The 57,671-nt window shown below is 46.3% G+C and carries 52 protein-coding genes, 1 tRNA gene and 1 rRNA gene (1 of these 54 running past the window's edge); 26 read left to right on the top strand and 28 right to left on the bottom strand.

All coding sequences use genetic code 11. The annotated features are described in order from the left end of the window. Both ACTF5U_RS05065 and ACTF5U_RS05070 read right to left on the bottom strand, forming a co-directional pair. Positions 1 to 220 (bottom strand): 16S ribosomal RNA (locus ACTF5U_RS05065); the annotation flags it as partial. 637 nt (positions 221 to 857) lie between these two features. Next, positions 858 to 933 (bottom strand) — tRNA-Lys (locus ACTF5U_RS05070). Positions 934 to 1,017: 84 nt separating this feature from the next. Here ACTF5U_RS05070 and ACTF5U_RS05075 point away from each other — a divergent pair. Continuing rightward, the gene (locus ACTF5U_RS05075; RefSeq protein ID WP_438970556.1) at positions 1,018 to 1,311 is read left to right on the top strand and encodes a hypothetical protein; all 294 of its coding nucleotides are present in this window, start codon (positions 1,018 to 1,020) and stop codon (positions 1,309 to 1,311) included. On the opposite strand, the gene queC is transcribed toward ACTF5U_RS05075, so the two are convergent. From queC to glnE, 15 genes are all read right to left on the bottom strand, one after another. Beyond that, positions 1,302 to 1,973 carry a 7-cyano-7-deazaguanine synthase QueC gene (gene queC, locus ACTF5U_RS05080; RefSeq protein WP_438970557.1) on the bottom strand — a complete coding sequence of 224 codons (672 nt, stop codon included), beginning with the start codon at positions 1,971 to 1,973 and terminating at the stop codon, positions 1,302 to 1,304. The two genes, ACTF5U_RS05075 and queC, sit on opposite strands and share 10 nt — an antisense overlap. Continuing rightward, positions 1,970 to 2,611, bottom strand: coding sequence for a 7-carboxy-7-deazaguanine synthase QueE (queE, locus tag ACTF5U_RS05085; RefSeq protein ID WP_438970558.1), 642 nt, complete (start codon positions 2,609 to 2,611; stop codon positions 1,970 to 1,972). Before queE ends, queC begins: the two co-directional genes overlap by 4 nt. A 21-nt stretch (positions 2,612 to 2,632) precedes the next feature. Continuing rightward, entirely contained in the window at positions 2,633 to 3,442 is an 810-nt protein-coding gene (gene ybgF, locus ACTF5U_RS05090; protein WP_438970559.1) for a tol-pal system protein YbgF, read from the bottom strand. 2 nt (positions 3,443 to 3,444) lie between these two features. Next, positions 3,445 to 4,011 carry a peptidoglycan-associated lipoprotein Pal gene (gene pal / locus ACTF5U_RS05095; protein ID WP_438970560.1) on the bottom strand — a complete coding sequence of 189 codons (567 nt, stop codon included), beginning with the start codon at positions 4,009 to 4,011 and terminating at the stop codon, positions 3,445 to 3,447. Positions 4,012 to 4,029: 18 nt separating this feature from the next. Then, positions 4,030 to 5,328, bottom strand: coding sequence for a Tol-Pal system beta propeller repeat protein TolB (gene tolB / locus ACTF5U_RS05100; protein ID WP_438970561.1), 1,299 nt, complete (start codon positions 5,326 to 5,328; stop codon positions 4,030 to 4,032). Between the two features lie 12 nt (positions 5,329 to 5,340). Further along, entirely contained in the window at positions 5,341 to 6,432 is a 1,092-nt protein-coding gene (gene tolA / locus ACTF5U_RS05105) for a cell envelope integrity protein TolA (protein WP_438970562.1), read from the bottom strand. A 6-nt stretch (positions 6,433 to 6,438) separates the two neighbouring features. Next, complete coding sequence (gene tolR / locus ACTF5U_RS05110; RefSeq protein ID WP_438970563.1) at positions 6,439 to 6,906, bottom strand: protein TolR; 468 nt, start codon at positions 6,904 to 6,906, stop codon at positions 6,439 to 6,441. A 14-nt stretch (positions 6,907 to 6,920) separates the two neighbouring features. After that, positions 6,921 to 7,589, bottom strand: coding sequence for a protein TolQ (tolQ, locus tag ACTF5U_RS05115; RefSeq protein ID WP_438970564.1), 669 nt, complete (start codon positions 7,587 to 7,589; stop codon positions 6,921 to 6,923). Then, positions 7,579 to 7,983: a tol-pal system-associated acyl-CoA thioesterase gene (gene ybgC, locus ACTF5U_RS05120; protein ID WP_438970565.1), complete on the bottom strand. Its 405-nt coding sequence runs from the start codon at positions 7,981 to 7,983 to the stop codon at positions 7,579 to 7,581. The genes tolQ and ybgC overlap by 11 nt, the downstream gene beginning before the upstream one ends. A 3-nt stretch (positions 7,984 to 7,986) precedes the next feature. Next, positions 7,987 to 9,003, bottom strand: coding sequence for a Holliday junction branch migration DNA helicase RuvB (gene ruvB, locus ACTF5U_RS05125; protein WP_438970566.1), 1,017 nt, complete (start codon positions 9,001 to 9,003; stop codon positions 7,987 to 7,989). A gap of 2 nt (positions 9,004 to 9,005) precedes the next feature. Continuing rightward, a complete protein-coding gene (gene ruvA, locus ACTF5U_RS05130) occupies positions 9,006 to 9,602 on the bottom strand; it encodes a Holliday junction branch migration protein RuvA (protein WP_438970567.1) in 597 nt (198 codons plus the stop codon). Beyond that, a complete protein-coding gene (ruvC, locus tag ACTF5U_RS05135) occupies positions 9,599 to 10,138 on the bottom strand; it encodes a crossover junction endodeoxyribonuclease RuvC (RefSeq protein ID WP_438970568.1) in 540 nt (179 codons plus the stop codon). Before ruvC ends, ruvA begins: the two co-directional genes overlap by 4 nt. A gap of 11 nt (positions 10,139 to 10,149) precedes the next feature. Next, a complete protein-coding gene (locus tag ACTF5U_RS05140; protein WP_438970569.1) occupies positions 10,150 to 10,899 on the bottom strand; it encodes a YebC/PmpR family DNA-binding transcriptional regulator in 750 nt (249 codons plus the stop codon). Positions 10,900 to 10,964: 65 nt separating this feature from the next. After that, positions 10,965 to 11,897 (bottom strand): branched-chain amino acid transaminase, encoded by a 933-nt coding sequence (locus tag ACTF5U_RS05145; RefSeq protein WP_438970570.1) that lies wholly within the window; start codon positions 11,895 to 11,897, stop codon positions 10,965 to 10,967. A gap of 38 nt (positions 11,898 to 11,935) precedes the next feature. Beyond that, on the bottom strand, positions 11,936 to 14,749 hold the full coding sequence (gene glnE, locus ACTF5U_RS05150) for a bifunctional [glutamate--ammonia ligase]-adenylyl-L-tyrosine phosphorylase/[glutamate--ammonia-ligase] adenylyltransferase (RefSeq protein WP_438970571.1): 2,814 nt from the start codon (positions 14,747 to 14,749) through the stop codon (positions 11,936 to 11,938). Positions 14,750 to 14,996: 247 nt separating this feature from the next. Between glnE and ACTF5U_RS05155 the strand changes: the two genes are divergently transcribed. Both ACTF5U_RS05155 and ACTF5U_RS05160 read left to right on the top strand, forming a co-directional pair. Further along, on the top strand, positions 14,997 to 15,395 hold the full coding sequence (locus tag ACTF5U_RS05155) for a DUF6627 family protein (protein WP_438970572.1): 399 nt from the start codon (positions 14,997 to 14,999) through the stop codon (positions 15,393 to 15,395). After that, on the top strand, positions 15,361 to 16,398 hold the full coding sequence (locus ACTF5U_RS05160) for a PA2778 family cysteine peptidase (RefSeq protein WP_438970573.1): 1,038 nt from the start codon (positions 15,361 to 15,363) through the stop codon (positions 16,396 to 16,398). Before ACTF5U_RS05155 ends, ACTF5U_RS05160 begins: the two co-directional genes overlap by 35 nt. 229 nt (positions 16,399 to 16,627) lie before the next feature. Here the strand turns inward: ACTF5U_RS05160 and groL are convergent, their stop codons facing one another. From groL to ACTF5U_RS05175, 3 genes are all read right to left on the bottom strand, one after another. Beyond that, entirely contained in the window at positions 16,628 to 18,265 is a 1,638-nt protein-coding gene (groL, locus tag ACTF5U_RS05165; RefSeq protein WP_438970574.1) for a chaperonin GroEL, read from the bottom strand. A 44-nt stretch (positions 18,266 to 18,309) separates the two neighbouring features. Further along, a complete protein-coding gene (groES, locus tag ACTF5U_RS05170) occupies positions 18,310 to 18,600 on the bottom strand; it encodes a co-chaperone GroES (RefSeq protein ID WP_438970575.1) in 291 nt (96 codons plus the stop codon). A gap of 120 nt (positions 18,601 to 18,720) precedes the next feature. Continuing rightward, positions 18,721 to 19,197, bottom strand: coding sequence for an FxsA family protein (locus tag ACTF5U_RS05175; RefSeq protein ID WP_438970576.1), 477 nt, complete (start codon positions 19,195 to 19,197; stop codon positions 18,721 to 18,723). A 222-nt stretch (positions 19,198 to 19,419) separates the two neighbouring features. Between ACTF5U_RS05175 and ACTF5U_RS05180 the strand changes: the two genes are divergently transcribed. After that, entirely contained in the window at positions 19,420 to 20,784 is a 1,365-nt protein-coding gene (locus ACTF5U_RS05180) for an OprO/OprP family phosphate-selective porin (RefSeq protein WP_438970577.1), read from the top strand. Positions 20,785 to 21,042: 258 nt separating this feature from the next. Continuing rightward, positions 21,043 to 22,869: a GGDEF domain-containing protein gene (locus ACTF5U_RS05185; protein WP_438970578.1), complete on the top strand. Its 1,827-nt coding sequence runs from the start codon at positions 21,043 to 21,045 to the stop codon at positions 22,867 to 22,869. A 6-nt stretch (positions 22,870 to 22,875) separates the two neighbouring features. Here ACTF5U_RS05185 and ACTF5U_RS05190 read toward each other — a convergent pair whose 3' ends face one another. Continuing rightward, positions 22,876 to 23,310 (bottom strand): arsenate reductase ArsC, encoded by a 435-nt coding sequence (locus ACTF5U_RS05190; RefSeq protein WP_438970579.1) that lies wholly within the window; start codon positions 23,308 to 23,310, stop codon positions 22,876 to 22,878. A 168-nt stretch (positions 23,311 to 23,478) separates the two neighbouring features. On the opposite strand from ACTF5U_RS05190, the gene ACTF5U_RS05195 reads away from it, so the two are divergent. Next, positions 23,479 to 24,153 (top strand): TIGR04211 family SH3 domain-containing protein, encoded by a 675-nt coding sequence (locus tag ACTF5U_RS05195; RefSeq protein ID WP_438970580.1) that lies wholly within the window; start codon positions 23,479 to 23,481, stop codon positions 24,151 to 24,153. Between the two features lie 66 nt (positions 24,154 to 24,219). On the opposite strand, the gene ACTF5U_RS05200 is transcribed toward ACTF5U_RS05195, so the two are convergent. From ACTF5U_RS05200 to ACTF5U_RS05210, 3 genes are read right to left on the bottom strand one after another with little or no spacing between them, the layout of a single operon-like run. Next, positions 24,220 to 24,738 (bottom strand): HugZ family protein, encoded by a 519-nt coding sequence (locus tag ACTF5U_RS05200; RefSeq protein ID WP_438970581.1) that lies wholly within the window; start codon positions 24,736 to 24,738, stop codon positions 24,220 to 24,222. Positions 24,739 to 24,751: 13 nt separating this feature from the next. Further along, on the bottom strand, positions 24,752 to 25,135 hold the full coding sequence (gene hutX / locus ACTF5U_RS05205; protein WP_438970582.1) for a heme utilization cystosolic carrier protein HutX: 384 nt from the start codon (positions 25,133 to 25,135) through the stop codon (positions 24,752 to 24,754). A 9-nt stretch (positions 25,136 to 25,144) separates the two neighbouring features. Next, complete coding sequence (locus tag ACTF5U_RS05210; protein ID WP_438970583.1) at positions 25,145 to 27,169, bottom strand: TonB-dependent hemoglobin/transferrin/lactoferrin family receptor; 2,025 nt, start codon at positions 27,167 to 27,169, stop codon at positions 25,145 to 25,147. Positions 27,170 to 27,332: 163 nt separating this feature from the next. On the opposite strand from ACTF5U_RS05210, the gene ACTF5U_RS05215 reads away from it, so the two are divergent. Genes ACTF5U_RS05215 through ACTF5U_RS05230 form a run of 4 tightly spaced genes read left to right on the top strand, consistent with a single transcriptional unit; the run spans position 27,333 to position 31,807 of the window. Further along, complete coding sequence (locus tag ACTF5U_RS05215; RefSeq protein ID WP_438970584.1) at positions 27,333 to 28,184, top strand: heme/hemin ABC transporter substrate-binding protein; 852 nt, start codon at positions 27,333 to 27,335, stop codon at positions 28,182 to 28,184. A 10-nt stretch (positions 28,185 to 28,194) separates the two neighbouring features. Next, a complete protein-coding gene (locus ACTF5U_RS05220; protein ID WP_438970585.1) occupies positions 28,195 to 29,238 on the top strand; it encodes a FecCD family ABC transporter permease in 1,044 nt (347 codons plus the stop codon). Positions 29,239 to 29,245: 7 nt separating this feature from the next. Further along, entirely contained in the window at positions 29,246 to 30,013 is a 768-nt protein-coding gene (locus ACTF5U_RS05225) for a heme ABC transporter ATP-binding protein (RefSeq protein ID WP_438970586.1), read from the top strand. A 9-nt stretch (positions 30,014 to 30,022) separates the two neighbouring features. Next, positions 30,023 to 31,807 (top strand): ABC transporter ATP-binding protein, encoded by a 1,785-nt coding sequence (locus tag ACTF5U_RS05230; RefSeq protein ID WP_438970587.1) that lies wholly within the window; start codon positions 30,023 to 30,025, stop codon positions 31,805 to 31,807. Positions 31,808 to 31,866: 59 nt separating this feature from the next. On the opposite strand, the gene ilvD is transcribed toward ACTF5U_RS05230, so the two are convergent. Next, positions 31,867 to 33,720, bottom strand: a complete 1,854-nt coding sequence (gene ilvD / locus ACTF5U_RS05235; RefSeq protein WP_438970588.1) for a dihydroxy-acid dehydratase — start codon at positions 33,718 to 33,720, stop codon at positions 31,867 to 31,869. A 118-nt stretch (positions 33,721 to 33,838) separates the two neighbouring features. On the opposite strand from ilvD, the gene argA reads away from it, so the two are divergent. After that, positions 33,839 to 35,140 (top strand): amino-acid N-acetyltransferase, encoded by a 1,302-nt coding sequence (gene argA / locus ACTF5U_RS05240; protein WP_438970589.1) that lies wholly within the window; start codon positions 33,839 to 33,841, stop codon positions 35,138 to 35,140. Here the strand turns inward: argA and ACTF5U_RS05245 are convergent. Continuing rightward, positions 35,137 to 35,652: an RNA pyrophosphohydrolase gene (locus tag ACTF5U_RS05245; RefSeq protein WP_438970612.1), complete on the bottom strand. Its 516-nt coding sequence runs from the start codon at positions 35,650 to 35,652 to the stop codon at positions 35,137 to 35,139. The genes argA and ACTF5U_RS05245 overlap by 4 nt on opposite strands. Before the next feature lie 148 nt (positions 35,653 to 35,800). Here ACTF5U_RS05245 and ACTF5U_RS05250 point away from each other — a divergent pair, with 148 nt between their 5' ends. The 3 genes from ACTF5U_RS05250 to ACTF5U_RS05260 all read left to right on the top strand — a co-directional run bounded on the left by ACTF5U_RS05250 (position 35,801) and on the right by ACTF5U_RS05260 (position 39,309). Next, a complete protein-coding gene (locus ACTF5U_RS05250; RefSeq protein WP_438970590.1) occupies positions 35,801 to 36,454 on the top strand; it encodes an HAD family hydrolase in 654 nt (217 codons plus the stop codon). A 49-nt stretch (positions 36,455 to 36,503) separates the two neighbouring features. Then, complete coding sequence (gene gatB, locus ACTF5U_RS05255) at positions 36,504 to 37,946, top strand: Asp-tRNA(Asn)/Glu-tRNA(Gln) amidotransferase subunit GatB (RefSeq protein ID WP_438970591.1); 1,443 nt, start codon at positions 36,504 to 36,506, stop codon at positions 37,944 to 37,946. A 220-nt stretch (positions 37,947 to 38,166) separates the two neighbouring features. Then, entirely contained in the window at positions 38,167 to 39,309 is a 1,143-nt protein-coding gene (locus ACTF5U_RS05260) for an FIST signal transduction protein (RefSeq protein WP_438970592.1), read from the top strand. Between the two features lie 8 nt (positions 39,310 to 39,317). On the opposite strand, the gene gshA is transcribed toward ACTF5U_RS05260, so the two are convergent. Next, on the bottom strand, positions 39,318 to 40,592 hold the full coding sequence (gene gshA, locus ACTF5U_RS05265) for a glutamate--cysteine ligase (protein WP_438970593.1): 1,275 nt from the start codon (positions 40,590 to 40,592) through the stop codon (positions 39,318 to 39,320). A 237-nt stretch (positions 40,593 to 40,829) separates the two neighbouring features. On the opposite strand from gshA, the gene pilG reads away from it, so the two are divergent. From pilG to fae, 12 genes are all read left to right on the top strand, one after another. Continuing rightward, positions 40,830 to 41,240 carry a twitching motility response regulator PilG gene (pilG, locus tag ACTF5U_RS05270; RefSeq protein WP_438970594.1) on the top strand — a complete coding sequence of 137 codons (411 nt, stop codon included), beginning with the start codon at positions 40,830 to 40,832 and terminating at the stop codon, positions 41,238 to 41,240. A 3-nt stretch (positions 41,241 to 41,243) separates the two neighbouring features. Next, positions 41,244 to 41,609 carry a twitching motility response regulator PilH gene (gene pilH, locus ACTF5U_RS05275; RefSeq protein WP_438970595.1) on the top strand — a complete coding sequence of 122 codons (366 nt, stop codon included), beginning with the start codon at positions 41,244 to 41,246 and terminating at the stop codon, positions 41,607 to 41,609. Positions 41,610 to 41,616: 7 nt separating this feature from the next. Further along, on the top strand, positions 41,617 to 42,162 hold the full coding sequence (locus ACTF5U_RS05280) for a chemotaxis protein CheW (RefSeq protein WP_438970596.1): 546 nt from the start codon (positions 41,617 to 41,619) through the stop codon (positions 42,160 to 42,162). Between the two features lie 24 nt (positions 42,163 to 42,186). Next, positions 42,187 to 43,452 carry a methyl-accepting chemotaxis protein gene (locus ACTF5U_RS05285; protein WP_438970597.1) on the top strand — a complete coding sequence of 422 codons (1,266 nt, stop codon included), beginning with the start codon at positions 42,187 to 42,189 and terminating at the stop codon, positions 43,450 to 43,452. A 25-nt stretch (positions 43,453 to 43,477) separates the two neighbouring features. Continuing rightward, complete coding sequence (locus ACTF5U_RS05290) at positions 43,478 to 50,029, top strand: Hpt domain-containing protein (RefSeq protein ID WP_438970598.1); 6,552 nt, start codon at positions 43,478 to 43,480, stop codon at positions 50,027 to 50,029. 12 nt (positions 50,030 to 50,041) lie between these two features. Next, a complete protein-coding gene (locus ACTF5U_RS05295; protein WP_438970599.1) occupies positions 50,042 to 50,503 on the top strand; it encodes a chemotaxis protein CheW in 462 nt (153 codons plus the stop codon). 35 nt (positions 50,504 to 50,538) lie between these two features. Then, on the top strand, positions 50,539 to 52,479 hold the full coding sequence (locus ACTF5U_RS05300; RefSeq protein WP_438970600.1) for a transglycosylase SLT domain-containing protein: 1,941 nt from the start codon (positions 50,539 to 50,541) through the stop codon (positions 52,477 to 52,479). Positions 52,480 to 52,488: 9 nt separating this feature from the next. Then, complete coding sequence (locus ACTF5U_RS05305; RefSeq protein ID WP_438970601.1) at positions 52,489 to 53,715, top strand: multifunctional CCA addition/repair protein; 1,227 nt, start codon at positions 52,489 to 52,491, stop codon at positions 53,713 to 53,715. Between the two features lie 103 nt (positions 53,716 to 53,818). After that, positions 53,819 to 54,802, top strand: coding sequence for a methenyltetrahydromethanopterin cyclohydrolase (gene mch, locus ACTF5U_RS05310; RefSeq protein ID WP_438970602.1), 984 nt, complete (start codon positions 53,819 to 53,821; stop codon positions 54,800 to 54,802). 9 nt (positions 54,803 to 54,811) lie between these two features. After that, positions 54,812 to 55,729, top strand: coding sequence for an ATP-grasp domain-containing protein (locus ACTF5U_RS05315; RefSeq protein WP_438970603.1), 918 nt, complete (start codon positions 54,812 to 54,814; stop codon positions 55,727 to 55,729). Beyond that, a complete protein-coding gene (locus ACTF5U_RS05320) occupies positions 55,719 to 56,588 on the top strand; it encodes a triphosphoribosyl-dephospho-CoA synthase (protein ID WP_438970604.1) in 870 nt (289 codons plus the stop codon). The genes ACTF5U_RS05315 and ACTF5U_RS05320 overlap by 11 nt, the downstream gene beginning before the upstream one ends. 124 nt (positions 56,589 to 56,712) lie before the next feature. Continuing rightward, positions 56,713 to 57,231 (top strand): formaldehyde-activating enzyme, encoded by a 519-nt coding sequence (gene fae, locus ACTF5U_RS05325; RefSeq protein ID WP_008290362.1) that lies wholly within the window; start codon positions 56,713 to 56,715, stop codon positions 57,229 to 57,231. A gap of 3 nt (positions 57,232 to 57,234) precedes the next feature. Here the strand turns inward: fae and ACTF5U_RS05330 are convergent, their stop codons facing one another. Beyond that, positions 57,235 to 57,671: the 3' portion of a HisA/HisF-related TIM barrel protein gene (locus ACTF5U_RS05330; RefSeq protein WP_438970605.1), read on the bottom strand. It continues 304 nt past the right edge of the window; the window shows 437 of its 741 coding nt (coding positions 305–741); its start codon lies beyond the right edge, outside the window — the gene reads right to left on this strand; its stop codon occupies positions 57,235 to 57,237.

Raw genomic sequence — 57,671 nt, forward strand, 5'->3', positions numbered from 1 at the left:
AGCGTGAGGCCCCGAAAGGTCCCCCACTTTCCTCCGTAGAGCGTATGCGGTATTAGCAGTCGTTTCCAACTGTTGTCCCCCACTGTCAGGCAGATCCCTATACATTACTCACCCGTCCGCCACTAATCCAAAACAGCAAGCTGTTTCTTCATCGTTCGACTTGCATGTGTTAGGCATGCCGCCAGCGTTCAATCTGAGCCATGATCAAACTCTTCAGTTTAATTTAGCTTGTAACTTTATAAGACAAAGTTACCAAATCTTGATTGACGTTGAACATATGAATGTCCTACGTCAGGTTTTCTAGCAACCTAACGCAAGCACCCACACAAATTACTTGATACCATTTTTTTAAAGAGCGTTTGCTGCAAACTCGTGCAGCAAAGAAGCGAGAATTATACAGCTCTTCGCCGGGCTGTCAACCGTAACATTCAGAAAAAAGCTACTCTAATATGCTGGTTGTTTTTCGGTTAATTAGGCTGTTTGAAACAGACCTCATCAACTAAGGCTGCGCATGTTACGTCACAGCCGGAAGCATTGCAATAGCTAATTTTCAGCGTTGTCATCATTTTGTCACATCCTCCATGATAAATGACAAGCTCAATAATGACTTAGGCCGTATCAAAAAGTTGAATTTTATCTACTGGAGAGGGGTAATCGTAAGCGTTGTGAGTTTGTTCACAGAATGCTTTGATTATTTCCGCAATCATTCTGATGATGTATATAGCTTAATCGCTGCTATTTATGGACGACGATGGATTCAATTAAGGAGGAAGTTGTAGAGAATAATGCTAGGTGAAGGGTGTGATGGTACCAGATACGAAAAAGGGCTATGCTACTAGCATAACCCTCTTGATTCGTGGTGGGCCGTCCGCGACTCGAACGCGGGACCATCGGATTAAAAGTCCGGTGCTCTACCAACTGAGCTAACGGCCCAAACCAAGCGCGATATAATACCGTATTCAGACTAAATAACAACCCCTAAGGCATAATTTATTCAAATTAATTGGCGAGGCAAACATGGCTGTTATACCTAAACCGGATCACCCCACTTTCACTACTGCATTAAATAACGCAGAACTGCTTCGTGAAACAGGAAACGATCACCATCATATCGGCCATGCTCTCCTGTACCTAGAAGAGCGGAGTCGCTTACTTGAAGCGGTGGCCATTGCCTCTGAAGCTTACATACGTTTCGGTGAAGACGCCCAACTACATACTAATCTAGTAAAAGCCTTGCAGGCTTTAGAAGACTATGAACGCGAAGCTATCCCTGACGAAGCTTTACCAGTGATGGGACTCGATCAAGTCTGATAAAGCGTCGGATCGTCGATATTGGCCTGTTCGAAACCTTGTTTGCGGAAGCGGCAGGAATCACATTGGCCACAGGCTCGGCCATACTCATCCGCTTTGTAGCAGGAAATTGTCTGACCATAATCGACACCGAGCTCGATGCCTTTTTTAATGATCGCTTTCTTAGTCAGATCAATAAGCGGTGTTTCGATACTGAGTTTTGAGCCTTCCACCCCTGTTTTGGTTGCCAGGTTGGCCATTTTTTCAAAGGCGGCAATATACTCTGGACGACAATCAGGGTAACCGGAGTAATCCACGGCATTCACACCGACAAAAATCGCTTCTGCCTTTAAGACTTCGGCCCAGCCAAGCGCGATTGACATAAACACCGTATTACGTGCGGGCACATAGGTAATAGGAATACCTTCTTCATGTTGCTCTGGCACATCAATACTGTTGTCGGTTAATGCTGAACCACCAATCGCTGTCAGATCAATGTTGATAACTTTATGTTCAATCGCTCCCATCGATTGGGCCAGTTTTGCCGATGCTTTTAGCTCAGCCCGATGTCGCTGCCCATAATCAAAGCTGATCGTGTAACAGTCATACCCCTCACTCTTGGCAATGGCTAAAACGGTTGCCGAGTCCAGACCACCGGATAATAAAATCACTGCACGTTTCATCGGCCTTGCTCATCTCCCCACAGGTATTTATGTAATTGCAGTTGCATCCTCACGGGTAAGTTGTCGGCAACTATCCAATCCGCCAAATCGGCAGGTGTTAACTCACCATGAATCGGCGAGAACAACACTTCACATCGTTTATCCAGTTGGTAATCTGCCAGCGTCTTACATGCCCAATCATAGTCTTCGCGGTGACAGATAACGAACTTGAGCTGGTCTTTGGATTCGAGCAAAGCAATATTGTCGTAACGGTTCTTGCTTTCTTCACCTGAACCGGGGGTTTTGAGATCCATAACTCGAATCACGCGGGGATCAACCTTACTGATATCCATTGCGCCGCTGGTCTCAATTGAGACTTCGACGCCTAAATCGCACAATGCTGTTAATAATGGAATGCAGTTAGGCTGAGCTAACGGTTCGCCACCTGTGACACATACATATCGAGGCATATACGCTGCGACTTGTTCAACAATATCGCTGATATCCATCTTTTGGCCACCGTAAAACGCGTATTCGGTATCACAATAACCACAGCGCAACGGACAACCCGTCAATCTTACAAAAACAGTGGGCAAGCCCACGGTTCTGGACTCGCCCTGTAAAGAATAAAAAATTTCGGTAATGCGACACTGCGCCATGTTGTTTTCCCGGCTCAGCGCTTAGCGTGATGCTTGGTTGATACGATCCAATCTGACCTTAGCAAGTTTTGCCGCTGAGCTATCAGGATATTGTTCGATGACTTGATTCAATGTGTTGATCGCACGCTGGGTATTACCCATTTCGTCTTCACTAAAGCCTCGTTTGAGCAATGCATCAGCCACTTTGGTGCTCGATGGATATTGATCAATCACAATTTGAAATAAAGCGGCCGCATCTGAAAATTCACGCAACACGTATTTGGCTTCACCCTGCCAGTAGTAGGCATTAGGCAAATAAATACTGCCGGGATATTGCTCAGGAAAAGTCTGTAAAGCTGAAACAGCCTCTTCATACTGACCACTGCGAAGGGTTTGCAGTGCTGACTGATAAGCGGCTTCACCATTCTCAACCGATGCTGGCGCTGATTCATTCACTTCAGGCTGGCTCGGCTCAGCCACCTCAGCTGAACCATTCGTTATTGGCTCATCAGGATTAGCCGGAGTATTAGATATAGTAGATTCTACTGGCGCAGGCACCTGAGTTTGATTTTGTAAACGCTCATCCAGATCGATATACATCTCTCGCTGGCGTTTTTGCATTTGCTCAAGTTCATATCTTAGCGATTCATTTTCACCATTCAGACGTTTGACCTCATTTTGCAACTGATCAACACGTGTGATGAGATTCATCAATCCCTGACCCTGGATAATTCGTTCCAATCTTTCAACTCGTGGCTGGAGCGGCTCCGCCTCTTCTGCCCAGCTTATGCCGGGCAGAGTAGCGGCCAGAATCACGGCACTTACAATTTTTCTTTTGCCGTTTAACTGCATTTTTATCGACCTATATAGATAAGTTCAACACGACGGTTTTGTGACCAGGCGTATTCACTACTTCCTTCTTCTGCAGGACGCTCTTCACCAAAACTAGTGACCTGGAATTGGTCAATGCTTGCACCTTGCAACATCAGAATTTGACGAATTGATAATGCACGACGTTCACCCAAGGCAAGGTTGTACTCACGCGAACCACGCTCATCAGTATGACCTTCCAGACGCACTGTCAGATTGGGATTCTTAGCAAGATAGGCACCATGAGCCTGTAAGGTTTCCTGATCTTCTACTCGAACTGACGCACTGTCATATTCGAAGTAAACCACACGATTAGACAGCGGACTTGAAGGATCATTAAGTTCGTTACCCGCATATTGATCTTCACCAACGACGACTTTCGTTTCAGCACCCATGTCTTCACCATCAGCACCTTGGCCATCGACACCCGCAGTCTCTGCGCTGAGATCGTCAACAGCGACATCGCCTTCCATTCCTTTTTCAGGTGAAGAACTACACGCTGCCAACCAAAGCATTGGCAATAAAACAGCAAAAAGTTTCAACATCTTCATTTAATAACTCCTATCGGATTAATTTCTAAAAGGCGACCATGCCGGCTCACGTACTGCACTACCTGATTCACCCAAACGTTGTTTGATTCGACCATCAACGGATACTGCCGCCAATATACCTCGACCTTTTTGCTGGGTAGCATACAATATCATGCGACCGTTCGGCGCAAAGCTCGGAGATTCATCACCAGTGGTATCAGTTAAGACTTGCACTGTGCCAGATTGCAGATCCTGAACGGCAATATGAAATTGACCATTAACGGTGTGTACCATCGCCATTTTTTGGCCGTCTGGAGAAATGTCTGCAGAAGCATTATAACCACCCTCGTAAGTCACTCGCTCAGCGCGACCACCAGAAGCATCCACTCTATAAATTTGTGGGCGACCACCGCGGTCTGATGTAAACAGAATCTCACGACCATTGGGCATCCATACCGCTTCGGTATCAATTGCCTGAGAATTATGCGTGACGCGAGATAGTTTGCCTGATGCCAATTCCATAACATAGATTTCAGGGTTACCATTCTTAGACAGCGTCAGAGCCAGTTTCTTACCATCTGGCGACCAGGCCGGTGCCGTGTTCAGACCATCAAAGGATGCGACGGAATTACGGCGACCACTGCTCAATTGCTGCACAAACACCTCTGCTTTGCCATTTTCAAATGACACATAGGTCAATTGATTACCATCCGGCGCCCAGTTCGGTGACAAAATTGGTTGAGTAGATTGAAGTACTGTACGTGGGTTAGCACCATCGGCATCAGAGACCTGAAGAGCAAACCGTTTGCTGCCGTCTGCATTTTTCATTTCAGTCACAAATGCCAGACGAGTCGAAAATACGCCTTTCTCACCAGTCAATGTCTCATAAACGATATCCGCAATCTGATGGCCCAGATTACGCAGTCCAGATGCCGGTACCTGATAGCGTTTGCCCACCAGCTGTTCGGCTTTATAAACATCATAAAGCTGGAATTGAACCTGATAGGTTTCACCATCCTGACTGCTGACTTTCCCAATCAACAAACCTTCTGAACGCAATAACCGCCAGTCAGCAAAGTTAATCTGTTCCGTTTCATGTGGTTGCGACACCAAATCTCGCTTTTCCAGTGGTGCAAAGCGGCCACTGCTCGCAAGATCATTACTGACAATATCTGAAATATTTTCGGGTGGCGCAATACCTTCTGTGCCAAAAGGCACAATAGCAATAGGCAATGCAGCTTCAGAACCACCGGTTATCTCGATGGTGAGCAATGCATGTGCCGACCATGGCAGCAGAGCCATCAGTAGCGCGATTGTTTTTAAACAATGTTTTAACATCGCCTGTGTCCTCTATTCTGGTTTAAAGATGAATTGAAAATCCCGTAGGGCCTCAGCAGCCTTAGGATCTGAAGGTTGTGGTAATGGTGCCGCTTTGTACACCGCATTTTCAGCAGATCGATCAAAAACGGGATTACCACTACTCTTTACAATTGTCACATTCCGGACATCGCCACCGGGCAATAAGGTCACGCGAATAGTACATTGAAGCCCGCTTTGGGTGTTAACTGGCCTTGTCCAGAAGCGTTTGACGCGCTGTTGAATTTGAAATGAATAGTTATCAACAATACCCCTAATACGAATAGCCTCACGTTCGTCTTGCTCTTGTTGTAACTGTCTTTGCAGCTCAGCCTCAGCTGCTTTACGTTCTGCCTCTTCTGCTTCACGTTTAGCCTGTTCAGCCGCCAGTTTACGTTCTTCTTCCGCTTTTCTTGCTTCTTCTTCTGCCTTACGCTTAGCTTCTTCAGCGCGTTTTGCTTCTTCTTCTGCCTGACGTTTACGTGCTTCTTCTGCCTTGCGTTCAGCCTCTGCCTTAGCTTTGGCCGCTTCCTGTTCTCTGCGCTCAGCTTCCGCTTTGGCTTTAGCAGCCTCTTCCGCTTTACGTTTTTCTTCTGCCGCAATACGTTCCTGCTCGGCTTTTTGTTTACGCTGTTCTTCTAGCTTGCGCTGCTTTTCAGCTTGCTGACGTTTTTCTTCTTCCAGCTCGCGCTGCTTTTCAAGCTCTTTGATACGTTGTTGTTCTTTTTCAGCTTCCTGTTTGCGACGCTCTTTTTCAAGCATAGCGCGCTGTTCCATATCCTGGGCTTCTTGCTCTTTTTGCTCTAATGCTTTTTGTGCTTCTTCCAGCTTTTCATCAATTTTACGCTGACGTTCGGCTTCCGCATCTCGCTCTTTCTTCTCAAGCTCTTCCAGTTTTGCCACCTCTTGATCGACCAGATCCTGATCCAGCATTTTGGCTTGAACGATTTCAACATCCTCTGAGTTGGCTAATTTGCGTGGCGAGGAATTAAAGTCCATGCCCACAATAAATAAAGCCAGAATAAGGATGTGCAGCAAAAACGAGTAGCTGCCAGCGAGGAAGTTTTCAACGAAAGTCTTTTTCATACGGTTTTAGTTATCGTTATTCTCCGCCGCATCAGGCTGGTCCGGACGTTGTGTAAGCAATCCCACGCTGGGCGCACCCGCTTGTTGCAAGTAAGCCATTGCCGTCACGACATAACCATAGCTGACCGCATTATCGCCTTTGACCATAACCGGTGTCTTTGGGTTACGTCTCAATACCGCCGCAGTTTTTGCCATTAACTCACGTGCCCCGATCGGTTGATCCTGATTATCACCTATAGATACGTAAAAATTACCGTCCGCATCGACAGATACAACCAGAGGTTCCGTATTCTCATCGGGCATTTCAACCGGGTTTGCATCGGCCTTAGGCAGGTCCACCTGCACACCCTGAGTTAACAACGGCGCCGTCACCATAAAGATAATAAGCAATACCAGCATGACGTCAATGTAGGGAACCACATTGATTTCGCCCATCGGCTTGCGACGTTGTCGTACCTTTTTATATACAGCCATCGTTAACCCCGCGGTTAATCCTGTTGACGCTGCAAGATAGAAGAGAATTCTTCCAAGAAGGTATCGTAGCGGTTAATCAATCGTTCCACTTCGTGCGAATAGCGGTTGTAGGCAATAACCGCAGGGATTGCAGCAAACAGACCCATCGCGGTTGCAATCAATGCTTCTGCAATCCCGGGGGCTACCATTGCCAGCGTTGCATGCTGCACATTACCCAAAGCCCGGAATGAATTCATGATACCCCAGACCGTACCAAACAGACCGATGTACGGACTGGTCGAACCTGCCGTAGCAAGAAAGGGTAGGGACGTTTCCAGCTGGTCGATTTCTCTTGCCAGCGATATACGCATGACGCGTTGCGATCCCTCGAGCACATAATCACTACTTTTCGGCGATTTTTTCAGCCGGACAAACTCTTTGAAGCCCACTTCAAAAATACCTTCCATGCCACGACTTGCGTGAGGCCGGGAAGAGATATCTTCGTATAGTCGATTAAGCTCATTACCGGACCAGAACTTGTCTTCAAATGCATCCGCATCGCGTTTGGCTTGCGCCAGTTCACTACGCTTGCGAAAGATTATTAACCAAGAGTAAAACGAGATCAGCAGTAATATCAACATCACCAGCTTAACCAGTAAGCTCGCTTCAGATATTAGCGTGATAATCGAAAGATCAGCAGTCACTATGCATCTCCGTCAGGATAGAATTAGGTATGGATTTGGGACGAAAGGACTCGGCGTCGAGACACGCAATTCTGACTGATGCCTCACACAACAGTTCCTCGCCACGATAGATATTTTGTTCAAACTGCATACTAGCACCCGATGCTTTGTCTAAACGTGATCGAATCAACAAAGCGTCATTAAAACGTGCAGGAAGCTTGTACGTCACCTGCATGGAATGCACGGCAAACAGAAGCTGGTACTCGGACCGAATCGTGTCTTGCTCAAATCCCAGAGCCCGTAACCATTCTGTTCTGGCACGCTCCATAAAGTTTAAATAATTCGAATGATACACGACACCACCGCTATCGGTATCTTCATAATAGACACGAATAGGCCAATCAAACGCACGCATCAGTCAGTCCCCATCTAAAGCCAGGTCAGGTGACAGTCCTAAATGCAGCCAGGCACGTTTTGTAGCAACCCTGCCACGCGGTGTGCGCATAATAAATCCTTCCTGGATCAGGAATGGTTCAATCACATCCTCAATGGTGCCACGCTCTTCTCCTATCGCAGCAGCGAGGTTATCAAGGCCCACCGGCCCTCCTTCAAACTTTTCAATAATCGACAACAGGAATTTGCGATCCAGCATATCAAACCCATAGTTATCGACATCCAGCAGGTCCAGCGCCTGGCGTGCAATTTCTGCGGTCACTTCACCATCAAACTTCACTTCTGCATAGTCACGTACGCGGCGTAACAGTCGGTTAGCAATACGGGGTGTGCCACGTGAACGACGGGCAATTTCATTGGCTCCGCTCTGTTCCAGTTTGACGTTCAGAATGCCGGCACTACGTTGCACGATGATGCTGAGATCGACAACATTATAAAACTCCAGTCGCTGCACAATACCAAACCGGTCTCGCAGTGGTGAAGTCAGTGAACCGGCCCGGGTGGTTGCTCCCACCAAAGTAAAAGGCTCTAAATCGAGCTTGATTGAACGTGCTGCGGGACCTTCACCGATCATAATGTCGATTTGATAATCTTCCATCGCCGGATAAAGCACTTCTTCCACCACCGGACTTAAACGGTGAATCTCATCCACAAACAGCACATCATTGGGCTCAAGATTGGTTAATAATGCAGCCAAATCACCGGGCCGCTCCAGAACAGGCCCTGACGTTTGTTTGAGATTCACGCCCATTTCGTTGGCAATAATATTTGCCAGCGTGGTTTTACCCAGACCGGGCGGACCAAAGATCAAAGTGTGATCCAATGCCTCTTGGCGCTTTCTGGCAGCGGAGACAAATAGCTCCATCTGCTCACGAACAATCGGCTGACCGATGTAATCATCGAGGGTGATAGGACGAATTGCTCTATCGATACGCTCTTCGTCATTGGTCGACTGGGGAGAAATAAAGCGCTCTTCTTCCATGCCTAATTTCTCTGTAAGGCTTGACGGATAAGTTGTTCTGTACTCATGCCTTCACTATCAAAGCTGCGCAGCATTTTATCGGCTTCAGCGGGTTTATAACCTAATGCGACTAAGGCTTCCACAGCTTCATTTTTAGCGCCGGCTGCGGGCTGAACTTTATCTGTGACAATTGAATCCAGCCCCATAGCAGAGCTGACCTCTTTCAACCTGTCACGCATTTCAACGATGAGCCTTTCAGCAGTTTTTTTGCCAACCCCCGGCAGACGGGTCAAACTCGCGGTATCTCCTTCCTGCACACTTCGGGCGAAGGTATCGACATCACTACCGGATAGAATCGTCAGTGCCAGTTTGGCTCCGACCCCATTCACCTTGAGTAAACTACGGAATAAGAGGCGTTCACGCTCTGTTGCAAACGCATAGAGCAATTGCGCATCTTCACGAACGACCATATGGGTGAACAAAGTAATTTCGTCGTTGACTGGTGGCAGCGAAAAGAAAGTTGACATCGGCGCAGAGAGTTCATAACCCACACCCTGTACATCTAACACCAGTTCAGGTGGCTGTTTTTCTAAAATGATGCCCCGTAAACGTCCAATCATCTACTATAGCGTCCTCCACGACGGCTTGTGCGCATGCCTTCAGGCAATTTACGCTGGGTGCTGTTACCGATAGATGCATAATTAGCGTGCGTTAAAGCACAAGCTAATGCATCGGCCGCATCTTCTTCCGGTAATTCCGGTAAGTTCAGAATCACAGACATCATATACTGGACTTGATCTTTTTTCGCGTGACCGTTGCCGACCACCGCTTTTTTAATTTGTGTCGCCGAGTATTCCGCTACCGTCATATTTTTACTCACGGCTGCACAGATAGCAGCGCCGCGAGCCTGGCCCAATTTCAACGCTGAATCAGCATTTTTATGCAGAAAGACCTTTTCTATTGCCATCATTTCCGGTTGATAACGATCAATCAAGTCTGTCAGACCCTCAAAAATCTGACGCAGCCGGTCTGCGAACTCACCGTCACCTACCATTAAACGGCCATTGATCACATGCTTTACTTTCTTACCATCCAGTTCGATAATGCCAAAACCGGTTTTTCGGGAGCCTGGATCAATACCTAAAATGCGCGGCATAGTTCAGGCCATCAGCTATCCAGCTGAGCCATCACCTCATCAGAGAAATCAGCATTCGAATACACTTCCTGTACATCATCCAACTCTTCAAATGCTTCGATCAGACCAATTGTTTTTTTGGCTTCATCGACATCCAGACTAACTGTGGTATCCGGGTGCATGGTTACCTGTGAAGAGTCAGCTTCAAGTCCTGCCTCGTCCAGAGCATCTTTGACCGCAGAATAGTCTTCCGGTGCGGTGAATACATCGATACTGCCATCGTCGTTGGTCACGATATCTTCAGCACCGGCCTCTAGTGCAGCCTCCATCACAGTTTCCTCTTCAATCCCTGCTGGCAACGTGATAATCCCTTTTTGATTAAACAGGAAAGCAACACAACCGTCTGTACCCATATTACCGCCACGTTTTGTAAAGACATTACGTACGGCCGCTACCGTGCGGTTTTTGTTATCGGTCATACAATCCACCATGATGGCGGTGCCGTTAGGACCATAGCCTTCGTAGCGAATCTCTTCGTAGTTAACGCCTTCCAGTTCACCGGCACCACGCTTACTGGCACGTTCAATGACATCTTTGGTCATATTGCTGCCCAGCGCTTTATCAATTGCTGCCCGCAAACGTGGGTTAGTTGCGGGATCGCTGCCGCCCATGCGTGCTGAAACCGTAATCTCGCGGATCAGCTTGGTGAAGAGTTTGCCGCGCTTAGCATCCTGCGCGCCTTTTCGATGCTGAATATTTGCCCACTTACTATGACCTGCCATTGTTCTTGCCTACCTCAATATTTGGTTCTAGCCAGATTGAGCTCTGACTTTATTATAAAATCGGATTAGCCGACCAGTGTGTTCCAGTTCTGGTATACCTCACTGCGACCTAGCACCTGATCGAAATACATTGATTGCAACTTTTCAGTAATCGGACCGCGGATGCCATCTCCGATAGGACGGTTATCCAACTCACGAATCGGTGTGACCTCTGCCGCTGTACCGGTGAAGAAAGCTTCATCAGCAATGTAGACTTCATCACGGGTGATACGTTTTTCAACCACTTTCAGCCCGATATCACGAGCCAGTGTCATTACCGTATCACGCGTAATCCCTTCCAGCGCCGATGTCAGCTCAGGGGTATACAGAACACCATCACGAATCATAAAGAAGTTTTCTCCACTGCCTTCGCACACAAATCCCTGCGCATCCAATAATAAAGCCTCATCATAACCGCAGCTGACAGCTTCCTGCAGCGCCATCATTGAGTTCATATAGTTACCGTTGGCCTTGGCTTTACACATAGTGATATTAACGTGGTGACGGGTGAACGAGGACGTTTTGATACGGATACCCTTGGTCATATTTTCTTCACCCAGGTAAGCACCCCAGCTCCATGCCGCGACCATGACATGCACATTCAGATTATCAGCACGGATGCCCATGCCTTCTGAACCATAGAAGCACATCGGTCTGATATAAGCTGATTCGAGGTTGTTTTCACGTACGGCTGTTCTTTGGGCTTCGTTCAGGGTTTCTTTATCAAAAGGCATCCCCATACCCAGAATTTTGGCACTACGAAATAAGCGATCGGTGTGCTCTTGTAAGCGGAAGATTGCAGTACCTTTATCAGTGTTATAGGCTCGCACCCCTTCAAATACGCCCATGCCGTAGTGAAGAGTATGAGTCAGGACGTGTACTTTTGCTTCACGCCACGGCACTAACTCGCCGTCCAGCCAGATAACGCCATCACGATCTGCCATTGTTGCTGCTACCATATGCTTAATTCCAAGTCTGTCTGTTAATTCAAATCCGATCAGGTGTCGCCTAACCAGCGTTGCCAAATTTGTTTTACTTGCTGAGGATAATCCGCCACTACTGAAGTGGGAACAAGCGCTGGTTTTTCCTGCAAAACGCAGTGATTCGCTTCGCTACGGTACAGACGATAAGCGTCTGCCAGCATGTCACCTTCATCCTTTTCCAGCTTACCGGTCTCAACCAGTGCTTCCAAAATCCGGATATTATCCGTGTAAACCAGCAGTTCAGGCAAGTTTGCTGACCAAGCCAGCACTGCATATTGCACCATAAATTCAATATCGGTGATACCGCCCTTACCTTGTTTGAGATCAAACAGTTGGCTATCGCTCTTATCTAGCTGGCCCCGCATTTTAGCGCGCATATCTTTAACCTGCTCTGCCAGCCCATCCAATTCACGCTTTCCGCTGAGTACCTGTTTACGAACATTACTCACTTTTTGCGCAAGCGCTTTATCACCTACAACGCAGCGGGCCCGAACCAAAGCCTGATGTTCCCAGGTCCAGGCCTCGTTGTTCTGATACTCCGCAAAACCACTTAAAGGACTGACTAATAAACCCGAGGCACCACTGGGTCTGAGTCGCATATCAACTTCATACAATAGGCCTCCCGGCGTGACAGTGCTCAATAGATGAATCATTCTTTGAGCCAGTCGTGTATAGAAAACCATTAACTCAACCGGTTTATCTCCGTCTGTAAGACCTTTTTGTTCATCATCAAAGACAAACACCAGATCCAAATCCGAACCGTATCCAAGTTCCAAACCACCCAACTTGCCATAGGCCAAAATAGTAAAACCACACAATGTCGGATCATCACCCTGTGCTATGGGCGGATAACCGTGGCGCTCGACCAGATGTGTCCAGGCTATGTGCCATACTCTTTCCAGTTGAATTTCTGCCAGCTCTGTCAGCTGGTCGCCAACCCGCATTAAAGGTAAAACCTCTGTGACATCCGCTGCCGCCACATGCAGGGTAGCAATCTGACGAAATTCACGTAGTCGGTTCATGATCTGTTCAAGATCGTCCTCATCTACTGATGCCAGAAATTGATCAAGTAAGGCTTTTTGTTGCTCACGTTCAGGGACTTCATACAAAGAACGGGGGTCGAGTAACTCATCAAGCAACACTGGATAGCGTGCCAACTGAGTACTGATAAGCGGACTGGCTGAACACAGTTTTACTAACTGCGATAAAGCAAGTGGGTTTTCCACTAAGAGAGACATATACGCACTGCGGCGCATGATCGACTCTACCAATGGCATCAGTCTAGGCAATGTTTCATCAGCATTGTCGACACTGGCTGCTGCCTGAACAAGCAAAGGAAGAAGACGTTCCAGTCGTTTACGGCCAGTCTGTGTCAGATTTTTGCAGATATGTAAGTCGAGTAATTTATCCAAAACCGCAAGACAAGCTTGCGGCTCGTTGTAATCACATTCTTCCAGATAAGCCAGCTTTTCTTCTGAACTGGCATTGAGCAGTGAAATATTGTTTGTTGCTGCATCATCCTCTGCCTGAGGCGCGGCCAGAAGTTGATCAAAATGCTCATGTACTTGCTGTCTGAATTGAAACAAGGTGGCTGAAAAGGTCTCCCAGTTGTCATAGCCCATACTCACGGCCAGCCGATGGCGAGCATCGTCTTCCTGAGGCAAGACGTGTGTTTGTTGATCGGCCCAAGCCTGAATACGATGCTCTGTCCGACGTAAAAAATCATATGCCTGTTTGAGCTCATTGACGGCATAATCAGACAATAAATTGCGTTCTGCCAGCAAGTCCAGAATCGTTAATATCGGTCTTTGCTGCAAAGGTTTATCCCGTCCACCATAGATGAGTTGAAACACCTGACCGACAAATTCAATTTCCCTAATTCCTCCGGCACCGAGCTTGATATTATCTTCCATGCCTCTGCGATGTAATTGCCCGGCAATCATACTTTTCATTTCACGCAGCGAGTCGAACATGCCGTAATCGAGGTAACGTCTATACACAAAAGGCCGCAGCATGTCTGAAAGTTGTTGTTTCGATACTTCAGTCCCGGTAATGGCGCGGGCTTTGATCATGGCGTAGCGTTCCCATTCCCGCCCCTGTGTCTGGTAGTACTCTTCCATCGCATCAAAACTGGAAACTAACGCACCACTCTCACCAAAAGGCCGAAGCCGCATATCCACTCGGAACACAAAACCATCAACCGTCTGGTTATCCAGCGCTTGAACTAATTTCCGACCAAGGCGGATGAAAAACTCCTCATTACTGAGCGTTCGTCTTCCATCTCGCGTTTCCCCCTCTTCAGGGTAGGTAAAGATTAGATCAATATCTGAGGAGAGGTTGAGCTCACCGGCACCGAGCTTCCCCATCCCCAACACCAGAAGAAACTGTTCATTACCCTCCTCATCGCAGGGGGTACCGTTGATCTTTTTTTGCCACTCATGCAACAACGCCAGACTTTGTTGAATGCAGACATCCGCCAGAGCTGACAGATCTTGGATAGTCTCTGCCAGATTGGCCCAACCGGCTAAATCTCGCCAGATAATACGTACCATCTGCTGTTGGCGAAAAAGTCGTAATTGGCGCTGGAGTGATTCTTCGTCCGCTACTTCAGCAAGCATCTTAGCCAAGTGCTGCTCAAAGTCCTCGAACGCGAGAACCCGGTTGATCATGCCTGAGTCGAGTAATGACTCGGCCTGCTGCGGTTGACGTTCAGCCCAATCCATCACAAAGTGACTTGCCGACAATACGGACAATGCTGACTCATTTAACTCAGGATAAGACGATAGTAATGCTTGCCAATTGTCGGGCATCACAAGGGGGTCGTTCATACAGACTCCATCAGATTAACGTTATAGTGATGACTACTGTACCGTAAGCCAGACACAGACCAAACTTGATGTGCATCACACGTTTCATTCTTTGCGTCTTATTTTTGTCTAATATTTCACAATAAGCTCTTTTTGCTACTGCACTAAAAAAAACTATTTGTTACGGTAGATGTTATGGTTCATCTAGCTGCACACAATAATGAGCTGATGTGCACACTTTGTACTTTTCTTGAAATAAGGAGTTTCTATGAATTTCTTTAGACGTCTTGGAAAAGTCGTACCCTTTTTGTCAATTCTTGCCCTGCTGAGCATTCACATGGCTCCGCTACAGGCAGCGATGGTTGATAACGATCAACTCATCGAGCAAACACAGCACAACATCACCAAACAAGAAGTACTCAGTAACATTGATCGTCAAGATGTTCACGATCAGTTAGTTGCAATGGGTGTTGATGTGGATGATGCGAAAGATCGTATCAGTCAAATGAATGATCAGGAATTAGCCCAAATCGCACAGGATTTTGATGAAATGCCCGCTGGTAGTGGCGTTTTAGGAGCTTTACTGGTTGTTTTCGTTGTGCTGGTAGTCACTGACATGCTGGGTGCAACCGATGTATTTGGATTTGTTCACAACATTAACCACTAAAATACATCAGCATTGGCTGAAAAAAAGCGTCGGGCTCTTGTCCGGCGCTTTTTTTACTCTTCTAGTTTCTGGTTGTGCAAGCACACCACAGACCTCCCGTCTCGCTAGTGAGCCACCAGCCGACATTAAACCGCAATACGAACTCACAGACACTGCTTTTTTCCCTCAGGAAGCCTATCAATGCGGTCCGGCCGCTTTAGCCACTGTATTGGGTAGTCAACAAATCGACATTCATCCCGATGAATTAGTCGATAAAGTGTATCTCCCCGGACGGAAAGGCAGTCTGCAAATTGAGATGATAGCCACCGCCCGAAGCTATGATCTCCTTCCTTATAAACTGGCTCCGGAGCTGAGTGATATTCTCCAGGAAGTCGACTCGGGTCGAACTGTCCTGGTTTTCCAGAATCTGGCCTTAAAATGGATACCGCGATGGCATTATGCTGTTGTAGTCGGTTATGACCTCACGACAAAAAAATTGGTATTAAGGTCGGGGACAGATAAACGTCACCTCGTCAGCTTTGCCACATTTGAACAGACATGGCAGCGAGCTAAATATTGGGCCTACGTATTCGTTCAACCAGGTGAAATTCCTGTTACAGCTCAACCGCTGAACTACGCCAAATCGGCCGGCGATCTCTTAAAATCAGGTAATGAAAAAGGGGCGCTTACCAGTTTTAGGGCTGCTACAGAGCGATGGCCGGATTTGGCATTACCCCATATGGTGCTGGGCAACACTCAGTTCGCAAAAGAAGATTATGCTGCCGCCCAACACTCATTTAGTAATGCCGTTCTTGCGGAACCCGACAACGCGCAGGCATGGAATAATCTTGCATACAGCTACGCTGCCGGACACTGCAGGGTGGCAGCTGTTAAAGCGATAGGCTGTGCAGTCAGACTCGCACCCGAAGATGAGAACCTATCCGATAGTCTGAGAGAAATTGTGGGTCAGCGGGAGATAAAGCCTGGCCAATGTGAGGTGCCACAGTGTCCTCTCTATCAATAATCAGCCTGTTTTAAGAAGGCAAAGTCTCTTTTCCAGTCTTAATTTATCATCGCCGTTAAGTTTTAACTTCTGCCTTAAACTACAGGCTCCAGCAAGATATGAACGACAAATTCCAACTCCGCTTTACCATATCGTGCAATATCCGTTACTCCCACCTTTAAATCTGGGCAAAAAAAAGCCCCGTCCAAATAGGACGAGGCTTTTCCGACTTTGAGTCAGCTAGGGCTGATTACATCATGCCGCCCATACCGCCCATGCCGCCCATATCAGGCATAGCTGGAGCGTCTTCCTTTGGCAGTTCCGCAATCATCGCCTCCGTGGTCAACATCAGACCCGCCACAGAACCTGCATTTTGCAATGCCGTACGTGTTACTTTGGTTGGGTCCAGAATACCGAACTCAATCATGTCACCGTATTCACCTGTTGCTGCGTTGTAACCATAGTTACCTTCACCCGCCGCGACGGCGTTCAGAATAACGGATGCTTCTGCACCGGCATTAGATACGATTTGACGCAAAGGTTCTTCCATTGCACGACGAGCCAGTGTAATACCCATGTCCTGGTCTGTGTTATCGCCACGTAGTTCGCCTAAAGTACCTTCAGCACGAACCAGCGCCACACCACCACCAGGTACAACACCTTCTTCAACCGCAGCACGAGTCGCATGCAACGCATCTTCAACGCGTGCTTTCTTCTCTTTCATTTCCATTTCGGTTGCTGCACCGACTTTGATAACAGCAACACCGCCAGCCAGTTTGGCCACACGTTCCTGCAGTTTTTCTTTATCGTAGTCAGAAGATGATTCAGCGATTTGTGCACGAATTTGTTCAACACGTGCCTGGATTTCATCACCACGACCAGCGCCATCAACGACAGTGGTGTTTTCTTTACTGACAGTGATTTTCTTAGCTTGACCCAGGTGATCCAGCGTCACTTTTTCAAGGCTCAAACCCACTTCTTCAGAGATAACCGTACCACCGGTCAGAACAGCAATATCTTCTAACATAGCTTTACGACGGTCACCAAAGCCTGGTGCTTTAACAGCACATACTTTCACGATGCCACGCATGTTGTTGACAACTAAGGTTGCCAGCGCTTCGCCTTCCACATCTTCAGAAACGATCAGCAGCGGACGGCTTGATTTAGCAACAGCTTCCAGCGTCGGTAGCAGGTCACGAATGTTAGTAATTTTCTTGTCGAACAACAGAATGAAGGGATCTTCAAGATCAGCCGTCATTGTTTGCTGTTCGTTAACAAAATAAGGTGACAGGTAACCACGGTCGAACTGCATACCTTCTACGACATCCAGTTCGTTTTCAAAGCCGCTACCGTCTTCAACGGTGATAACGCCTTCTTTACCGACTTTCTGCATCGCTTCAGCAATAATTTGACCCACTGAGTGATCGGAGTTAGCCGAGATCGTACCGACCTGGGCAATCGCTTTATTGTCATCACATGGTGTTGACATGCTACGCAGTTGTTCAACCGCAGCCTGAACCGCTTTATCAATACCGCGTTTCAAGTCCATTGGGTTCATGCCTGCAGCAACAGCTTTCATGCCTTCACGCAGGATTGCCTGTGCCAGGACGGTCGCAGTGGTTGTACCATCACCAGCGGCATCAGAAGTTTGTGATGCCACTTCTTTCACCATTTGTGCGCCCATGTTCTCGTACTTGTCTTCCAGTTCGATTTCTTTCGCTACTGAAACACCATCTTTGGTAACGGTGGGAGCACCAAAGCTTTTATCCAGAACTACGTTACGGCCTTTAGGACCCAGTGTAACTTTTACCGCGTTGGCCAGAGTGTTTACACCTCTTACCATTAGGTGGCGCGCATCAGCGCCAAATTTGACTTCTTTAGCAGCCATGTTAATTCCTCTTGTTCTTTAAATTATGCGAATGAATCCAGAAATCAGCCTTCGATAACTGCAACGATGTCATCTTCACGCATGACCAGCAGCTCTTCTCCAGCGACTTTAACTTCTGTGCCGGCATATTTACCGAACAAAACTTTGTCACCCACTTTAACAGCAAGAGAGCGTACTTCACCTGTATCGGTAATTTTGCCATCACCTGCAGCAATGACTTCACCGCGAGATGGCTTCTCTGCAGCGTTATCCGGGATAACAATGCCACCCGGGCTTGTTAATTCTTCTTCCATGCGACGAACAATCACACGATCATGAAGGGGACGAAGATTCATCTATAATTCCTCCGAAAATAAATAATGTCTGTTAGGACCAAGTTTGTTTGTTTTGGCCCTCATAAGATGGGGACGAGAATCCCGCTTTCAAGGGCCTATTATGAATTTTTTTCTATTTAGTTAGCGCAGATTCCGCGGGTCATCGTCATCGACCACTTCACCCTCTATAACGTTGTCATCATTACGCGACTTAGAACCGGGCCGTTGTTGATAAAAATTAGCTGAACCCCGGCTTGTAAATAGCATCTGCTTGTTTTTCAACATCTGCACGATCATCGCCCGTCTCACCGGCGGAATTAACAACAAGAAACCTAAGCTGTCTGTAACAAAACCTGGAGTCAGTAGTAAGGCACCGCTCACCAAAAGACATAAACCTTCCAGCATCTCTATCGCTGGGATTTCGCCTCTTGCCATCGAAGTCTGTGCTCGCTGCAAGGTTTGAAAGCCCTGCAACCTTAGTAAGAAGGCACCTAATACCGCAGTGCCTACGACTAGGAAGATAGTCCACCCGGCACCAATCACTTGCCCAACCTGTATTAAAAAGAAGATCTCGATCAGCGGGATGACAAGAAAGAGTAAAAACAAAAATCGAAACATGCTGTTTCCTAGATTTGGATAGCTTATATAACGATATTGGGCCGGTCTTTGATATTTCAAGGCAAAGGACTTCGAGTAGCAAAAAAGCAACAAAAATCGACTTTTGTATCACTGTCATAAAACTGTAATGAAATATTCATCAGCGTGAAACATTTCGGGCATAAGGTGTGCGGGACTTCGGAGATATACCGGAATTACTTAACTAACCAAGAGGATAGTCCCTTGAAACTAAAAACAACATCATTATTGATTGCAGGTACCCTGTTCGGCGCGGCGATGATGCCAGCACACGCAAACAATGACGCCATGCTGGATCTACTGAAAGTACTGCGTGACAAAGGCACTATCAGCGCCGCTGATTATGACCTGCTAGCAAATGCGGCAGCGGCTGATAAAGAAGCATCTGAAGCATCAAAAGCTGAAATTAAAGAAGAAGCGGTTGCTGCTGCAAAAGCTGACATGCCTATCATCACAACCAAAGGCAAAATCAAAATCGAAGACCGCGAAGGTAACTGGTCATTCCAGCCAATCGGTCGTGTCATGTGGGATGCCATCGATACCGATGCTGACACTGATAACAGTGATGATGATGTAGAAGGTACCGAGCTGCGTCGTGCCCGTCTGGGTTTCTCAGGTTCTGTCTATGACTGGGGTTACAAATTTGAAGCCGACTTCGCTGGTGGCGATGCCTCAATCAAAGATGCCTATCTCAGCTACGGCAACAAATTTTCAAATGGTGTTCGTTACGGCGTGAAACTGGGTCAGTCCCATATCCCGTTTGGCCTGAACACCAAAATCAGCTCTAAATACATGAGCTTTATGGATCGCCCACTGTTCGCGGATACTGACTGGTCACCGGCACGACAAAGTGGTGTCGTTGGCGCATTGGCCGCGGATGATTACCGCTGGACACTCTCTGCCGGCCTGACCAATGGCGGTCTAAGCGGCGGTGAAACCACCGATAACGGCAGCACTTTCGCAGCCCGCGCGTCATTTGTTCCCTACATGGCTTCTAAAAACCAACTCATTCAAGTCGGTGCCGGTTACCTGACACGTGGTGGCGGTGATGGTTTTGATGATGACCAACGCCTGGTCAGTCACATTGATGATCTCAAGCCTCTGTCACTGGACATCGCTGCTGCTGATGATGATGGTTCTGATGCTTTCACTGTCGATGCAATGGCTATCTTCGGTTCTTTCCACGCTATGGCTGAGTATCTGGATTACACCAACGACACCACTGGTGGTGACGTCGATACCACAGGTTATGCTGTAGAAGCAGGTTACTTCCTGACCGGTGAATCTCTGAAATGGAAGAAAGGTTATACCTCAGGTATCGCGCCTAAATCTAAGTATGGTGCTTGGCAGATCGCAGCTCGTTTCGAAAATATGGAGATTGACCAAACAGCTGGTAATGCAACTAGTGGTGACGAAGCTGATAAATTCACGATTGGTCTGAATTACTATCCAACTCAGAACACCCGCCTAATGCTGAACTACGATAAGGTCACAGACCTGACAGTCAACGGCATGAGCTCTGATGCTGAACCTTCAGCGCTGAAATTCCGCGCTCAAGCATACTGGTAGTAACCAGTTAGAAGAAGGACTCTTCGGAAATGGGCCTCACCCCCGGGTGGGGCCCTTTTTTGTTTGAAACATAGCCATTAACGCTGTCATAAAATCTTCATTTTTCTGTCATAAAAACGACCTTTAAATATGTGACATTAGTTATGTTTTATTTCGAAATCATTAATACGATTTCTCTCTACCAGGCTAGGCAAAACGCTTACCTTCACTTCATCCGGACCTGTCACACTGGGGCAAGATTTTTTAGACTGAAACTGAATGACACAAGAAGAGTTACATTATTTTCATTCTCTCGAGGAAATACTCAGCCAAGGAAGTCTGACGCCTCTTTTCCAACCAATAGTTTGTCTGCAAAGCCAACAGATATTCGGTTACGAAGCATTAATTCGAGGGCCATCGGACAGTCCGCTGCACTCCCCTATTAATCTCTTCTCTACAGCCAATCAGCATGGCCGTCTGGCTGAATTGGATTTGCTTTGTCGTCAGATCGCAATCAAACGATATGGCGAGTTGGGGTTGCCGGGGAAATTGTTTATTAATACCAGTCCTGCTGCATTGCTGGAACAGGATTACCCTCAGGGCCTGACAGTGCAATACCTTGAACAAGCGGGTATTTCACCGCAACAGGTGGTGATTGAACTGACTGAGCAGTATCCGATTGAAGATTACGAACTGATGCGTCAAGCAACTCAACATTACCGTGAGATGGGGTTTTCAATTGCTATTGATGATTTGGGTGCGGGGTATTCAGGACTAAGAACCTGGTCTGAGCTTAAGCCTGATTTTGTCAAACTTGATCGACACTTCATGCAAAACATTCATGAAGATCGCCAAAAGCGTCAGTTTGTTCAATCAATGATCGATATTGCTAAAAGTATTGGCTGTCAGGTCATTGGTGAAGGCATTGAAGTGCGTCAGGAATATCTGGCTGCACAAGGTCTGGATATGCGGTTTGCACAAGGCTATTACTTTGCTCGCCCCAGCCATGTTCCACAACGATCTCTCGACAATAATTTGTTTGCTAAACGCCAGCAATCGAATATATTGTCACCTGGAAGGCCTAGGGCTAACACGCTGGTAGGTAGCCTGCTGACGGAAATGACGCCACTCCAAACCACGGATAAATTGCACCGTGCTGCAGAATTATTTCAAAGAGACGTTAAATTAACCGCTTTACCTGTTGTCGATGGAATGAACCGGATAGCCGGTATGCTTTGGCGGGATGAATTTATGACTTTGTATGCAAGCCATTTTGGTCGAGAACTACATGCTCGCAAGGTCATTACGGAATTTATCGATACGACCCCATTGGTTGTTGAAACCGATCTGCCACTAAAAAAATTGAGTTATCAGATCACCAGTCAAACAGAACATCAACATCGCAATCTGTTTATTATTACCGAGCAGAATCGTTACTGTGGTGTCGGCAGTTTGATGGACTTGTTACGTCAAATTACAGACCTTCAAATCACGACTGCACGACATGCCAACCCGTTAAGCGGTCTGCCTGGAAACGTACCCTTGAGTGAGCATACTCGCGACGTGATAGAACAAGGCAATGATGTGACTGTATGCTACTTCGACTTAGATAACTTTAAACCCTACAATGATATTTATGGTTACAGTAAGGGCGATCAGGTTATCAGCCTGACGGCACAAACACTCACAGAGCATATTAATACCGATGTGGATTTTATCGGCCACGTCGGCGGGGATGACTTCATCATTCTGTTTGAAAGTCCAGATTGGCAACAACGCTGTAAGAAAATTCTGACTGCATTTGAGTTGCTACATCCGCAACTCTATACCCAGCAACACTTGCAGGAAAAGGGTATCAATGCCACTGACAGACATGGAAACAAGGCCTTCTATCCTTTATTAAGCCTGTCTATTGGGGCGGTTCGAATACAGGATTTTGATGACATTCAGGCTGAGATAGATTTAGCTGAATGTGCGAGTAAAGCCAAGTCAATGGCGAAACGGATCAGTGGCAATAGCTTGTTTCAATTTCAGGGAAATCAGACTGCTTTAGGCAAATCGGCTGAGCAAGCGGTCACTCTCGTTGCGAGTTATAGCAGAGTCTAAACAAAATCAGACTACATTACTCAATGCAACTTGTTCGAGAACAAACTCAACACGCTGACGTACTTTCTCACGCGTTTCACGAAACTCTTCCATAACCTCAACATCCGGGCCTTTCATTTTGGCGGGGTCCGGTAACGGAAGATGTACTTTAATCGTATGCGGACTTAAAAGAGGACATTGTTCTTCTGCGTTATCGCATAAAGTAACCAATAGATCTGCCCACTCGAGCATTTCACCATTGACTCGAATTGACTCCTGCTCCGAAATATCGATGCCAACTTCGGACATTACCGTGATCGCATTATCATTTTGACCGTATGCCTCGATGCCTGCCGATTTGACTTCAATATTATCACTGGCCAATGCACGCGCCCAGCCCTCTGCCATTTGCGACCGACATGAGTTGCCGGTGCATAAAAACATGACTCTTAACTTATCCATTTCTATAACCTTTTTCATATGCTCGGCGAGACTAGCAAAATAATATGACAGCCTGATGACGTCGCTAATTAGCTGACTCAGTTCTCATAATATTGTCGATTTACTTGAAGTCTGCTTAGGCGCATCTGTTAAAATACCTGCTTATTTACTCAACAATAGACTGCTACCGTGAAAAAACTTATCAGCCGCACCCTGATTGCTGCCCTTTTGTGCATGCCTTTTTTTGCCATCGCACAAACAACGCGCTATGTCTCTGACGAACTCGAAATTACCATGCGTAATGGCCAGGGTGTTCAATTCGGCATTCGTAAAATGCTTGAGTCGGGTACCCGACTGGATGTTCTGGAAACCGACCCGGCGGGCTACTCAAAAGTCAGAACCAGTGAAGGTGTTGAGGGTTGGGTGCTAACTCGCTACCTGAGCAACACGCCCAGCGCACGTGACCAATTGGAATCGAGTCAACAACGTGTCGCTAACCTGGAACTTGAAATTGCTAAATACAAAGAAGAGATTTCAACGCTAAGCAGCCAAAACTCGGATGTAGATACGAAAAACCTGACTTTAAAAGAAAAGTCTCAACGCTTGAGTAAAGAACTGGATAACCTTCGTCGAACAGCATCAAACGCTGTTGCGCTCGAAAATGAAAACCGTCAGCTGAAAGAAAAGTTGCAAGAAATCGATCATGAAAATCAATCTCTGGTTATCGAAAACAATGCGTTGAAAGATAACAGCACACGTAGATGGTTCCTGATCGGTGCTGCTGTATTATTCTCAGGCATCATTCTTGGCCTGATCCTGCCACGTTTAAGAATTCGTAAAAAAGATAGCTGGGGTAGCCTCTGATAGGCTTGCGCTCAATAAAAAAGGACGCTGATGCGTCCTTTTTTATTTAAAGGAAAAAGCCATGATTCAATCGCGTTTGTTATGGCCTTCTCTCAGATGGGAGAGACTTTCTCCTGCTAATGCCCCTCCCTCAATTTGATAGGCTTTACCAAAGCCCTTAACGTAACGCCCACCTAATGGATTAAGTCTAAATAATTTAAAATCACTCAATTGGCTCAGACTTTGTATCCTGTCGCCATGTCGACTAATTAGGCAATCAATGCCTTCATTCCAATTATCTGAGTCCACTGGGATCAAGTCAGCGGTGACATTGTATTGCACGCGAAGACGGGCAAATAATTCATCGGCTGAATCCTCATCCTCAATAATCAATACTGAGGCTCGGGGGTGATGTTGTAAGTTTTTAGCATGCACCGCAATCTCACTGATCAAAACATATAAACAGTCTTGAGCCACCGCAAAGGGGGCATAGGAAGCATACGGTTCATTTTGTTCGGTTAAAGATGACAGCAACAAGCTTTTTCTACTGTTCACCATCTGCATAATTTCTTCACTGATTTTAGTCTCTAGACCTTTATTATTCATTAGTTGATTCTTCTCATTGATAGTGTTGCTGCATTGTCAGAAAACGTTGTTTTTGTTCTGCTAACAACTCACCCTTGTCATCTCGACCTATAAAAACTTTGAAAATGACTTCATCATCTGCATTTTCAAAGACGAAGGCATAACTTTCGCGGCCTCGATGTGCTTTATCCTGAAATCGTATATGCTTGACCTGTTTAAGATTTAAGTGACCGTGAAAGCCTGGCATGGGACCATTTAAATTATAAAAGCCCTCTGCAACGCTTCCTTTAGGAAAAGGGCCTTTAAACTCAAATACGCTTCCACCATGAATAATGATGGTCACCATCGTGCCCCAGTCAGCCAACTGCTCAAGCAGTGTTTGGGCCTGGTCGCCAGGCATTATCACTTCGTTAGACATAATTACTCCTTAAAAATCGTACTTAACACCGAGGCGAATATCTTTGCCGGGCATATAAAGTTGCTGGAAAGCTACACGGTAGTGTTGGTCTGTTAAGTTATTCACTGTTAGATCGACTGTCAGGTTGTCAACGTCACGAGGTGTCCAGCGAGCATAAAGATCGACGAGGTTATAGTGCTCATAATCTTCATTCGCGAATGTTTCATTGGGCTTGTGTTTTTGGCTTTCGACTCGTGTCAATGTAAAGCCAGTTTGTAAACTGTCAGATAGCCATGACTTGTTCAGATCTAACACCCATTTATCAGCAGGAATATTGGCGAGGGCTTCACCCGTATTCTTATTTTTAGCACGCGTTTGACCATAACTGATCATCGTATTCCAATTTTGCCATTGGTAATCTACCGACAGCTCAAATCCTACTAATTGAGCGTTATCGACATTTCGATACTCTGTATTTACAGGATAATAATCATCAAACTGTGGACCATAGATCAAGAATATCTGCTGATAATTCGTTGCTATTTGCTCGATAAAGTTATCCACTTCATTATGAAAAACTGAAGCATGCCAGGTGACAGCATCACCTTGATTAAACGCATTTTGCATTTGGTAATTTACCAGTAACTCAATATTTTGAGATTCTTCTGGCTTCAAATTTGGGTTATTGATAAATGTATTAGCGCCTGCAGGTCCGTAGCTGTAATGCGTCCCTGTGGTATAAAGCTCTTCTGCCGATGGTGCCCTAAATGCCTCGTCATAACGCAAAGTCACCTGTAAATCATCAATTGGCAACCAACTGATACCCGCTGAAGGTGAGAACGCATTATCACTACGATCGTGATTCAAGTTATCCGCTTCGGTCGCAAAGTAGTCATAACGCGCACCTAACTCCAAACGCCAAATTTCAGCAAATGGAATCTGCACCTCTGTGAATGCTCCCCAAACATCCGTAGTAGCTTCTGGAACAATAGGCCGGTTTGAGCCTCTTCGTGTTGCGTCTAATTTATCCTGATAGCCATCAACGCCATACAATAGTGAAACATCACCAAATCGACTACGATTATTCAAGTTTAAACCTAGCGTTCTAATGTTGGTTGTATCAAATCGATTATCCGATACACGATTTTCATCTACTTCTGTTCGATTCCAGTATAAGTTGAGTTGACTGTCGATCAATTTGTTTGATGGATCAAAGCGATAATCAATAGAAGCATGATCCGTTTGAATTTCTCGATCAACTAAAAACACTGACGTACCTATATTTGCTGAGGAATTTGAGGGAACGCCACCATCCGTATAAGAGCGTCGAAAATTAAATGTCGCCATCTGATCACTATCAATAAACCAGTCCAGTTTGGCTAAAACGCCTTTATCACGATCAGCTGAATTTTCAAGATCATCGCCATTACCTAGCTCTAAATCATTTCCATCACGGTAATAACCTGATAAAAGCAGATCGACATTACCAAAACGACTCGCCAATGCACCGGTTGTTGTCCAGTTATCACCATTTGATTGATACCCTTGCTTTACAAACCCGCTGAATTCATCGCCATCTAACAGATCAGCCGCATGAATTGTATTCTGTGAAATAACCCCACCCAGTGCTCCTGAGCCCCATAAAGAACTGCTTGGCCCCCGAAGTACTTCCACATTTGTCAGTAGTGAAGGGTCCAAAAAATACGTTGGTCTGTGGCCAGAAACAAAGTTTTGTCTGACACCATCAATCAACTGTAAGACTCGGCTTCCCCCTAAACCACGAATATTCACCTCCTGTACTTGCTCTCGTGGCCCGCCTGTCATTGTGACATTCGGTAAATAGTTCACAACCTGAGGCACGGAGGTGGCTTGTTGTCTTTGGATTTCTTCCTGACTGATCACACTAATATTACGGCTACTGTTTTCATCGTCCGTCGTTCTCGTCGCGGTAATGGTTATCTCATCAAGATTTTGGTCAGCAGAAAACGCGATACCACCGCTAATAGTGAATAAAAAAGGTGCCTGCATTAGCAGAACTAGTTTTCTTAATTTCATGGAGTTATTTCCTAACATTCAAATTAATGTAGGAAAAAAGTATCACTTAATGCGATTGAGATCAATTATCATTTACATATAGATTAACAAATACGGATTTATCACGTAGAATAAAATTTATGTATTAATGCCTATCAATCACACTCTCAAAACAACGACTTTAATGATGAAAAAAACATCTTCTCTTTCTTGTTCACTATTTCTTCTAATGTGTTCCTTTTTAATCACATCATCCAGTAATGCAGAGACAGTCTCGCCGCGTCTGGTAAGTGTGGATGGCAATGCCACCGAGATTCTGCTCCAACTGGGGGTAGCTAAGCACATTGTGGCGGCCGACTTAACCAGTCAATCACTCCTTCCTCAGCCAGTAGAGAATTTAGGTTACCACCGAGCATTATCGGCCGAAGGCTTACTTCAACAATATCCAGATTTAATTATTGGTAGTAACCATATGGGTCCAGATTCCACACTTTTAGCACTCGAAAAAGCGAAGATTCCTATTCTGCAATTACAAAGCCCAAATACTCTAGAACAACTCAAAGTAAATATAGACCTATTAGCGACACAACTCCAAGCTGAATCAGCGGCACAGAAACTCCTGCAACAGCTTGATAACAGACAGAAATCATTGTTCAAGAAATTGCCTGAGAAACGGCCATCAATAGTGTTCTTACTGGATATTGGTGAGCGTGGCTTATCTCAGGCTGGCACAGATACGACGGGGGATGCGTTAATTAAGCTGCTCGGAGGTAAAAATATCAGTCAGTTTAGCGGCTACAAATCGATATCGATCGAAGCCCTTTTAGCTGCTAATCCCGATATTATTCTCGTTGGCAGTCGCTCCGATAGTCTGGACAGCGCCAGCAAATTATTAGATCGTCAGCCATTACTTCAACATAGCCAAGCCAACAAGAATACCAATATTGTGAGTGTCAATGCCGCGACCTTAATTGCCGGGCTTAGCCTCGGCGCTTTAACTGAGGCAGAACGACTCGCTGATAAACTCTACCGTTAATCGTATCGTGATGCTTTCTTATCAATCATTCTGCCGAAAACTGGCATGGCCACTTCTGACCAGCCTGCTTGTAATCGGCATTATTTTATCTTTAACATCTGGCCCGATGAAGTTATCTGAGTGGCAAAGTTTGCTTACGGTCTGGGATGGGATATTTCATACCGAACTTAGTCAACTGACAGATTATGAAAAGGTTGTCATTTGGGATCTTCGTTGGCCCCGCACGCTACTTTCTATATTTATTGGCGCCTTATTGGCGATATGTGGCGCTGTCACACAAGGTTTATTTCGAAACCCTTTAGCTGATCCAGGGATTATTGGTGTTTCCTCTGGCGCAGGACTAGGTGCCGCATTGGCCATCGTTATCTTTCCAGTGAGTTTTTCAGTGTTTGCCACACCTGCTGCTGCATTTTTGGGTGGCTTAATCACTAGTTTATTGGTGTATCGACTGGCGCAATCCAATCAGGGAAACACGTCGGTACTTATCTTGTTACTGGCCGGGGTGGCGGTCGCAGCCTTTACTGGAGCTGTTATTGGGTTTCTGACATATATTGCCAACGATCAGGCATTACGCGATTTAACGCTATGGGGAATGGGGTCGTTAAATGGTGCCACCCCTTTTATGTTGTGGTTATCCGCTGGTTGTTGTGTATGTTTACTAATTTTCTATCAGTATTATGCCAAAGCATTGAATGCGCTATTGTTGGGTGAAGCCGAAGCGGCACACCTGGGTATTGATACAGAACGGCTCAAGCGTCAATTAATTATTGCTACGGCAATAGGTATTGGCATCGCAGTATCAGCCTCAGGCATTATCGGTTTTATCAGTTTGGTTGTGCCACATTTAATACGTATGACTCTCGGCCCGGATCACAAGCGCTTGCTACCAATGTCAGCCCTTGCAGGTGCGACACTATTATTGCTGGCTGATGTAGGTGCTCGTCTCTGGATGGCACCCGCTGAACTTCCGGTCGGCTTAGTGACAGCATTGATTGGCGCACCGTTTTTTGTTTTTCTGCTCTTACAGCAACGTCAGCGCTTAAGTGTATTGTAGGAATAAGATGACCAGTTTAAGTTTAAAAAACGTCACTATTACTCATGGTGGTCGTTCCATCCTGCATATTGACCATGCCCTCGTCGAGGCAGGAGAATTTATTGCTGTTCTAGGTCCCAATGGAGCAGGAAAAACCAGCTTATTCAAAGCGATTACCACAGAGTGGGAACCAAGCTCAGGAATAATTAAGCTGTATGGGAAAAATGTAACTACCTGGTGCCGCCGGGAACGAGCCAAACATCTTGGTGTATTACCACAAGCGTCACAATTAACCTTTCCCTTTAGTGCCAGTGAAGTAGTGGCTATTGGTGCCACACCATTACATCTCTCTACTGAAGAATTGATCAGCCAAACACAGTATTGGATGGAAAAAACTGATACTAGGCAATTTTACGACCGACTGTTTACCAGCCTCTCTGGCGGAGAACGGCAACGTGTGCAATTAGCTCGCGTATTACTTCAGATATCACAGGCGGAAAAACCGCCAGTGATCTTATTGGATGAACCGACTTCAGCACAAGATTTAGGTCAACAACATCAATTATTACAATTAGTTCGTCAGCTCAGTCATGACGCCCATTTCTCAATTGTGGCTATTTTGCATGATCTCAATCAGGCCACGCGGTATGCGGATAAGATCTGGTTGCTAAATCAGGGTAAAATGCATGCTTATGGTTCACCGCTGGAGATATTAACTCCTGAAACGGTAAGTGCTGTCTGGGGTTACCTCCCAGAAAAGCTAATCACCAAAGCAGGAAATAACGTTCTAATTTAATGACTTTATATGATTGATAAAAACAGCTATGAGCTGAGTGGCATTCTAAAACAAGCCCTGCTGTACAAAAAGCACTTAGTCAAAGCAAATATCATTGCGATACTAGCGACGCTTTGTGCTGTGCCTGTTCCGCTTTTACTGCCATTGATGGTCGATGAGGTGTTGTTGGATAAACCAGCCTCAACCGTTAACTTTATTCAGCAACTTAGTCCTGAAAGCTGGCATGGGCCTGTCTTGTATATTTTAGCAGTCCTACTCTTTACCTTGGTATTGCGGGTCGCTTCGGTGATTTTAAATGTGGCTCAATCCCGCTACTTCACCTTAATCGCAAAACGCATTACGTTCCGTATACGCCAAAAATTAATTAAACGTTTGGGTCGCATTGCAATTAGCGAGTATGAAACACGTGGGAGTGCTGGTATAGCCTCACACTTTGTCACTGACATTGAAGTCATTGATAACTTTATTGGTAACACCATCAGCCGTTTTATTGTCGCTGTACTAAGCATTCTGGGCACGGCCGTCATTCTGCTATTCCTGCATTGGCAGCTGGCTTTACTAATTTTATTTATGAATCCACTGGTGATCTACTTCACCATGATAGTAGGTAAGCATGTAAAAGAACTTAAGAAAAAAGAAAACTCTGCGTTTGAGATTTTCCAACAAAGTCTTACCGAAACATTGGATGCAGTGCAGCAAATCCGGACCGCTAACAGAGAAAAACATTATTTGCGTCGAGTCATAGATAATGCTCGCCATGTTCGCAGTCACGCTTCTGAGTTTGCCTGGAAAAGCGAAGCAGCAAATCGGTTTTCTTTTGTGATTTTCTTATTTGGCTTCGATGTGTTTAGAGCCGTCAGCATGTTTATGGTGGTGTTTTCAGATTTATCGATCGGTCAGATGTTCGCGGTGTTCGGTTACCTCTGGTTCATGATGAGCCCGGTGCAAGAAATCCTCAATATCCAGTATTCTTTCTATGCCGCCAGTGCCGCGGTTGGCCGCCTAAATACGCTGTTCTCAATGAAAGAAGAAACCCGCTATCCGGATAAGATCAATCCGTTTGAAGCCGGTGAAGCCAGTAGTATTGCAATCAAGGATCTGCACTTTAAATACGGTGATAACAATAAAGTCCTCAATGGTGTGTCGCTGAATATCAAAGCTGGTGAGAAAGTCGCTTTGGTGGGCGCCAGTGGTGCCGGGAAATCGACTCTGGTCAACGTCTTATTAGGCTTATATCCCGCGGATAAAGGCATGGTTTATTTCAATGACATTGCTGTCAGCGATATCGGACTCGAAACCGTGCGTGAACACGTAGCGACCGTACTGCAAAGTCCAGCATTATTTAATGACACTGTGCGTGAAAACATCACCATGGGTAGAGACTATTCCGATGACGATGTGTGGAAAGCGATTCGTATTGCACAACTGGAAGATGTCATTCTCGCAATGCCTAGAAATCTCGACACAGTGATCGGTCGGGCAGGCGTTAAGCTCTCAGGTGGTCAACGACAACGTCTTGCTATTGCACGCATGGTGCTAATTAATCCGAGTGTCGTGGTTCTGGATGAGGCAACCTCAGCACTGGATAGTGAAACGGAATTTCACCTGCATACGGCACTGGAAGAATACCTACAGAATCGCACAACGATCATTATTGCCCATCGCCTCAGTGCAGTCAGACAGGCAGATAGAGTGGTCGTGTTTGATGGCGGTGAAATTATTGCTGAGGGTGATCATGATTCTTTGATTCGTCAGGATGGACTCTATCAAAAACTCTACGCCCAACAAATCTAAATGGCAGAAATAAAAAAGGCCCGATGAATCAGGCCTTTTTCTTTTTAGCGCAAGTTAAATCAGCGACGTTTTAATTGTTCCACATCACGAACTGCGCCTTTGGACGCAGACGTGGTCAGTGCTGCATACGCTTGTAATGCCAAACTGATTTCACGCTCTCTAGCAACCGGTTTCCAGGCATTATCACCCCGCTCTTCCATTTTAGCGCGGCGGTGAGCAAACTCTTCATCACTCAAATTAACGTTTATTTTACGGTTTGGGATATCGATATTGATAATATCGCCTTCTTCAACCAGACCAATATTGCCACCTTCAGCCGCTTCCGGTGATGCATGCCCGATAGACAGACCGGATGTACCGCCAGAAAAACGACCGTCTGTCAGCAATGCACACGCTTTGCCCAACCCTTTTGATTTCAGGTAACTGGTCGGATAGAGCATTTCCTGCATACCCGGACCGCCTTTCGGACCTTCATAGCGTATCAGCACGACATCACCTTCTTTAATGTCGCCACCCAAGATGGCAGCGACAGAAGCATCCTGAGATTCAAAAATACGGGCAGGTCCGGAAAACGTCAGAATAGATTCATCCACACCCGCTGTTTTGACAATACAACCATCTTCAGCCAGGTTACCGTAAAGCACAGCAAGGCCTCCGTCCTGACTGTAGGCATGCTCGACATCACGGATACAACCGTTTTCACGATCTAAATCAAGCTCAGGCCAGCGGCAGTCCTGACTAAAAGCCACTTGAGTTGAAATACCCGCGGGGCCCGCCAGATAACGCAGTTGAGCAGCATCATAATCACTGCGTTTTACGTCCCATTGAGCTAAACCGAGAGCCATGGTTTTACTGTGAACTGTTGGCACATCAGTATGTAATAAACCACCCGCAGCCAGCTCGCCTAGGATAGAGACAACCCCTCCAGCACGATGAACGTCTTCCATGTGATATTTATTGGTAGCTGGCGCAACCTTACATAGATTGGGAATCATGCGCGACATACGATCAATATCCGCCATAGTGAAATCAACTTTGGCTTCATGCGCTGCCGCTAATAAATGCAGTACGGTGTTGGTTGATCCCCCCATGGCAATATCCAGCGCAATCGCATTTTCAAATGCGGGTTTGCTTGCAATCGCTCGCGGCAGTACATCATCTTCATCGTTTTCATAGTAGCGTTTAGCCAAATCTACGATGCGGCGACCTGCCTCCAGGAATAATTCTTCACGATCGGCATGGGTTGCCAGTAACGAGCCATTACCCGGTAATGAAAGACCTAAAGCTTCGGTCAGGCAGTTCATCGAGTTGGCAGTAAACATGCCTGAACAGGAACCACAGGTCGGACAGGCACTTCGCTCAACCTGAGCCACATCCTCATCACTGACATTCTCATCCGCAGCCTGAACCATGGCATCAACCAGATCCAGCTTAACGTCTTTGCCTGCCAGTTTGGTTTTACCGGCTTCCATCGGGCCACCAGAAACAAAAATCACCGGAACATTCAATCGTAACGCTGCCATCAACATTCCTGGCGTAATCTTGTCACAGTTGGAAATACACACCAGGGCATCAGCACAGTGGGCATTGACCATGTATTCAACGGAGTCCGCAATAATATCTCGCGAAGGTAGGCTGTAAAGCATGCCGCTGTGACCCATGGCAATACCATCATCCACAGCGATAGTATTAAACTCTTTCGCAACCCCGCCCACTCGCTCAATTTCACGCGCGACTAACTGGCCCAAATCCTTTAAATGCACATGACCTGGCACAAACTGCGTGAACGAATTGGCGATGGCGATAATGGGTTTATTGAAATCATCGTCTTTCATACCCGTCGCGCGCCACAAGGCACGGGCACCTGCCATATTACGGCCGGCTGTTGACGTTTTAGAACGATATTGAGGCATGTTGGGTCTCTCCAGAAATCTGTTTTGCGACATGAAATGCTAAAATCTCATGTGTTTATCCGAACAAATTTTACACGTTACTTGGCAAGTGTGCTGAGACTACGATAAAAAGGTATCTATGAACGACTTGAAACCTTCGACTAACGATCACAGCCTGGCAACCACGACCAGCTGGTTTCGCACGGCTGCGCCATATATTCACGCACATCGTGATGCGACGTTTGTTATCGCCTTCGATGGCGAAACCATAGATAGCACGGGCTTTGATCCCCTCTTGCACGATATTGCGATCCTCAGCAGCCTGGGCATTAAACTCGTGTTGGTATACGGTGCAAGACCACAAATCGAAGCCCAGTGTAGAGAGCAGAATATTAAGGTGGCTTATCACCGCGGCCTGCGCATCACTGATGATGAAAGCCTGAAAACCGCTAAAGCAGTCATTGGTAAACTTCGGGTTGATATTGAATCTAAATTATCCTTTGGTTTGCCACATACACCGATGGCCGATGCACGTATTCGTTGTACCAGTGGCAATCTCGTCACTGCGAGGCCCGCAGGTATTCTCGATGGCGTAGATCTGGGTCATACCGGTGAAGTACGTCGGGTCGATGTCAACGGCATTAATCAGCAGCTAAACCTCGGTAATATCGTGTTACTCCCGCCGCTCGGTTACTCGCTTACAGGTGAGATATTCAACCTCTCAGCGGAAGCCATTGCAACGGCGGTTGCCACTGCCACTCATGCTGACAAATTGATTTTTATTGGTGAAAGCAACCGCAACCTTCCAAGAGAACTCACTTTGCAAGAGGCTGGAGATAATTTAGCAGCCCACCCCTCCATCAGCGCAGCTGTCGAAGCTTGCCAGTCCGGAGTGCAGCGGGTGCATTTGCTCGATCGTGCTCTGGATGGTGCTTTACTACAGGAGCTTTTCAGTCGGGATGGTGCCGGCACACTTCTAACCGCAACATCATTTGAAACCACGCGTCAGGCAACCATTGAAGATGTAGCGGGTATTCTCGAGCTATTGCAACCATTAGAAGATAACGGGACGCTGGTAAAACGTTCACGAGAGCTATTGGAGCGGGAAATTGATCATTTCACCGTGATGGAACGTGACGGTACCGTTGTCGCCTGTGCTGCGCTATACACCTATCCGGAAAATAACATGGCAGAACTAGCGTGTCTCGCCGTTTCCAACAGTTACCGCAGTCTTGGTCGGGGTCAGCAATTACTGTCGAGCATCGAAAAAATCGCGTTATCTGCTGGGTTGGATAGTTTGTATGTCCTCACTACTCAGACAGCTCACTGGTTTCTGGAGCATGGGTTCAAACAATCAGAAATCGCGGAATTACCGGTAGCAAAACAAGCGTTATATAACTACCAACGTAACTCAAAAGTATTTCGTAAAACGCTCGTTTAGCTATTACTGCTCTTTTTGCGGTTAGCTCGACGCCGATATTCTGGGAACAAAACCGGTGCGAATTCGTGCAGGGCTTTTTCGTATACCCGTCGTTTGAAAAATACAATGTCTTCAACTGGTTTCCAGTAATCGACCCAGCGCCAATCATCAAACTCAGGTTTTTCGTACAGATCCAGTTTGACGTCTTCCGTGCTTCCGGTGAAACGCATCAAAAACCAACGTTGCTTCTGGCCGATGCATAAAGGTTTGTTGCCATAGCGGAGATAGCGTTTTGGCAGTCGGTAACGAAGCCACCCGCGGGTGGTTGCCAATAATTCTACATGCTCGGGCTTTAACCCCACTTCTTCCATTAACTCACGATACGCAGCCTGTTCCGGGGTTTCATTGGATTTTATGCCCCCCTGCGGAAACTGCCACGAATCATGCTGCGCACGCTGTGCCCACAACACTTGGTTTTCTTCATTGCAGAGTATTATCCCCACATTAGGCCTGAAGCCATCTTTATCAATCACGACTATGTCTCTGGCTGGCTGAGCGCAATCGCCCCCAGCATGTTTATCCTCAATAGAGGTTAGATTATTAAAAGCACTGCCAGTATGCAATGCATTTTGGCTTACAATAGCGGCTAATTTTGATTTGGACGGAGGCAACTTCTGCATTATGGCACTGGCAATCTTTGATCTTGATAACACCCTGCTGGGGGGTGACAGCGATTTTTTATGGGGTCGATACCTATGTGAAAACGGTATTGTCGAAGAAGAAGACTATCGCCGCGCAAACGAACATTATCTTGAACAATATCAACAGGGCGTTCTGGATATTGCTGAGTTTTTAGCATTTGTGTTCAAACCGCTGGCAACGCACAGTGTGGAGAAGCTGGAAATGTGGCGTTCAGCCTACCTGGAGCAGAAAATTAAGCCGATCATCTTGCCCGCAGCGCAAGCCTTGATTGAAAAGCATCGCGCCAAGGGCGATACCCTGCTTATCATCACAGCAACGAATAGCTTTCTGACCACGCCCATCGCTAAAATGCTCGGTATCGAAAATTTGATTGCAACAGACCCGGAGTTTATTGATGGTCGCTATACCGGACGCGTTGCCGGCACGCCTTCTTTCCAACAAGGTAAAGTGGAGCGCTTGAATAGCTGGCTTGAAGAGCATCAACTCAATCTTAATGGTAGTATTTTCTATAGCGACTCACACAATGACATTCCTTTATTAGAAGTTGTCGATACAGCGGTTGCCGTCGATCCCGACCCCAAATTGCAGACAGTCGCCGAGCAAAGAGGCTGGGAAGTTCTCAGTTTGAGATAGAAATTGTTACAATTCATCGTTTTTTATCATCTTAAATCAGGCCGTCAATATGGAATGGGAAGTCGTTATCGGGTTGGAAATCCATGCCCAGCTCGCCACCAACAGTAAGATTTTCTCGGGTGCAGCCACTGCATACGGGGCAGCGCCAAACTCTCAGGCATGCGCAGTTGATCTGGGGCTGCCAGGTGTTTTACCCGTTTTAAACCAGGAAGCGGTGAAAATGGCTATCAAGTTCGGGCTGGCGGTAGACGCTGAAATCCCTGAACGCTCTGTGTTTGCACGTAAAAACTACTTCTATCCTGATTTACCCAAAGGGTATCAAATCAGTCAATTTGAGCTCCCAGTGGTCGGCAAAGGCGAAATCAGCATTGAACTGGAAGACGGCACTGAAAAAGTGGTCGGCATTACACGTGCTCATCTGGAAGAAGATGCGGGTAAATCATTACATGAAGACTTCCAGGGTCAGACCGGTATTGACCTGAACCGGGCAGGCACACCGCTGCTTGAGATTGTATCCGAGCCGGATATGCGTAGTGCTAAAGAAGCCGTCGCTTATATGAAAAAAATCCATTCTTTGGTGCGTTATCTGGAAATCTGTGACGGTAATATGCAGGAAGGTTCTTTCCGCTGTGATGCCAATGTTTCCATTCGTCCCAAAGGTCAGGAAGAATTTGGTACCCGTGCTGAACTCAAAAACATCAACTCATTCCGTAATGTCGAGCGCGCCATTAACATTGAGATAGAACGTCAAATCGATGTGCTTGAATCCGGTGACGAAGTGGTTCAGGAAACTCGCTTATTTGATGCTGATAATAATGAAACCCGTTCTATGCGTAGCAAGGAAGAAGCAAACGATTACCGTTACTTCCCCGATCCGGACTTACTACCACTGATTATTGCGAGCGATGACATTGAATCGGTTCGCGCAACCCTGCCTGAACTACCTAATGAAAAACGTGATCGCTTCGTTGATGAGCTAGGATTATCTCTCTATGATGCATCTATTCTGACCAGCAGTCGTGAACTCGCTGACTATTTTGAGGCTGTACTCGCTGCCACAGAAAGTAACGATCCGAAACAATGTGCTAACTGGGTAACCGGTACACTCTCAGGCGCGTTAAACAAAGCTGGACTTGATATTAAGGAATCACCGGTATCTGCAGAGCAACTGGCGAGTGTACTGACCCGGATCAGTGACAACACCATTTCCGGCAAAATCGCCAAAACCGTGTTTGAAGCGCTATGGGAAGGTGAGGGTAAAGATGCCGATTCGGTTATTGAAGCCAAGGGCCTCAAACAAGTTACTGATACAGGCGCTATCGAAGCGATGGTAGATGAGGTGCTGACTAACAACCCAGAACAGTTACAACAATACAGAGACGGTAAAGAGCAGTTATTGGGTTTCTTTGTGGGACAGGTTATGAAAGCTTCAAAAGGAAAAGCCAACCCCGCGCAAGTGAATGAGTTACTCAAGAAAAAACTAGCTGGTTAAAAATAATATTGACGCAGTATAGGGGTCGTAAACAGCGTTTACGGCCTTTTCTTTTTTTAGCCAGACGCCAATCACTTTGTGAAGTCGGTCACATTTCCTGACCTACATCATTCCCCAAAACAAAAAATCTAATGTAGTATCAGTCGATGGATTTAATTAAGTTTTTTGCAATCGTGTTTAGTTTAACGCTGCATCAACCTAGAGTCAGGTAAGACAATTTATGAAGTTTGAGCAAGAACATCTCCCTGCAAAAACAGGTTTAAACAAACTGCCCTCAACATCACCTTTGCCGGATGCAAACTGGGTGTTGGTATTTGGCTCTGTAAGCCGGTTTAATGACCGTGGCTTTACCAAGACACTGAAAAAACGCTATCCCAAGGCCAATATTATCGGTTGCACCACCTCTGGTGAGATAACCGGTGATGGCGTATATGATGACAGCTTGCATATCACCGCCATGCAATGGGAGCGCAGCACTCTGCGTTTTATCACCAAGCCGGTGAACAGTATGGAGCAGTCTCATGCACTGGGGGCACAGATTGCCGGTGAATTAAAAATGGATGATCTGAAAGGTGTTTTTGTTCTGAGTGATGGACTTAACGTCAATGGTTCTGAGCTGGTTGAAGGTTTGCAGGAAGTATTACCCAATGTACCCATCACCGGAGGGCTAGCGGGCGATGATGCGAAATTCACCAAAACGCTGCTGATTAATAACGATAAGGTACAGGATCGTGTTGTGATCGCGGTCGGCATCTACGGTGAAGATGCGATTGTGACCAGTGGCGCTTTGGGTGGCTGGAAACCTTATGGGCCGCCGCGACGAATTACGCGCTCCACTAAAAACATTGTTCACGAATTGGATAACAAGCCTGCACTCCCCCTCTACAAAATGTACATCGGCTACTACGCCAATGAACTCCCGGCATCCGGTCTGAATTTCCCGTTTGCGATCATGGATGAAAAAAACGTCAATGTCATTCGCACGCTATTGTCCATCAATGAAAATGAAAACAGTCTGACTTTTGCCGGTAATATCGCCGAAGGTTCTACTGTTCGTTTCCTTAAGTCGGATCATGACAGTCTGGTAATGGGAGCCAGTGAAGCAGCCCGTCAGATCCTGCAAAAAAATGTGGACATCAATGATAAAGCATTGGCGATCTGCGTTAGTTGTGTGGGTCGTAAACTCGTAATGGAATCACAAGTTGCCGATGAAGTATTTGCCGTGCAACGTTTACTGGGGCTTCAAACCGGCATTACCGGTTTCTACTCCAATGGTGAAATCTGCTCAGGTGAAGACGATGGTCACAGCCAATTGCATAATCAAACCATGACCATTGCTTACCTGAGTGAACACAACACCTAGACGTCGGTTCAGACCAACTCTCTGGCAGCAGCCAATAAAGCTAGTCTGGCAATCACGCCATACGCATAAAAGCGGTTAGGCTCTGAATCAGGCTTATCACTCTGATCCGGTGTGACACAGGATTGGGCAAAGGCTAGTGGCTCAAAATGCATGCCAGGCGCATTGAGGTTCTCATTAGGCCCACGGCCAGTGTGAACACGATAAAAGCCTCCCACGACAAAATGATCCATCATGTAAATCACAGGTTCTGCCACGGCATTATCGTCGCCTAGGGTTTCAAAGGTATACACCCCCTCCTGCACCAGCACATTCTCAACAATCAGTCCCTCTTTGGCTGACGACATTTTATTACGCTGTTTACGATTCAGGTTTTCAATTTCATCGGGACTTTTCACCGTCATGATGCCCATGCCATAAGTACCAGAATCGGCTTTCACCACCACAAAAGGATCACGATCGATGTTGTATTCACGGTATTTGCTGCGAATCGACATCAATAAACTATCAACATTCCGGGCGAGACATTCAGTTCCTGCTTTTTCTTTAAAGTTCACTTCGCCACACTGCAAAGTCAATGGCGAAATCAGCCAGGGATCAATATCAATCTGTTCAGCAAATTCTTTTGCCACGGCATTGTATTGCGTGAAATGATCAGATTTTTTCCGGGTTGACCAACCTGCATGCAAAGGCGGCATAACTTCCTGCTCAAGGTTTTCCAAAATGGCAGGACGTCCGCCTGATAAATCATTATTAAGCAAAACCAGACAAGGTGAAAAATCTCCCACCGCAACACGATTTTCTTTTCTGACCAAGGGTTCCAGAGTGCAGGATTTACCCGATGGCAAATCAATCGTCATCGGTTCAGTAATGTCATCTCTGAGACTGCCAATCCGGGCTTCAAGCCCCCCCCTTTGGAAAATATCACGCAGTGTTTCCAGACTTTCCAGATAAAACATATTCCTCGTGTGGTTCTCGGCAATAATAAGCACCCGTTTAGCGGTCGGACAAGCGCGCTCTACTGCTGTCAGTGCGGCCTGAATACATAATGGTATGAATGAGGGATTCAGATTATTAAATCCTGCCGGAAATAGATTAGTATCAACAGGTGCCAATTTGAAACCGGCATTTCTCAGGTCAACAGAGGCATAGAAGGGTGCTGAGGTTTTCAGCCATTGTTCACGCAGCCAAGTTTCAACTTGGGTTTGTCTTTCCAGCAGATGAGCTTCCAGTTTGAGCAGTGGCCCGTTGAGGGATGTAATCAGATGCGGAACGCCTGAAGTCATGATGTTGTCTCGCTTTTTTGGAGGATGCAGGTTGCTTTATCAGCGCCTTCAATACTGTGAAATGGGTCACAGTTTGGTTTTTTCAAGTCATTCATACTCATTTGTCGTCAAAAATCAGGCGTTAAAAGGGGTTTAAGACAGTCCCACGGCTTTACTAGCCTAACAGCAAAAAATGGGTTATCTTCGTCCGCTAGAGAGAAATAACAATGAAGACAACAATTCAGGTAAAGCAAAATCGTGAGTGAGAACATAACTGAATTTAACGGCCTGAAGGTCATGATAATCGATGACAGTAACACTATTCGTCGTACTGCTGAGACACTTCTAAAAAAAGCCGGTTGTACCGTCCTTACCGCTGATAATGGATTCGAAGCGCTTCCAATCATCAGTGCTAATCACCCGGACATACTCTTCATTGACATCATGATGCCTCGTCTGGATGGATACCAGACATGTGCACTCGTTAAAAATAACCCTAAATTTCAAGAAATCCCTATTGTAATGCTTTCCAGTAAGGATGGTTTGTTTGACCGCGCCAAAGGTCGTGTGGTTGGTGCTGAACAGTACCTGACAAAACCATTCACAAAAGATGATTTATTGGGTGCGATACGGACACATTTAATGGAAAGAGACAAGGATGCTAATTAACTTATGGCGCTTATTCTGATTGCAGATGACTCTCCTACTGAGGTCTATGTTTTACAAAAGATGCTCGAAAAGAACGGGCACCAAGTCATAATTGCTGAGGATGGTTTAGAGGCGGTTGATAAAACTAACCAACAACAGCCAGACTTAGTTTTAATGGATGTGGTGATGCCCAATCTCAATGGATTTCAGGCCACACGTAAACTGACCAAAGCTGAAGAAACGAATCACATCCCCATCGTTATTGTTTCCTCCAAAAATCAGGAAACCGATAAAATGTGGGGACTACGTCAAGGGGCAAAAGGTTACCTCGGCAAGCCGGTAGATGAAAAAGAGCTGCTCCATCTAATCACTTCATTACTAGAGGGCTGACAACCAAATGGCTAGCATCCAGACCCCTGAAGATATCATCTCCTTACTCAAGGATATGGAACGTCGCAGTAAGCAAAAAGCGGCTGGCCTTGACCAGGAAGCTTTAGGAGAAACCTGGTCCGCCATCGGCTTTCGGATTGGTGAACATCATTTTGTTATCCCAATCATTGAGTCACGTGAAGTGTTTCCATTACCAGAACAGGTTACTCCCGTACCCAAATCTCAATCTTGGGTATTCGGCATGGTTAACCTACGCGGTGAATTACTGCCTGTACTGGATCTCAACCTCTATCTGCACGGCAAACCATCTAAGCTATCCAAGCGCAGTCGTATTATGGTCATTAATCATAGTGAGATTTCCAGCGGTGTTTTAGTTGATGAAGTCTTTGGTCTTAAGCATTTTCAGCAAGAACCCGGCCCTGTTGCTGCAAGCCGCCCGGTCAATCTGACACCCTATCTCACCGGTAGTATGTTTCAGCAAAATGTACACTGGGATGTATTCAGTTTTGCCAAACTCATCAACGATCCGCGCTTCATGAATGCAGCGGCATAATTTTCTGATATCAGGACAAGGTTTATGAATTCCACAAACAAACTATTTTTATCTTCCCTGATGAGCAAAGGTAACTGGCTCAATTTGATTTTATTGCTGCTACTGGCAACCATCGGTCTTGGTGGTTTGTGGCTTCTAGCAACAGGGCAATATCAAGCCTATTACGACAATGAGCTGCATATCATCATTGCTATTGCCGCCGCCTTTGTACTCAGTTTTCTTGTCGCTATCCGACTCAGTTACGTGCCGCTGAAAAAACTCAGAACGTCGATGGACAATATGGAGCTGCAAAATCGTCATAATCAGGATGCGATCTTACGACTGCTCGACGAAATGGGTGATCTGGCAGATGGTGACCTGACAGTGAGCGCGACAGTGACAGAGGATATCACTGGCGCCATTGCCGACTCGGTGAATTATACCATTGATGCCTTACGTAGCCTTGTTGAGCAAATTAACTCCACAACGCTTCAGGTGGCTTCGGCGGCACAGGAAACCCAGGCAACCGCTTTACACCTTACCGATGCCAGTGAGCATCAGGCACATCAGATTACAGAAGTCAGTACCGCCATCACTGAGATGGCAGGTTCGATCGAACAAGTATCCGATAATGCGAGCCAATCTTCAGAGGTAGCAAAACAGTCAGTATCACTGGCTGTGCAAGGTAACAGTGCGGTGAAAAAAGCCATCAATGGAATGGATACGATTCGTGAACAAATTCAGGAAACATCCAAACGAATTAAACGCTTGGGGGAAAGTTCGCAACAGATCGGGGATATCGTTGAACTTATCAATGACATCGCTGAACAGACCAATATCCTGTCACTGAATGCAGCCATTCAGGCGGCGATGGCCGGTGAAGCCGGCCGAGGGTTTGCGGTAGTCGCGGACGAAGTACAGAGACTGGCTGAACGTTCAAGTAATGCTACCCGTCAAATTGATGCCCTGGTAAAAACGATTCAGAGTGATACCAGTGAAGCCATCTCTTCCATGGAACAAAGTACCACTGAAGTTGTGGCTGGGGCGCAACTATCCCAAGATGCGGGAACCTCACTGGAACAAATCGAAGCCGTATCACTTCAGTTGGAAGACCTAATCAACAACATCACTTCGAATGCAAAACAACAGGCCACAGCAGCAGTTAGTACTTCACAAAGTATGAACGTGATTCAGGAAATCACTATGCAGACATCCACAGGTACGAATGAAAGCGCAGCATCAATCGGCCGTCTGCTTCAATTGACAAACGAACTGCGCAAATCGGTTTCAGGCTTCAAACTGCCTAACTAAGTGACAACTAGGGACAATTGACTGCATGGCACAAATGATAAAGGGCAATTACAACGCATTGATGTGGCTGCAAGATGAACTGCAGCAGTCGCTGTCTCGTGCCTTGAAAGCCATCAATAGTTACATTGAAGGTGAAGCTGCGGACAAGAGTCTCTCCAGTTGTATAGAAGAGCTCCATCAGATCAAAGGCAGCCTGGAAATGGTAAATATGTCCGGCGCTGTCATGCTGACCGATGCCATGCAGCAAACCGCTATCGGTCTTCGCAACAATAATGTGTCTGACACCGATGCCGCACAGGATGCTCTTGTTCGCTCCTTATTACTTCTGCCCAACTACCTCAAATTGCTGGGTGATGATTTTCAGGATCACCCTCTTTCGCTCCTTGAAAGCATTAATGAATTACGCTTGGCATACGGCGCAGACATGGTGTCGGAACGAGATATGTTCAAGGTAGTAATGACTGTTGCCCTTCCTGACAGTATTACGCCGAATCCTCATCGTAAACTGCCTGCAATCAGCATCGAAAAAACGAAATTAGGTCATGCTTTCCAGGTCATGCTGCTGAACTGGCTACGCCAGCAGGATAAAAAAAGTCTGCAGAAAATGCGCAGTATGCTGCATTTTCTGCGGCTAAGCTGTCAGCAAGAAAAAACGACCTTATTTTGGTGGAGTGCAGAAACACTTATCGAAGCTTTGGAACAGGATGGCCTGACCGTCAGTCACGAGGTAAAACAACTCCTCGGTAAGTTGGTTGCTCCCATCAAAACCCAGAGTGAGCAGGATGAGTCAGCGCTATTGAATGCATTACCGACTGAACTTGTCACCAGCTTATTACTACTTATCGCCAAAACAGACAGTCATGGTCCGCATGTCACTCTGCTAAAAACCACTTTCAACCTGCACTTTTACGATAACAAACCAAAAATTTATGGCATGAGCAACAATGCGCTAGGTGATGCGCACATGGCTTTGCTGGAACAGTTGCAAGAACTGAAAGAACAAATCAACGAATACACCCGAGACAAAGATCTCAACACAGGCACATTGAACGAGGTCATTGCCCAGTTGCAGAGCATGACCGACACGCTCGCATTATTATCTGAGTATGAAGCTAGCAACCTATTACATCATCAGGCAGAGAGATTTCACGCACTAATTGAATCAGGGGAAACACCTGATGATGAAACGCTGACAGAACTAGCCGATGTGTTGTTAAAAGTAGAGATTTTCCTGCAATCATCAACTCAGGAAAACGTTTCTGAGCAACTTCGAGATACGGTCATAAACGAGTGCCTGCTGGAAATGGCAAACGTCAAGGAGTCGCTAACCCTGATGAGTCAATCAGGCCGCTATCCGGATGGTCTGGGTGACAGTGAAGAGCAGCTTAAGTTAATTGCTGGCAGCATGAATATGCTCAATTACCCTGAAGCGACAGAGGTTATTGAATTAACCGCCGACAAAATGGCTGAGCAAACAGTCAGTAATGAAGCTTTCACTCCGGCAAAACTTAATCGCATCGCCGATGTTCTGGCCTATTGCGAGATGTACATGGAAGGTATCAAACAACACGGCCATGAAGAAACCAGGTATCTTGCTGATGCCAAAGAAAAGCTCACCAGTTATGATTCAGCGGACGATGTGGCTGAGACCATGATTGATGTCGCTGAACCCGGCCCAGATTCAATGTCAGATGCATCAACAGCCGAGACATCAGAAGAGTTAGAGCAGGATCAAACATTAGCTGAACTTGATAGTTTACTTGGTAGTGATCAGGGACCTTTACTACTGGAAACCGCTCCCACGGAAGCAGAACAAACCGAAACAGGATCTGTTGCTGAAGAAATGGCTGAGGTGTCTGATAATGAGTCTGTGCTCACACCAGCAACATCTTCTGAAGATACTACCATGCCTGCTGAGGAAGACTGGCAATTTGCTGAAGGTATCGACGACGAAATCGCTGCTATCTTTATCGAAGAGGCCAACGAAGTTCTGGCAGAACTCGATACACTTATGCCGCAATGGCTCAATGACAATGATCAAACTGCTTTAGCTGATATCCGTCGATATTTTCATACACTCAAAGGCAGTGGCCGTATGGCAGGGGCCAGCGTCATTGGTGAATTAGCCTGGGCGGTTGAACAAGTTCTGAATCATGTTCTGGATGGTACACGACCCGATAGCCCCTCTGTCAAAGCGCTTGCCACACGTTCTCAACAGCATATCCCAACCTTGTTGGCCCGCTTCACTCAGGCGAATAATGACGCTACAGCAGAAGTTGATGCCTTACTTGCACTGAAAGCACAGTGTTTAGAAACTGGGAGCAACTTGAATGTAAGTGAGGAGGCCGCACCTGTAACAGCACCAGTTACTGATGCCGAGATGCCAGCTACTGAACCTGTTGTGGATGATGAACTCGAGTTTGATCTATCCCTGTACACAGATGAGTCAGAACATATTATCGAGCTTGAAGATGCTGACGTCGAAACTGAACGCTTTAATGTCGACGCTGATGCGTTGACCAGTGTCGAAAAATACATCCGTAACCAATCAGAAAACAAGCTTAGCGACGTAACAAGTGACTCAACGGTTGAAAGGGCACAACTGACTGGCGTTGAAGCCTATATTCAAACAATGGCGAATGAAACCGGTGTTTCGCGTTATCTACGATTGCAGCGCCAGCAACAAAACGTTGCCGCTCAAGCCAAAGTAAAAGAAGAAATTATTCGACCACTGACGTTCACTTCCGTTGATCGTTACATAGTAAATAAGGCCAGACAGGAGCGTCCATCGACTTCGGTCGATCAGTATATTGCGGCCAAGGCTGACACTTCCGAACCCAGTCTGGCTGTGTCTGGTGATGACAGCGACGTCCTCAGTGAAGAGGATGAATTGCAGCAAATATTTATCAGTGAGGCCAGGCAGCATATTGCTTCTTTGCAGCAAAATTTCAAGGACATTGTTTTTTCCCGCCAGGTCAATAAACCGCTATTACGCGCCGTCCACTCTTTAAAGGGCTGCGCAAATGTTGCCGGCATAATGCCAATGGCTTTGATAGCGACGGATATGGATCAGGCCATGAAACGCCTTCATGCCCAAGATGTTGTGCTGGACAATGAACAAATGGACTTGCTGGAAAAAAGTATTGATGGATTAGACCAGATTTTGATGAGTCTAACGGATAACCAGGATGAACCTGATATCGGCAAATTATCTGATATCGTTGCTCAGCTAACGCCACCACTGCAGGAAACTTCAGACACCGCCCCCGTCATCGACCCTGAATTTCTGGTTGTATTACTGGAAGAAACGGATGAGTTGCTGGATAACTACACGAATCAGCTGTCTCATTGGCAACAACAGCCAGATGACCGGGAAAACCTGCAGGCCCTGAATTCAACGCTGGGTAAATTAAAAGAAACAGCACTTCAGGCTGAGCAGTCTGTGATTGCTGACTTATATGACTCGCTTAATCAGATGATTCAACATTGTCAACCTCATGAAGCTGGCCTCAAGACCTTACTGAACCAAGGTTATGAGCAGCTAAATGAACACATTGAATCGCTACTGCAGAATAAAGCTCTGTCAGCAGAAAAAGATTTCCCGGGGCAGGTCAGGCAGTTTTTATCACAACGAAATGACGCTGTAGACCTTATGCATGACGATTTATCCATAGGTGAATCACACATAGAAACCATGCTGGATCTGGATGAAACGGAATTTGCTATCCCATCCGATCTGGATTCAGAATTGCTAGAGGCGTTCTCAGAAGAAGCGGAAGAGTTACTCGCGTCAAGCGGACAGGCGATAAAAGACTGGCATCTCACACGTGATAAGGAACGTTACTCACTTCAATTACAACGTGACCTGCACACCTTAAAAGGCGGCGCCCGTCTGGCTGGTATCACGCCAATTGGTGATCTAACGCATCAAACTGAAACCCTGGTATTAGCAGTCAGTGATGACAAGCGTGAAGCTGATGAAGACTTCTTTGACTTGCTGCAACGCTGTCAGGACAAGTTGAGCGAGATGCAGGAACAGCTTAAAGCCCAAACATCGATAACCACAGCAGTATCGCTAATCGCTGAAATCACCTTGCTGATAGCCGGTGAAGATTTGGATGTCGATGATCGGTCTCAATCCGACGCTGTGCATAAAGATGATAGTGTAGCCTTGCTGCAGCCTGAAAGCGCTTTGGATGTGGACGAAACTGACTTTGCTATTCCATCCGATCTGGATTCAGAGCTTTTAGAGGCTTTCACCGAAGAAGCAGAAGAGTTGCTCGCCTCCAGCGGCCAGGAAATTAAAGATTGGCTGGCTCGTCCACAACAAGATCATGACTCTTTGCAATTACAACGTGACTTACACACATTGAAAGGCGGTGCCCGTCTAGCTGGCATTTTACCAATTGGTGATCTGACACATCAGACCGAGACGTTGGTGTTGGCCGTAAGTGACGACAAACTTGACGCAAATGAAGACTTTTTTGATTTACTGCAACGATGTCAGGACAAACTGACAGAAATGCAGGAGCAACTCAAGTCCAGAAGTCCAATCACCACGGCTTTTTCGTTGATATCGGAGATTTCAATATTAACCGCCGGTGAGAACATCGATGTCGATGATCGGCTACTGGAAGAACATGGTAAGCCTGACGCCGAAGTTAAGACTGAGTCACCTGTATTGCCGGAAATCGAACGCGTTGTAGCTAAAACCGCACCCGCTCATGTTGAGCAAGTCCGAGTTCGGGCAGATCTCCTCGACTACCTGACTAACTTTGCCGGTGAAGTCAGTATCTCCCGTGATCGGGTAACTCAGCAACACAATGCAATGCGGACGCAGCTCCATGAAATGGAAGAAACCGTCGCACGACTGCATGATCAATTACGTAATCTGGAAATAGAGACTGAAACTCAAATTCTGTTCCGTTATGAAGACGAAAAGCATAAACATGATTCAGAATTTGATCCATTAGAGCTAGACCGTTTTTCCATGATTCAGCAACTATCTCGTGGCCTGACTGAAAGTGTGATCGATTTAAATGACATCACACACTCAATGGATGTCTTAGTAAAAGAAACAGATACCATCTTGCTACAACAGTCCAGACTCAATACCGACTTGCAAGAAGGCTTGATGAATACGCGCCTACTACCATTCACTGGTGTGGTTCCTCGCCTGGAACGCATTGTCAGACAAACGTCTGCTGAACTTGGTAAGAAAGCAGACTTGCTCATTCAAGGCGCCGAGTTGGAATTGGATCGAACAATTCTTGATCGGATAGTAGCGCCTGTTGAACACATTCTACGCAACGCCATAGCCCATGGTATTGAGGATCCGGATGCGCGTCTGCAAGAAGGGAAATTACAAGACGGTCAATTATCGCTGCATATAGAACGTGAAGGATCAGAAATAGTATTAACTGTCAGCGATGACGGACATGGTATTGATGTCGACAAAATTCGCGACAAAGCATTAAGTCTGAACCTTATATCACCTGATGCCATTCCACCTGAAGATGAGCTCATCCAATTAATCCTGACATCAGGCTTCAGTACCGCTGATAACATTTCCCAGGTAGCTGGTCGTGGCGTGGGTATGGATGTCGTTAACAATGAAATACGTAACTTGAAAGGCCGTCTGAATATTCAATCGATCAAAGGTGAAGGTACCACCTTTGTTATTCGTTTGCCGCTAACATTATCAGTCATCCAGGCTTTATTGGTGCGGGTTCATAACGAGCAGTATGCTATTCCGCTTGCCAGCGTGAATGCCGGTGAGCGGATCAGCGTCAGAGACATTAAACTGATGATCGGTACGCACAACCCGCAATATGAGTTCAACGGCGAAAAGTATGACTTTATGCCTTTATCCTCTTTGTTGGATAAACCGCTATCACTCCCTGATAACTTAAAACATCAGTTACCCTTATTGTTATTCCGTTCAGGAGATATGCGAATCGCATTACTGGTCGATGCCATTGTAAGTAACCGTGAAATCGTTATCAAAGCAGTGGGACATCAGCTTAGTCGCATTACTGCAGTTAATGGCGCCACCATTCTGGGTGACGGTCGCGTGGTCTTTATTCTTGATGTCCCTACCCTAATTAGCACTAACCGTAATAACATCCGACTCGATAATAGTCATGCAATTAATCTCGAAAGAGAGCTTGAACATCTGCAGGAACGCGCCCCGATTGCGATGGTAGTCGATGACTCCATTACTATGCGAAAAGCCTCGGGAAACCTGCTTAAACGACTTGGTTTTGATGTTCAGACTGCACGAGACGGCGTCGATGCATTATCACAGCTGCATGAGCAGAAACCCGATATCATTTTGTTGGATGTTGAAATGCCGCGTATGGATGGGTTTGAATTTGCCTCAATTGTACGTAACGATCCCACCTTCCATCACTTACCTATCATCATGATCACGTCACGAACCGGAGCAAAGCATCGTGAGAGAGCAATGGGCATAGGCGTCAACGCCTACATGGGTAAACCCTACCAAGAAGATGAACTGGTTGCGACGATGAAACGCCTGCTCGGCAACAGCTCGTTTCAACAACAAGAATCATAACAAGGGATACTGATGGCACAAAACTCAGCACAATTTGTTCACTGCATGCTCATACCATTACAACAGCATTATCTCTTGTTGCCCAACAGTACGATTGCAGAAGTGGTTCCCAGAACGGGGATTGACATCGATACCCCCAGTCCGGAAAACTGGCTCGGCTACCTAAACTGGCGAGAACAGTCCTTACCCATTATCCATCTGGAAGATTTATTAAAAGCCGGCACCGATGCGGAGTCCTCAGGTAAGAAACTGTGCATCATTAACAGCATCAACACCACCACTGAAATCGAGTTTTATGCTATCCCCTGTACCGGTTCCCCTCAGTTGATTACATTGAATCAGGCCGCATTACAATTGACACACGATGACAACAATTCACCTTATCTGCATTGCCAGATAAAAATCGGCAATAAGGTTGCCCTGATACCAAATTTAGATCAGATTGAAATAGCGATCGAGTCACAAAAACAGTAGCTGAATTTGCCTGCGTTATGGTTTACCATAGCGCCATGCGTTTGATAAAAACATTGTTGTTTTGTCTGGTAGTGCTACCTGTCTCGCAGGCCGCAGCGGATAAACAACTGCAACAACAACGTCAGCTCTTCCAGCAGGCACAAAAAGCACTTAAAACCAATCAGCTAAATTTATACCAGGAACAAGTGAAGCAGCTGGATGGTTACCCTCTTCAGCCTTATCTTGAATATCTATTCCTCAGACATCGACTCAGCTATGTCTCAACAGAAACAATAAAGCGTTTCCTTGAAGAACAGGATGGCACTTTCTACGCTGACAGATTACGAAGAGCCTGGCTGGATAGACTGGCTAAACAAAAACGTTGGTCTGACTATTTAGCCTTTTATCAGTCGCCGCAGTCGGACGAACGCGCCTGTTATCAATTGCAAGCCCTAATGGCAACAGGCCAGAAACAACAGGCTTATAAACTGACGCCCGCAATGTGGCTGGTGCCTCATTCGCAACACAAAGCCTGTGATCCCGTTTTTTCAAGCTGGATGCAGCAAGGCTTACTGACTGAAGAATTACGTAGACAGCGAATGATGCTTGCTCTCCGGGAGAACCAGTTTTCTATCGCCAACTATCTGGCAAAATCAAGTACAACGCCAACTCAAGATCAAGCTTGGGTAAAACGTTGGGGAGTTATTCATAGCAATCCTCAATCCTTACTCGAACAACTACCGGCCAAAGCGCCTAACGATAATGATCAGGTTTCTCTGGCCAGAGATGAAGCACTGTCCAGAGAAATTATTATTCATGGTTTGCAAAGACAGGCAAGACGATCACCCGAGGAGGCATTCAGCAACTGGCGTCGACTCAGAGCACATTACCAATTCAGTGAACAGGACAAAATCCAAGTCCGCAAAGCAATTGGAAAATGGGCAGCCCTGAACCGAGATGATAAAGCCTTGATCTATTTCGGTAATATTCCCGGTGGTGAGTGGCAAGCCCGGGCGGCGATCTGGCAACAGGACTGGCGCGCGGCCAAAAAAGCTATTAGTCTGATGAATATTGATGATTCAGGCTCTACCCGCTGGCAGTATTGGTTAGGACGTAGTCAGGCTGGCTTGGGTGAACACGCAGCTGCGAATCAAACTTTTTCTGCTATTGTCGGAAAACGCGACTATTACTCATTTCTGGCATCCGATCATCTCACGCAACCCTATAAGATGAATCATCGGCCAATACCGATAACAGAGCAGGAAATGTCTGCATTACAAAACCAGCCTGCAATTAAACGCTTACACGAATTTTACCAGCAGGACATGCTTCTTGAAGCTCGACGTGAGGCCTATCATTTAAGACAAAGCCGTAGCGATCGCGAATTGCAGATTATTGCCACCTTAACCCATCAATGGGGTTGGCATAACCAGACCATTGCCTTGTTGGGTAAAGCGCAATACTGGGATGCACTGGATCTTCGTTTCCCAGTGATATTCAATAACGAAATACGCAAAGCTGGTCAGACGAATGGGCTGGATCCATCATGGGTGCTGGCTATTGCACGCCAGGAAAGTGCTTTTAATCCAACCGCGCGCTCTCATGCTGGTGCGATGGGTTTAATGCAGTTAATGCCTGATACGGGTCGTCTCATTTCTAAACTGATTAACCGTCCCCTCAAACGGCTGAATGAACTATACCAGCCGGCACGAAACATTGAATTAGGTAGTGCTTACCTGAGACGGATGTACGATGAAAACCAACAAAACCCTGTTTTGGCAACAGCGGCATACAATGCCGGACCGCATCGTGTTGCGCGCTGGTTACCATCCGAGCAATTGGATGCGGCTATCTGGGCTGAAAATATTCCATTTAATGAGACTCGTCATTATGTTCAAACGGTGATGAGTTATGCGGCGATTTTTGATAGCCAGCGCAACCAATCGGTCAAACCGCTGTCAGAACGAATGCCTGCAATTAAGCCCAAAAAACCTTAAACTGTTGTCATGCAAACCTATCTCGTCGGCGGCTGTGTCCGTGACAAACTGCTCGGATTGGCTGTAAAAGACCGCGACTGGGTCGTGGTTGGCTCAACCCCGGAACAAATGCTAGCTCAGGGCTTTCGCTCCGTGGGTAAAGACTTTCCTGTTTTTTTACATCCAACAACACACGAAGAATATGCTCTGGCACGCACCGAACGTAAATCTGGTTATGGTTATCACGGGTTTGAGGTGCATGCCGCACCTGATGTCACTTTGGAAGAGGATCTTGCCCGTCGCGATCTGACTATCAACGCTATCGCGGAAGACGATGATGGCAACCTCATTGATCCCTTTAACGGCAAACAGGATATTAAAGACGGTCTGTTACGTCATGTTTCTCCTGCTTTTATTGAAGATCCGGTTCGGGTCCTTCGGATAGCACGGTTTGCTGCACGGTTTGGTTTTGACATCGCGGATGAGACCAAAGCATTGATTGCTGAGATGATTGACTCGGGCGAACTGAATCACTTGGTCTCTGAGCGCGTCTGGCAGGAGTTATATAAAGCGCTGCAAACCGACAAACCATCCCTGTTTTTTACCAGCCTGCGTGATGTAGGCGCACTTGAGAGACTTTTCCCTGAAGTCGACCGGCTGTTTGGTGTGCCTCAAATTCCTAAGTGGCATCCTGAAGTTGATACTGGTGTTCATGTGATGATGGTTATCGATCAGGCAGCACGTTTGACTGATGATGTTGCCGTCCGCTTTGCGGCCTTATGCCATGATTTAGGTAAAGGCACCACTCCCGATGATATTTTGCCCAGCCACAAAGGACATGAAGCTACTAGCATTGAATTAACCAAAGACCTTTGTAAACGATTACGGGTGCCTAAAGACACGACAACTCTTGCTGTTAAAGTGGCTGAGTTTCATACCGATGTACACCTTTTATTTGAGCTTGATGCTGACAGAATATTGCAGGTTCTGGAGGGTGTTGATAGTTTTCGTCGACCAGAACGTTTCCAACAATACCTACTTGCAGGTGAAGCTGATTTTCGTGGTCGCCCAGGCTATGAAGATGCTCCTATGCCAGAGGGTGAAGCATTTCAGGCCTGTTTCGATGCCGCAGCGGCTATCAACGCGACAGAATTTATTGAAGCGGGCTTATCCGGCATCGCTATTGGCGAGGCAATTCGCGATAAACGACTTGATGTCATAGCGGAAACCCTCATAGCGTATCGTCGCACAGTCTGAAACCGCGTAGAAATCACTGGCTCAATAATGACTTGTATAATTACAGTTTGCCCCATTTCACGTATAATTCACCCATTTTCGTCTTCAAATTTAGGATTAATCTATGAGCAGTGAACTCTCCGCCAACTGGACCAGCGTTAACGCTGCATGCCAGCCTTTGGTTGATGCCTTAATTGCCGATGCACAGGCCCTCAATTTAGAAATCTCCGAACTATCGAACGGTACCCGCATTGTTGATGCCGGTATTAATTGTAATGGTGGGCTGGAAGCAGGTCGCCGCATCGGTGAAATCTGCATGGGTGGACTCGGTACAGCCACAATGGGCACAAACAGTGGTTTTGATAACTGGCCCTGGTCGGTGAATGTTCATGCAAAAACACCCGTTTTGAGCTGTCTGGGTAGTCAATATGCGGGGTGGAGTCTTTCTCATAAAAGTGAAGACGGTAAGTTTTTTGCTTTGGGTTCAGGTCCCGGACGTGCTCTGGCTGCTCGCGAGGAACTGTTCAAAGAATTTGGTTATCAGGATACAGCCGACTCAACAGTGATTGTTTTAGAAGTGGATAGCTTCCCACCTGTTGAGGTGGCTGAAAAAGTCGCTGATAACTGTGGTATCAAGCCTGAAAATCTGACTTTTATCCTTACGCCAACATCAAGTCTGGCGGGTGTCATGCAAATTGCCATTCGTGTTCTGGAAGTCGCGATGCATAAAGCACATGAATTGCATTTCCCATTAGAGAAAATCGTTGATGGTTACGGCTTAACGCCAGTCGCGCCTCCCGGTGGTGATTTTATGACAGCAATGGGCCGTACTAACGATGCCATCTTGTTTGGTGGTCAGGTACAGTTATTTGTCGATGCAACCGATGAAGAAGCTAAAGATCTCGCCGAAAAAATGCCCAGCAATACCTCTTCGGATTATGGTCGACCATTCGCCGATATCTTCAAGGCTTACGAATATGACTTTTTCAAAATTGATGGCAGTCTGTTCAGCCCTGGCAAGGTGACTGTAACCAATACAAACTCCGGTAATAGCTTTACTGCCGGTGAATTGAATCGCGACTTGTTGAATCAATCATTTGGACTTTAACCGGCAAAAATGAACGCTCCTCGCGTTGTTATATTTAACGATACTCACGGCTGGCACAGTGAACAGTTAGTAGCCTCACTGCGCCAGCTAGGTATCGAAACAATCCTCACCGATCTGGCTGAGTGCCAGATTGACCTCGACTCGCCTACCGGCATAACCATACCAGGACTGGAAGATAAGCTTCCTGCAGCCGTCATGGTAAGAGGCATCGCGCCCGGTTTTCTTGAACAGATCACCTTACGTATGGATGTGTTACACACCTTGGCCGAGTTAGGTGTACCTGTGTTCAACCCGGCCTCAGCAATAGAGCATACTGTCGATAAAGCGCGCACCTCATTGCGATTACATTTAGCAGGCATCAAGACCCCCAAAACATGGGCATGTGAAAATGCTGAAACGGCACGTAAAATCGTCATCAAACAACTTGAAAATGATGGCAGTCTCGTAATGAAACCGTTATTTGGCTGTCAGGGAAAGGGAATTGCTTTAATTGAAAATCTTGAGGACTTTGAACAACAACGGCCTGTAGGCGAGGCATTTTATCTACAGGAATATGTGCAACCTGAACAAACAGACATCTGGCAGGATTGGCGCTTGCTGGTGATTGATGGTGAAGTCAGTGCCGCCATGTCGCGACGTTCATCCCACTGGATCACCAACTTTGCTCAGGGAGCTAATTGTTTTGCAACGCCCGTCTCGGATGAGATGCGACAACTAGCAATAAAGGCTACTCAAGCTGTTAATGCTGACTATGCTGGCGTAGATCTCATACGAACACAATCGGGACAATTTAGCGTACTTGAAGTCAACAGCGTCCCGGCATGGAAAGGATTGCATCAGGCAACGAGTAGTGATGTAGCGGGCGCGCTGGCAAAAGCGATTTTAAGACGCATCGATAAGGCAGCTTCATCACATCATGCTGTCTGAATCGGAGATAAAAGACGCTGTATTCTGGGCTTGTGAGCAGGAAGTTCTGGCCCCAAAACCGGGAAACGTCAATTGTTTCAGTGATGGCCACAATATGGCTATTGATGACTTCATCAACAGTGCCAGAGCAATTGCGCCTGTAATGGCAAAGCCAAACCTTTTAGTCGGTGAACGAATCTTACAATCCATTAAAGCCACGCGTAATGTGGTCAACTGCAATACCAACTTAGGTATCGTTTTATTATTTGCCCCTTTATGCACAGCAATTGAAAGGTGTGAAGACTTTTCTGAATTAGAAGAAACTCTGCAGCAGGTATTGTCGTCACTCACTATAGACGACGCAAAAAAATGCTATCAAGCTATTCGAATGGCCGACGCAGGTGGAATGGGAAAGAATGATCAACAAGATATTTCTCAAGAGCCCACCGTCACACTTTTAGAGACTATGAAAATAGCTCAGAAACGGGATCAGATAGCCCTTCAATATACAAGTAATTTCAATACACTATGGGAAATTGGCCTACCGGCATTGACAAGCGCATTGAATTCTGGGGAAAGTGTTGAATGGGCAACCGGATTAGCGTATCTTAAGTTACTATCAAACGCTCCGGATAGCTTGGTTTGTCGCAAACATTCCGTTGAGCTCGCAAACTCAGTGACAGAGAAGGCAAAACAACTTGTTTTTCAAATGAACAAAAACAGTACGTTAGATGCTTATATAACTGAGCTCACTGCTTGGGATAAAGAATTAAAACAGAAAGCCATTAATCCTGGAACTTCCGCAGATCTTGTCGCAACAACATTGTTGATACATGCATTCCAGCAAAAGCTTTCTCAACATAGAATTTCAGTACCATGATGCATTCAGCGGACGGCACTGAGCAGGTGATACGTTCCTTTATTACGTATAAACCCTTCCTCACAAGCGAGGAGGGAAAAAAATGAGCCTTTTTGACAATTTTTTTGGAACAGGAAAATATAACATGCCAGTAATCGATCGCGTACTTGTAGGTGAATCGCTGGTCATCGAAGACGGTGACCTAGACAATGTCGCACATATTGATCTCATCATGGGCCCACGTGGCTCAGCAGCAGAAGATGCATTCTGCCGCACTTTGACGGATCAGAAACAAGGGGTTAACGGTCTGTTGGCCGTTGTTGCACCTAACCTGATGGTTAAACCAGCCACAGTTATGTTCAACAAAGTGACTATCAAAAACATGAAACAAGCCGTTCAAATGTTCGGCCCAGCACAACGCGGTGTTTCGCTTGCCGTTGCTGAGTGTGTTGAAGATGGTACTGTCCCTGCTGGTGAAGCAGATGATTGCTTCATTTGCGTTGGTGTATTCATCTCTCCAACAGCTGATAGCGATGAGAAAATCCAAGACTGGAACTATCGCGCTACAAAAGAAGCTATCAAACGTGCCGTAGCACGTGAGCCAAAAGCGGCTGATGTCGTGGCTCAATACAAAACGAGCGAACACCCATTCGGTGCTAAGTAAGTTTTAGAGCTTATTGTCACATCGCCCTTCTGACGAAGGGCGATGTTTCTGCTCCATAATCTGGAGCGTGGTTTTATCTAAATTTCCCGTGTGCAATGCACTGGCAATAAGTGTGCCTGCGGCCTTAATTTTCTCCAGTTTCTCTAAGTCTTTTTTATCTCTCACTCCACCCGCGGCGTACCAACAAATGTCTGGTCTTGCGGCCATTAACTTCTGTAACCAGTCATAACTAGGGCCTTTCCCTGCGCCAACAACATCCAAATCCATAACAATAGATTTATCCGTCCACAACTCGGGTCGTTCCACTATGGTTTGATCGCCTAGCATTTTACCGTGACGTTTGTCCAAAGACAGAATAAGCGACTGACGGGTAGATTCTTTTTCAAGCAAGCTGAGCGTTTTCAACGTCTCACTACCCACTATGAGTTTTAGGTTTTTAT

This window comes from Methylophaga sp. (assembly GCF_965655755.1).
Lineage (GTDB): Bacteria > Pseudomonadota > Gammaproteobacteria > Nitrosococcales > Methylophagaceae > Methylophaga.

Coding starts and splice junctions, on each gene's coding strand:
- ACTF5U_RS05075 (WP_438970556.1), top strand. CDS start 1,018: ATGGCTGTTATACCTAAACCGGATCACCCCACTTTCACTACTGCATTA.
- queC (WP_438970557.1), bottom strand. CDS start 1,973: ATGAAACGTGCAGTGATTTTATTATCCGGTGGTCTGGACTCGGCAACC.
- queE (WP_438970558.1), bottom strand. CDS start 2,611: ATGGCGCAGTGTCGCATTACCGAAATTTTTTATTCTTTACAGGGCGAG.
- ybgF (WP_438970559.1), bottom strand. CDS start 3,442: ATGCAGTTAAACGGCAAAAGAAAAATTGTAAGTGCCGTGATTCTGGCC.
- pal (WP_438970560.1), bottom strand. CDS start 4,011: ATGAAGATGTTGAAACTTTTTGCTGTTTTATTGCCAATGCTTTGGTTG.
- tolB (WP_438970561.1), bottom strand. CDS start 5,328: ATGTTAAAACATTGTTTAAAAACAATCGCGCTACTGATGGCTCTGCTG.
- tolA (WP_438970562.1), bottom strand. CDS start 6,432: ATGAAAAAGACTTTCGTTGAAAACTTCCTCGCTGGCAGCTACTCGTTT.
- tolR (WP_438970563.1), bottom strand. CDS start 6,906: ATGGCTGTATATAAAAAGGTACGACAACGTCGCAAGCCGATGGGCGAA.
- ybgC (WP_438970565.1), bottom strand. CDS start 7,983: ATGCGTGCGTTTGATTGGCCTATTCGTGTCTATTATGAAGATACCGAT.
- ruvB (WP_438970566.1), bottom strand. CDS start 9,003: ATGGAAGAAGAGCGCTTTATTTCTCCCCAGTCGACCAATGACGAAGAG.
- ruvA (WP_438970567.1), bottom strand. CDS start 9,602: ATGATTGGACGTTTACGGGGCATCATTTTAGAAAAACAGCCACCTGAA.
- ruvC (WP_438970568.1), bottom strand. CDS start 10,138: ATGCCGCGCATTTTAGGTATTGATCCAGGCTCCCGAAAAACCGGTTTT.
- ACTF5U_RS05140 (WP_438970569.1), bottom strand. CDS start 10,899: ATGGCAGGTCATAGTAAGTGGGCAAATATTCAGCATCGAAAAGGCGCG.
- ACTF5U_RS05145 (WP_438970570.1), bottom strand. CDS start 11,897: ATGGTAGCAGCAACAATGGCAGATCGTGATGGCGTTATCTGGCTGGAC.
- glnE (WP_438970571.1), bottom strand. CDS start 14,749: ATGAACGACCCCCTTGTGATGCCCGACAATTGGCAAGCATTACTATCG.
- ACTF5U_RS05155 (WP_438970572.1), top strand. CDS start 14,997: ATGAATTTCTTTAGACGTCTTGGAAAAGTCGTACCCTTTTTGTCAATT.
- ACTF5U_RS05160 (WP_438970573.1), top strand. CDS start 15,361: ATGTATTTGGATTTGTTCACAACATTAACCACTAAAATACATCAGCAT.
- groL (WP_438970574.1), bottom strand. CDS start 18,265: ATGGCTGCTAAAGAAGTCAAATTTGGCGCTGATGCGCGCCACCTAATG.
- groES (WP_438970575.1), bottom strand. CDS start 18,600: ATGAATCTTCGTCCCCTTCATGATCGTGTGATTGTTCGTCGCATGGAA.
- ACTF5U_RS05175 (WP_438970576.1), bottom strand. CDS start 19,197: ATGTTTCGATTTTTGTTTTTACTCTTTCTTGTCATCCCGCTGATCGAG.
- ACTF5U_RS05185 (WP_438970578.1), top strand. CDS start 21,043: ATGACACAAGAAGAGTTACATTATTTTCATTCTCTCGAGGAAATACTC.
- ACTF5U_RS05190 (WP_438970579.1), bottom strand. CDS start 23,310: ATGGATAAGTTAAGAGTCATGTTTTTATGCACCGGCAACTCATGTCGG.
- ACTF5U_RS05200 (WP_438970581.1), bottom strand. CDS start 24,738: ATGAATAATAAAGGTCTAGAGACTAAAATCAGTGAAGAAATTATGCAG.
- hutX (WP_438970582.1), bottom strand. CDS start 25,135: ATGTCTAACGAAGTGATAATGCCTGGCGACCAGGCCCAAACACTGCTT.
- ACTF5U_RS05210 (WP_438970583.1), bottom strand. CDS start 27,169: ATGAAATTAAGAAAACTAGTTCTGCTAATGCAGGCACCTTTTTTATTC.
- ACTF5U_RS05215 (WP_438970584.1), top strand. CDS start 27,333: ATGATGAAAAAAACATCTTCTCTTTCTTGTTCACTATTTCTTCTAATG.
- ACTF5U_RS05220 (WP_438970585.1), top strand. CDS start 28,195: ATGCTTTCTTATCAATCATTCTGCCGAAAACTGGCATGGCCACTTCTG.
- ACTF5U_RS05225 (WP_438970586.1), top strand. CDS start 29,246: ATGACCAGTTTAAGTTTAAAAAACGTCACTATTACTCATGGTGGTCGT.
- ACTF5U_RS05230 (WP_438970587.1), top strand. CDS start 30,023: ATGATTGATAAAAACAGCTATGAGCTGAGTGGCATTCTAAAACAAGCC.
- ilvD (WP_438970588.1), bottom strand. CDS start 33,720: ATGCCTCAATATCGTTCTAAAACGTCAACAGCCGGCCGTAATATGGCA.
- argA (WP_438970589.1), top strand. CDS start 33,839: ATGAACGACTTGAAACCTTCGACTAACGATCACAGCCTGGCAACCACG.
- ACTF5U_RS05250 (WP_438970590.1), top strand. CDS start 35,801: ATGGCACTGGCAATCTTTGATCTTGATAACACCCTGCTGGGGGGTGAC.
- gatB (WP_438970591.1), top strand. CDS start 36,504: ATGGAATGGGAAGTCGTTATCGGGTTGGAAATCCATGCCCAGCTCGCC.
- ACTF5U_RS05260 (WP_438970592.1), top strand. CDS start 38,167: ATGAAGTTTGAGCAAGAACATCTCCCTGCAAAAACAGGTTTAAACAAA.
- gshA (WP_438970593.1), bottom strand. CDS start 40,592: ATGACTTCAGGCGTTCCGCATCTGATTACATCCCTCAACGGGCCACTG.
- pilH (WP_438970595.1), top strand. CDS start 41,244: ATGGCGCTTATTCTGATTGCAGATGACTCTCCTACTGAGGTCTATGTT.
- ACTF5U_RS05280 (WP_438970596.1), top strand. CDS start 41,617: ATGGCTAGCATCCAGACCCCTGAAGATATCATCTCCTTACTCAAGGAT.
- ACTF5U_RS05285 (WP_438970597.1), top strand. CDS start 42,187: ATGAATTCCACAAACAAACTATTTTTATCTTCCCTGATGAGCAAAGGT.
- ACTF5U_RS05290 (WP_438970598.1), top strand. CDS start 43,478: ATGGCACAAATGATAAAGGGCAATTACAACGCATTGATGTGGCTGCAA.
- ACTF5U_RS05295 (WP_438970599.1), top strand. CDS start 50,042: ATGGCACAAAACTCAGCACAATTTGTTCACTGCATGCTCATACCATTA.
- ACTF5U_RS05300 (WP_438970600.1), top strand. CDS start 50,539: ATGCGTTTGATAAAAACATTGTTGTTTTGTCTGGTAGTGCTACCTGTC.
- ACTF5U_RS05305 (WP_438970601.1), top strand. CDS start 52,489: ATGCAAACCTATCTCGTCGGCGGCTGTGTCCGTGACAAACTGCTCGGA.
- mch (WP_438970602.1), top strand. CDS start 53,819: ATGAGCAGTGAACTCTCCGCCAACTGGACCAGCGTTAACGCTGCATGC.
- ACTF5U_RS05315 (WP_438970603.1), top strand. CDS start 54,812: ATGAACGCTCCTCGCGTTGTTATATTTAACGATACTCACGGCTGGCAC.
- ACTF5U_RS05320 (WP_438970604.1), top strand. CDS start 55,719: ATGCTGTCTGAATCGGAGATAAAAGACGCTGTATTCTGGGCTTGTGAG.
- fae (WP_008290362.1), top strand. CDS start 56,713: ATGCCAGTAATCGATCGCGTACTTGTAGGTGAATCGCTGGTCATCGAA.